44 protein-coding genes and 1 tRNA gene (1 of these 45 cut by a window edge) are annotated in these 57,671 nt (G+C 40.3%); 17 read left to right on the top strand and 28 right to left on the bottom strand.

From position 1 onward, the window contains the following. Together HG267_RS06170 and HG267_RS06165 are read left to right on the top strand one after the other, a co-directional pair. Positions 1 to 3,602, top strand: partial view of a PAS domain S-box protein gene (locus HG267_RS06170; protein WP_052335264.1) — the 3' portion only. The gene continues 1,042 nt to the left of window position 1, outside the view; only the last 3,602 of its 4,644 coding nucleotides appear in the window; its start codon lies beyond the left edge, outside the window; it ends in the stop codon at positions 3,600 to 3,602. A gap of 786 nt (positions 3,603 to 4,388) precedes the next feature. Further along, the gene (locus HG267_RS06165; protein WP_045871626.1) at positions 4,389 to 5,240 is read left to right on the top strand and encodes a universal stress protein; all 852 of its coding nucleotides are present in this window, start codon (positions 4,389 to 4,391) and stop codon (positions 5,238 to 5,240) included. Between the two features lie 80 nt (positions 5,241 to 5,320). Here the strand turns inward: HG267_RS06165 and psbM are convergent, their stop codons facing one another. From psbM to HG267_RS06150, 3 genes are all read right to left on the bottom strand, one after another. Continuing rightward, complete coding sequence (gene psbM / locus HG267_RS06160) at positions 5,321 to 5,437, bottom strand: photosystem II reaction center protein PsbM (protein WP_015113622.1); 117 nt, start codon at positions 5,435 to 5,437, stop codon at positions 5,321 to 5,323. Between the two features lie 120 nt (positions 5,438 to 5,557). Then, complete coding sequence (locus HG267_RS06155) at positions 5,558 to 5,854, bottom strand: 2Fe-2S iron-sulfur cluster-binding protein (protein WP_045871625.1); 297 nt, start codon at positions 5,852 to 5,854, stop codon at positions 5,558 to 5,560. Between the two features lie 184 nt (positions 5,855 to 6,038). After that, positions 6,039 to 6,176, bottom strand: coding sequence for a photosystem II reaction center protein K (locus HG267_RS06150; RefSeq protein ID WP_006195022.1), 138 nt, complete (start codon positions 6,174 to 6,176; stop codon positions 6,039 to 6,041). A 56-nt stretch (positions 6,177 to 6,232) separates the two neighbouring features. On the opposite strand from HG267_RS06150, the gene HG267_RS06145 reads away from it, so the two are divergent. Beyond that, positions 6,233 to 6,472: a hypothetical protein gene (locus tag HG267_RS06145; protein ID WP_155539380.1), complete on the top strand. Its 240-nt coding sequence runs from the start codon at positions 6,233 to 6,235 to the stop codon at positions 6,470 to 6,472. On the opposite strand, the gene tgt is transcribed toward HG267_RS06145, so the two are convergent. Next, entirely contained in the window at positions 6,428 to 7,531 is a 1,104-nt protein-coding gene (gene tgt / locus HG267_RS06140) for a tRNA guanosine(34) transglycosylase Tgt (RefSeq protein WP_045871624.1), read from the bottom strand. The two genes, HG267_RS06145 and tgt, sit on opposite strands and share 45 nt — an antisense overlap. A gap of 621 nt (positions 7,532 to 8,152) precedes the next feature. After that, a complete protein-coding gene (locus tag HG267_RS06135; RefSeq protein WP_045871623.1) occupies positions 8,153 to 8,605 on the bottom strand; it encodes a hypothetical protein in 453 nt (150 codons plus the stop codon). A gap of 371 nt (positions 8,606 to 8,976) precedes the next feature. On the opposite strand from HG267_RS06135, the gene cobS reads away from it, so the two are divergent. Beyond that, positions 8,977 to 9,750 carry an adenosylcobinamide-GDP ribazoletransferase gene (cobS, locus tag HG267_RS06130; RefSeq protein WP_045871622.1) on the top strand — a complete coding sequence of 258 codons (774 nt, stop codon included), beginning with the start codon at positions 8,977 to 8,979 and terminating at the stop codon, positions 9,748 to 9,750. Between the two features lie 157 nt (positions 9,751 to 9,907). On the opposite strand, the gene HG267_RS06125 is transcribed toward cobS, so the two are convergent. Both HG267_RS06125 and HG267_RS06120 read right to left on the bottom strand, forming a co-directional pair. After that, positions 9,908 to 10,369, bottom strand: a complete 462-nt coding sequence (locus HG267_RS06125; protein WP_045871621.1) for a PPC domain-containing protein — start codon at positions 10,367 to 10,369, stop codon at positions 9,908 to 9,910. A gap of 80 nt (positions 10,370 to 10,449) precedes the next feature. Further along, positions 10,450 to 11,127, bottom strand: a complete 678-nt coding sequence (locus HG267_RS06120) for a ComF family protein (RefSeq protein WP_045871620.1) — start codon at positions 11,125 to 11,127, stop codon at positions 10,450 to 10,452. Between the two features lie 162 nt (positions 11,128 to 11,289). Here HG267_RS06120 and HG267_RS06115 point away from each other — a divergent pair, with 162 nt between their 5' ends. Further along, the gene (locus HG267_RS06115) at positions 11,290 to 11,871 is read left to right on the top strand and encodes a Uma2 family endonuclease (RefSeq protein ID WP_045871619.1); all 582 of its coding nucleotides are present in this window, start codon (positions 11,290 to 11,292) and stop codon (positions 11,869 to 11,871) included. 18 nt (positions 11,872 to 11,889) lie between these two features. Here HG267_RS06115 and HG267_RS06110 read toward each other — a convergent pair whose 3' ends face one another. From HG267_RS06110 to HG267_RS06070, 9 genes are all read right to left on the bottom strand, one after another. Then, on the bottom strand, positions 11,890 to 12,408 hold the full coding sequence (locus HG267_RS06110) for a GNAT family N-acetyltransferase (RefSeq protein ID WP_045871618.1): 519 nt from the start codon (positions 12,406 to 12,408) through the stop codon (positions 11,890 to 11,892). A gap of 227 nt (positions 12,409 to 12,635) precedes the next feature. After that, on the bottom strand, positions 12,636 to 12,761 hold the full coding sequence (locus HG267_RS06105; RefSeq protein WP_255325248.1) for a hypothetical protein: 126 nt from the start codon (positions 12,759 to 12,761) through the stop codon (positions 12,636 to 12,638). A 415-nt stretch (positions 12,762 to 13,176) separates the two neighbouring features. Then, a complete protein-coding gene (locus tag HG267_RS06100; protein ID WP_045871617.1) occupies positions 13,177 to 13,581 on the bottom strand; it encodes a VOC family protein in 405 nt (134 codons plus the stop codon). A gap of 20 nt (positions 13,582 to 13,601) precedes the next feature. Continuing rightward, positions 13,602 to 14,198 carry a tRNA-(ms[2]io[6]A)-hydroxylase gene (locus HG267_RS06095; RefSeq protein WP_045871781.1) on the bottom strand — a complete coding sequence of 199 codons (597 nt, stop codon included), beginning with the start codon at positions 14,196 to 14,198 and terminating at the stop codon, positions 13,602 to 13,604. 136 nt (positions 14,199 to 14,334) lie between these two features. Beyond that, positions 14,335 to 15,057 carry an SDR family oxidoreductase gene (locus tag HG267_RS06090; RefSeq protein WP_045871616.1) on the bottom strand — a complete coding sequence of 241 codons (723 nt, stop codon included), beginning with the start codon at positions 15,055 to 15,057 and terminating at the stop codon, positions 14,335 to 14,337. A gap of 18 nt (positions 15,058 to 15,075) precedes the next feature. Beyond that, entirely contained in the window at positions 15,076 to 18,840 is a 3,765-nt protein-coding gene (locus HG267_RS06085; RefSeq protein ID WP_155539378.1) for a PAS domain S-box protein, read from the bottom strand. An 864-nt stretch (positions 18,841 to 19,704) separates the two neighbouring features. Then, the gene (locus tag HG267_RS06080; protein ID WP_045871615.1) at positions 19,705 to 21,120 is read right to left on the bottom strand and encodes a cytochrome P450; all 1,416 of its coding nucleotides are present in this window, start codon (positions 21,118 to 21,120) and stop codon (positions 19,705 to 19,707) included. 38 nt (positions 21,121 to 21,158) lie between these two features. Then, positions 21,159 to 21,932, bottom strand: coding sequence for an SDR family oxidoreductase (locus tag HG267_RS06075; protein WP_045871614.1), 774 nt, complete (start codon positions 21,930 to 21,932; stop codon positions 21,159 to 21,161). Positions 21,933 to 22,179: 247 nt separating this feature from the next. Then, positions 22,180 to 23,052 carry a hypothetical protein gene (locus HG267_RS06070; RefSeq protein WP_045871613.1) on the bottom strand — a complete coding sequence of 291 codons (873 nt, stop codon included), beginning with the start codon at positions 23,050 to 23,052 and terminating at the stop codon, positions 22,180 to 22,182. Between the two features lie 84 nt (positions 23,053 to 23,136). On the opposite strand from HG267_RS06070, the gene murG reads away from it, so the two are divergent. The 4 genes from murG (at position 23,137) to HG267_RS06050 (ending at position 25,737) form a co-directional block, all read left to right on the top strand. Then, on the top strand, positions 23,137 to 24,213 hold the full coding sequence (gene murG / locus HG267_RS06065; RefSeq protein WP_045871612.1) for an undecaprenyldiphospho-muramoylpentapeptide beta-N-acetylglucosaminyltransferase: 1,077 nt from the start codon (positions 23,137 to 23,139) through the stop codon (positions 24,211 to 24,213). Positions 24,214 to 24,532: 319 nt separating this feature from the next. Further along, a complete protein-coding gene (locus HG267_RS06060; protein WP_045871779.1) occupies positions 24,533 to 24,991 on the top strand; it encodes a hypothetical protein in 459 nt (152 codons plus the stop codon). Positions 24,992 to 25,002: 11 nt separating this feature from the next. Next, a complete protein-coding gene (locus HG267_RS06055) occupies positions 25,003 to 25,248 on the top strand; it encodes a DUF6737 family protein (protein ID WP_045871611.1) in 246 nt (81 codons plus the stop codon). Positions 25,249 to 25,587: 339 nt separating this feature from the next. Continuing rightward, positions 25,588 to 25,737, top strand: a complete 150-nt coding sequence (locus HG267_RS06050; protein ID WP_071989428.1) for a PsaJ protein — start codon at positions 25,588 to 25,590, stop codon at positions 25,735 to 25,737. Between the two features lie 122 nt (positions 25,738 to 25,859). Here the strand turns inward: HG267_RS06050 and HG267_RS06045 are convergent, their stop codons facing one another. The 7 genes from HG267_RS06045 to HG267_RS06015 all read right to left on the bottom strand — a co-directional run bounded on the left by HG267_RS06045 (position 25,860) and on the right by HG267_RS06015 (position 36,112). Continuing rightward, positions 25,860 to 26,663, bottom strand: a complete 804-nt coding sequence (locus HG267_RS06045) for an SDR family NAD(P)-dependent oxidoreductase (RefSeq protein WP_045871610.1) — start codon at positions 26,661 to 26,663, stop codon at positions 25,860 to 25,862. A 527-nt stretch (positions 26,664 to 27,190) separates the two neighbouring features. Beyond that, positions 27,191 to 28,600, bottom strand: a complete 1,410-nt coding sequence (locus tag HG267_RS06040; RefSeq protein ID WP_045871609.1) for an oligosaccharide flippase family protein — start codon at positions 28,598 to 28,600, stop codon at positions 27,191 to 27,193. Positions 28,601 to 28,696: 96 nt separating this feature from the next. Further along, positions 28,697 to 30,199, bottom strand: coding sequence for an O-antigen ligase family protein (locus tag HG267_RS06035; protein ID WP_063749836.1), 1,503 nt, complete (start codon positions 30,197 to 30,199; stop codon positions 28,697 to 28,699). A 168-nt stretch (positions 30,200 to 30,367) separates the two neighbouring features. Further along, positions 30,368 to 32,569: a GumC family protein gene (locus HG267_RS06030; RefSeq protein ID WP_155539376.1), complete on the bottom strand. Its 2,202-nt coding sequence runs from the start codon at positions 32,567 to 32,569 to the stop codon at positions 30,368 to 30,370. A gap of 94 nt (positions 32,570 to 32,663) precedes the next feature. Further along, positions 32,664 to 33,314 (bottom strand): sugar transferase, encoded by a 651-nt coding sequence (locus HG267_RS06025; protein WP_045871607.1) that lies wholly within the window; start codon positions 33,312 to 33,314, stop codon positions 32,664 to 32,666. A 369-nt stretch (positions 33,315 to 33,683) separates the two neighbouring features. Next, positions 33,684 to 34,910, bottom strand: a complete 1,227-nt coding sequence (locus tag HG267_RS06020) for a glycosyltransferase family 4 protein (RefSeq protein WP_045871606.1) — start codon at positions 34,908 to 34,910, stop codon at positions 33,684 to 33,686. A gap of 29 nt (positions 34,911 to 34,939) precedes the next feature. Then, on the bottom strand, positions 34,940 to 36,112 hold the full coding sequence (locus HG267_RS06015; protein WP_045871605.1) for a glycosyltransferase family 4 protein: 1,173 nt from the start codon (positions 36,110 to 36,112) through the stop codon (positions 34,940 to 34,942). Between the two features lie 1,318 nt (positions 36,113 to 37,430). Between HG267_RS06015 and HG267_RS06010 the strand changes: the two genes are divergently transcribed. The 4 genes from HG267_RS06010 (at position 37,431) to HG267_RS05995 (ending at position 45,366) form a co-directional block, all read left to right on the top strand. After that, positions 37,431 to 38,948: a hypothetical protein gene (locus HG267_RS06010; protein WP_045871604.1), complete on the top strand. Its 1,518-nt coding sequence runs from the start codon at positions 37,431 to 37,433 to the stop codon at positions 38,946 to 38,948. Beyond that, a complete protein-coding gene (locus HG267_RS06005) occupies positions 38,933 to 39,754 on the top strand; it encodes an AAA family ATPase (RefSeq protein ID WP_045871603.1) in 822 nt (273 codons plus the stop codon). The genes HG267_RS06010 and HG267_RS06005 overlap by 16 nt, the downstream gene beginning before the upstream one ends. Before the next feature lie 957 nt (positions 39,755 to 40,711). Next, positions 40,712 to 42,622, top strand: coding sequence for a hypothetical protein (locus HG267_RS06000; protein WP_052335263.1), 1,911 nt, complete (start codon positions 40,712 to 40,714; stop codon positions 42,620 to 42,622). 965 nt (positions 42,623 to 43,587) lie between these two features. After that, a complete protein-coding gene (locus HG267_RS05995) occupies positions 43,588 to 45,366 on the top strand; it encodes a hypothetical protein (RefSeq protein WP_052335262.1) in 1,779 nt (592 codons plus the stop codon). Positions 45,367 to 45,989: 623 nt separating this feature from the next. On the opposite strand, the gene HG267_RS05990 is transcribed toward HG267_RS05995, so the two are convergent. The 4 genes from HG267_RS05990 to HG267_RS05975 all read right to left on the bottom strand — a co-directional run bounded on the left by HG267_RS05990 (position 45,990) and on the right by HG267_RS05975 (position 51,263). Next, positions 45,990 to 46,688: a class I SAM-dependent methyltransferase gene (locus HG267_RS05990; RefSeq protein WP_168160996.1), complete on the bottom strand. Its 699-nt coding sequence runs from the start codon at positions 46,686 to 46,688 to the stop codon at positions 45,990 to 45,992. Positions 46,689 to 47,102: 414 nt separating this feature from the next. Next, positions 47,103 to 48,476, bottom strand: a complete 1,374-nt coding sequence (locus HG267_RS05985) for a hypothetical protein (RefSeq protein ID WP_045871599.1) — start codon at positions 48,474 to 48,476, stop codon at positions 47,103 to 47,105. A 326-nt stretch (positions 48,477 to 48,802) separates the two neighbouring features. Beyond that, positions 48,803 to 49,900 (bottom strand): beta-N-acetylhexosaminidase, encoded by a 1,098-nt coding sequence (nagZ, locus tag HG267_RS05980; RefSeq protein ID WP_045871598.1) that lies wholly within the window; start codon positions 49,898 to 49,900, stop codon positions 48,803 to 48,805. A 133-nt stretch (positions 49,901 to 50,033) separates the two neighbouring features. After that, positions 50,034 to 51,263, bottom strand: coding sequence for a septal ring lytic transglycosylase RlpA family protein (locus HG267_RS05975; RefSeq protein WP_045871597.1), 1,230 nt, complete (start codon positions 51,261 to 51,263; stop codon positions 50,034 to 50,036). A gap of 852 nt (positions 51,264 to 52,115) precedes the next feature. Between HG267_RS05975 and pds the strand changes: the two genes are divergently transcribed. The 4 genes from pds to HG267_RS05955 all read left to right on the top strand — a co-directional run bounded on the left by pds (position 52,116) and on the right by HG267_RS05955 (position 56,318). After that, positions 52,116 to 53,555, top strand: coding sequence for a 15-cis-phytoene desaturase (gene pds / locus HG267_RS05970; RefSeq protein ID WP_045871596.1), 1,440 nt, complete (start codon positions 52,116 to 52,118; stop codon positions 53,553 to 53,555). Beyond that, positions 53,539 to 54,471, top strand: a complete 933-nt coding sequence (gene crtB, locus HG267_RS05965; RefSeq protein ID WP_045871595.1) for a 15-cis-phytoene synthase CrtB — start codon at positions 53,539 to 53,541, stop codon at positions 54,469 to 54,471. The genes pds and crtB overlap by 17 nt, the downstream gene beginning before the upstream one ends. Before the next feature lie 176 nt (positions 54,472 to 54,647). Beyond that, positions 54,648 to 54,739, top strand: a tRNA-Ser gene (locus HG267_RS05960). Positions 54,740 to 54,992: 253 nt separating this feature from the next. Continuing rightward, complete coding sequence (locus HG267_RS05955) at positions 54,993 to 56,318, top strand: ABC transporter substrate-binding protein (protein WP_045871594.1); 1,326 nt, start codon at positions 54,993 to 54,995, stop codon at positions 56,316 to 56,318. A 208-nt stretch (positions 56,319 to 56,526) separates the two neighbouring features. Here the strand turns inward: HG267_RS05955 and HG267_RS05950 are convergent, their stop codons facing one another. Further along, a complete protein-coding gene (locus HG267_RS05950; protein ID WP_045871593.1) occupies positions 56,527 to 57,357 on the bottom strand; it encodes a hypothetical protein in 831 nt (276 codons plus the stop codon). Between the last annotated feature and the right edge of the window lie 314 nt (positions 57,358 to 57,671).

Raw genomic sequence — 57,671 nt, 5'->3', positions numbered from 1 at the left:
GCGCCTTGGTAGAGTCTGCTTCCGATATCATTTTTCGCATCGATCGCGATTTGCGCTATCTCTATATCAACCCCGCTATTGAGCAGATGGTTCCCCAAGCTAGCAGTAATTGGCTGGGCAAAACTTTAGAAGATTTGGCAATTGATTGTGAGACAATTGCCCTATGGCGTGAACTTCTCAATCGCATTATTGTTACACGCACAGAAGCTATTATCGAACATCCCTTTCCGATATCACACTCAGAAACTTGGTGCCAAACTCGCATTGTTCCGGAACTGAATCCAGCAGGAAAAGTGCAATCGTTTTTATGTATTGCCCGCGATATTAGCGATCGCAAACGTAGCGAAGCCACATTAAAGTTGCAAGCGCAAATCCTCGATCAAATACATGACGCGGTGATTAGCACAGATATAAACTGCATTATTCAAAGCTGGAATAACGGTGCAGAAAAATACTTTGGCTATAAAGCTCATGAAGTACTTGGGCAACATCTCGGCATCATCTACCCAGATCTTAGAGAACTGCAAACTAAGGTACTAGAACCATTGTTGGTCAAAGATTATCATGAAGTGGAAGTGCAGTGTTGCTCAAAATCTGGAATTTTACTATATCTGAGTTTGCGTCTTTCAGTGGTTCGGAATCAGCAGGGTGAAATTATTCGCCTCATTGGTTGCTCCAACGACATTAGCGATCGCAAAAATATGGAGCAAGAATTGCAGTTGTTGAACCAAGAGTTAGAATCCAGAGTCCGAAAACGCACAGCACAGTTACAAGAGAGTCAGCAGTTCATTCAAAGCATCACCGACAATATTCCCAATGTACTTTACATCTACGACCTTGAACAAAGACGTAGTATTTACTCCAATCGAGAAGTCGTCAAAACTCTAGGCTACTCTTCCGAAGAGATATCCACAATGGGATCATCCTTCCTAACTCAGCTCATGCACCCTGACGATTTGGCAAATGCGGCTGCTTATTTTCAAAGCTTACGCAGTGCTGGCGATGGCGAACGACGAGTGTTCGAGTATCGTCTGCGAGATATTTATGGCAGATGGCGCTGGTTTCTTAGCCATGACACACCTTTTCAGCGTGGAGAAGATGGGCAAGTAAAACAAATTATTGGTATTGCCCAAGACATGACTGATCGCAAGCAGATAGAGGAGCAATTGCGGTACAGCGAAACCCAACTGAGAATGGTTCAGCGCATAGCAAGACTAGGTAGTTGGGAATTTGACCTCCAAACTAGAGAAATTACTTGGTCAGAAGAAGTTTTTCGGAATTTTGCACGTAATCCTGATGATGGCGCTCCCACTTACGCAGAATTGCAGCAGCTTATACATCCAGATGATCGCGATCGCCATAATTTGCTAGTGCAAAGGGCAATTGAGCAGGCACAACCCTATAGTATTGAGTTTTGCCTTTACTGTCCTAATGGTAGCCTGCGTTACTTACAAGCACGTGGAGAAGCCGTCTGCAATGAAAGCGGTGAGGTAGTGAAGCTAATAGGCACTTCGCTAGATATTACTGAGCGCAAACAAGCCGAAGAACAACTGCGAAATCTGTCTGAGCGGCTGACTATGGCCATACAATCAGGAGGTTTTGGCATCTGGGAATATAATCTTCCCGAGGATAAATTAATTTGGGATGACCGGATGTTTGAAATTTACGGTGTCAACCCTAGCAATTTTTCCGGTAATTTCAATGCTTGGGTCAGCTGTCTGCATCCAGATGATCGGGTACAAAAGCTGAGATTAATTAAGCAATTTTTAGAAAATGGTTATGAATATAACACTGAGTTCCGCATCGTGCAGCCAGGGGGGAAAATTAGGTTCATCAAAGCTTATGGAATGATCCAAGTCAATCAGCAACAGGAAATAGTCAGAGTTATTGGTATTAACGATGACATTACCGACCTGAAGCAGGCAGAAATAGCCTTAAAAGACAGCGAACGTCGTTATTCCACCCTAACCGCCGCCGTCCCCGTCGCAATTTTGCGGTTCGATGTGGCTGGTAATTGTTTTTATGTTAACGATCGCTGGAGCGATCTCACAGGTAGGCCTAGGGAAGCAGCCTTAGGGATGGAATGGACGAAAATCTTGTACCAGCAACACAGCGACCTCCTACTAACTGAATGGTCGCAATGGGCTGTTACTGCAGAAGGACTCTACCATAATGAAGGTAAAATGGTACGGCCAGATGGTAGCGAGGTCTGGTTTTATGTTCAAGCAGTAGCCGAAACTAATTCCGATGGTGCTGTAATTGGCTATATTGGCACATTAACCGATATCACAGCGCACAAACAAGCCGAAGAAAAATTGCAACAGGTAAACGAGCGCTTAACACTAACTAATGCTGAACTTTATCGGGCTACTCGACTCAAAGATGAGTTTCTCGCAAACATGAGTCATGAATTGCGAACGCCTTTGAATGCGATTTTAGGGATGTCCCAAGGGTTACAAGATGAAATTATGGGTGCCCTCAACGATAGCCAAAAAGCCGCGATTGATAGTATTGAACGTAGCGGTCAACATTTATTAGCACTGATTAACGACATTCTCGATTTAGCAAAAGTCGAATCTGGCAAATTAGAATTGCAACTCGCTCCAGTAGCGATCGCCTATATTTGTAAATCTAGTTTGTCTTTTGTCCAACAACAAGCGATATCTAAAAATATTCAACTCTCAATTGAAGCACCCTCGGATTTGGCGGACATTGTGGTTGATGAATTACGAATTCGCCAAGTTTTGATTAATTTACTCAGCAATGCTGTCAAATTCACTCCCAATGGTGGCAGTGTAAAGCTGACTGTGAGACAGGAACAGTCAGACAACAAAATTTTACTTTGCTTTTCGGTGATTGATACCGGGATTGGCATTGCTCAAGAAAATATCTCCAAACTCTTCCAACCCTTCACCCAAATTGATAGTCGATTAAATCGCCTGCACCCTGGTACAGGCTTAGGTTTATCCCTGGTGCGTCGTTTAGTGCAATTGCATCAAGGTTCCATCGCTGTCACCAGTGAATTAGGAGTAGGAAGCTGTTTTACTGTTTATTTACCCTACCGCGTAATTGAGCCGTCAGCGATCGCTCAATCATTACTTGAATCTGAATCTACAGCTAACCCATCACTACAAGCGACTCTGAATCAAAAACATTCTCCAGCCGCAACCCCAAGCTTGAACCAATTGACTATTCCCCTAGCATCCCCAGATAAACCAACCTCAAAGGCTTTAATTTTGCTGGTAGAGGATCAAGAAGTCAATGCCCTCAGCATTTCTAGCTATTTAGAAGGTCGGGGCTATCATTGGTTGTGGGCTGTTAATGGCCAAGAAGCAATTACTATGGCCAGCACTCAGCATCCAGATGTGATCTTGATGGATATCCAGATGCCAGAAATGGATGGATTAGAAGCGATATCACGCATTCGCTCCGATCTGCAATTAGCTCAGATCCCAATTATCGCCATTACCGCCTTAGCCATGCCTGGCGATGAAGAAAGATGTTTGCAGGCTGGAGCCGATTTATACATTACTAAACCAATTAAACTCAAGCAACTGATTGCTGTTATTCAAAAATTATTAAGCGATCGGGGGATTGGGTAATGGGTAAAATACCCTATTGGAAAATTTTGGCTAATTGCCATAGCAATTTCTGAATAAAGCAAGTACAAATAATTTATAAAAATATAACTTTATCTAATTGTGATTTAAGCATTTAAATCTTGATAAATTCGACGATTCTCGTAAAATCAGGTTATAGTGCTACTCTATAAAGCTTTATGAGACAACTAAAGCAGCTTAATTATTCTTAAATTTTATTGAAAAATAGTGAATATATAATAAATTCAATGTAATATACTTGTCTTTTATTTAATTTGTTTACATTATTTAAATTGCTTTTAATGAACAAAGATGAACATAGGTTAAAAATAATAAATACCATCATATTTTATTAAGTTTGACAGGCTAAATTGAGAGTATGCTTAATCATTAGAGACTATTTAAGAACTTAAGTAACGGAGCGCAAATAAATATCTCAATCTTTAGTAATCCAGTCCATAAGTCTAAATACCGCAAAAATGACGGTGTAGATTATTGACAGTGCTTGACTTTGAGTAGTGCTGATTACGAGTTCTTAGTTTCTCATTCCTATAGCTAAATTTACGGGGTTAAGCAAAGAAAAAAGCTGTTTTTTCTGCTTATCTACAACTAGTGAATTCAAGCTTCTAAAAGCTTGTTTAAAAGCTGAACTTGTCCTTGAATGAGAATTCATTTTAGTGATTTGATGAGAGCAGAAAATTGACTAGATTTTCAAGGCTGTGATGAAAATCTAGCTAATCCAAATTACTACGAGCAGAAACCTAAGCAACCTTAACAACAAGACGTAAGATGATAGAAAAAATTTTGCTGGCTGTATCTGGATTGGGGCACGCAGAAGAGATGCTCAAGGCTTTGAAAGAAGTGCCATCAATTCAAAGTGCAAAAGTTACAGTTTTGCACGTAGTTAATGCTAAATCCGCCGCTTCTGAAATGACAGAGAAGTGGGAAGAAGGTGGCAAGATTCTAGCTAATGCTATTCAGTCTTTGAACTTAGATCCGAGTCAGGTTTCTTCCATCTTGCGCCAAGGCGATCCCAAAGATGTAGTTTGCAAGGTGGCTGATGAAATAGACGCTGACTTAATTATCATGGGTTCACGGGGACTCAAGCGGTTGCAATCGATTTTATCTAACTCCGTGAGCCAGTATGTATTTCAACTGTCGTCTCGCCCCATGCTGCTGGTAAAAGATGACATTTATGTCAAGAGAATTAACCGCGTCATGGTGGCTATAGATAACTCTGAGTCTGCAAAACATTGTTTAAGTTTGGCTTTGTTCCTGCTGCGAGATATCCCCGGAGGTCAGTTATTTTTAGCTAATGTTAATACAGATTTACGTGGTAAATCATCTGAAGCAAGCGAAATTACTCCAGAGAAAAATTCAGTTTTGGGTGCAGCAGTTGCAGAGGCTGAAAAATATGGAATTAAAGCTCGTAGTTTCATTAGTAATGGTAAACCAGGTGAAGAAATTTGCAGCTTGGCAGACAAGTTGAACATAGATTTATTATTACTTGGATCTCCAGATCGCCGTCCATCGGTAGCTAAGAGTTTTGTCGATATAGATAGACTCATCGGCTCATCTTTGTCTGACTATGTTCGCGTTAACGCTACTTGTCCTGTGTTGTTGGCACGAACCACTAGTTAAGGTCACAATAGATTTAGCGGTTGATAAACAAAAACCCCTACACCATAGGTGCAGGGGTTCTTTATTTTATAAAAAACGTATTAACTATCTTTTTTACCTTCGCGGCTAGCTGTTTGGATGTACAGAATCAGCAAAAATACAGAGGGAACTAGTACGAACAGAATGCTCGCTACGAACCCCAGGTCATTCACTTGCATGGCAAGAAAGCCTCTCTTAGATTTCCAGTCAACAACATTAGAATAGCATCATCAATGACAGAGTTTATGGAAATTTTCTGCTTTTGCAACCCTGAAACCAACCAGAAATAGCCTACAAAACTAAGGCTTTGTAACTACACTTACAGGCCCATTTACTAAAGTTTGGCAAGCCAGGCGGTAATTTGCGGGCTTTTTCTTCAATTTGCGGTTTTCTACATCTGTGCGCGGAGAAAGGTTGTCTATTCCTTCAGTAATCTCGACTATGCAAGTACCACATTGACCATAGCCGCCGCAATTAGTCATTTTTCCAAACAATGTATAGATATCTATACCATTTTGCATTGCTTTTAGCCGAAGATTAGCACCATCCGCAGCCACTACTTCCTTATCTTCTTTAACGAATTTTATATTACCCATAACTGATACCTTACTAACTTTCAGCGTGGCTTTTGCCCGTTTGTTGACTAGGATTGATATACTAATTTAAGTGTATATTAATTTATTACAAAATATTAAGAAATATCAATTTGAGTAAACAATCTGATACCAAAAAATAGGACAGGTTTTTTGTACCTGTCCCAGCAATTTTAAATTAATTAACTTACCTAAATCCGACTGCTGCTTGCCAGACGAAAGCAAGTAACAAGAAGAAAACGGGAATGACTGGGAGAACATCCACCAAAGGATCAAAAATTTGGTAAGCTTCTGGTAATTTTGCTAACAACAGTGCTGCTTCCATATTTGTTTATATCCACCTATCCAACACAGCATTTCATAATTGATAGGTATCTTAACATGGTTTGGTCATTAGTCATTTGGGGTTTGTCATTTGTCATTTGTCATTTGTCATTTGTCATTTGTCGTTGGTCATTAGGCTTTTACCCCATTACCCATTACCCATTACCCATTACCCATTACCCATTCCCCATTCCCCATTCCCCATTCCCCATTACCCATTACCCATTACCCATTACCCATTACCCATTCCCCTCACTCCAGCCAGTGTCCAAACTCACTCTCAAAGCGATCGCTTAATATGGCTTCGCGGATGCGTTGGGTAAAGCGAATCAGCTCTGTGATGTTGTGAATACTTAGCAAGGTGTAGGCTAAGATTTCTTGCGATCGCACTAGATGGGAGATGTAGGCACGGCTAAAATTTTGGCAAGCGTAGCAAGGACAAGTTTCGTCTAATGGGGTAAAATCTTCGCGGAATTTAGCGTTTTTCAAATTCCAGCGTTCGCCTTGGACGATGGCTGTACCATGTCTAGCCCAACGGGTAGGAATGACGCAGTCAAATAAATCTACACCAGAAGCGATCGCGATCGCCATTTCTTTATAAGTCCCTACACCCATCAAGTAACGTGGCTTTTCGGGTGGTAACAATGGTGCAGTTGTTTGTACAATCTGTGCCATCAGTTCTGGAGGTTCTCCTACACTCACGCCCCCAATTGCATATCCTGGTAAATTCAACTTTGCTAAAGCGACAGCAGCTTGCGATCGCAAATCTAAATATACACCCCCCTGCACAATCCCAAATAGCGCCTGATCGCTACGTTTATGAGCCACTATGCAGCGTTCCAACCAGCGATAAGTACGCTCAGTTGCAGCTTCTACTTCCTGGCGAGTTGCTGGGTAGGGGGGACATTCATCAAACGCCATAATTACATCCGCCCCTAGAGTATTTTGAATCTCTATCGAGCGTTCTGGTGTTAATTTAATAATCTGCCCATCATGGGGAGAACGAAAAGTTACGCCTTCTTCCGTAATTTTTCGCATCTCACTCAAACTAAAGACCTGAAACCCACCAGAATCAGTGAGCATCGGCCCATTCCAACCCATAAATTTATGCAGTCCACCACCACCTGCCACAATTGCTTCACCTGGTTGGAGGTGCAGATGATAAGTATTAGACAAAACCATTTGCGCGCCAGTATCCCTGAGTTGGGCTGGCGTGACAGTTTTGACATTAGCTAGCGTCCCCACAGGCATAAATCTTGGGGTTTCTACAGGGCCATGAGGAGTGAAAAAGACTCCCGCCCTAGCTTTTGTCTGGCTACAGCAAGCAAGACATTGAAAAGAAAAATTGGCACTCAAGGTAAAAGTAACTTTATTTCGCTAAATATTTTGGCAAACATAAAAATACTAATACCAAATCAAATAATGTTTGCAACACCTCAATATATTCTAGAGGGCAAGGCAGTGACGTGTTCCTACAACCTGTTGCATTATTTTTTCAAAATGGTATAACTTTATAGCGAACTCAGGAATAAAAGAATATTAATTTTTATCGCCTGTTCATGGGCGCAATTCCTGATCGACGACTGACTTAAAAATATGGTGATGGCTAAATACTGAGTCAGCAATCATCTGTTTCTCAAATGAATTGAGTACACAACGGAGGCACAACAATTGTTATGCTCCAAAAATCATTTGTACCAAGAGTTGGCGTAGCCTCTGGGAGAAAATTTTTAATCGGCTGTATTAGCTAATCGCGCTTAGTACAGTGTGGTGGAAATCAAGCTAGCATTTCCAACAGGCACAAGCCTTGATGATATATAAATCTTTCTACTTTCCTGCAGTATTAGCCCCTTTTTCTTGGGTGCTAGATATGCAATTTTATGAGCAATAGCGAGAAAAATTGCTGAATCCTGAGTGCTGAATCAAAAATACTAGTATCTAGTCCTAGCTTAAGTACCCTTTCTCATTTAGGGCTAATTAAAACGAATCAGAAGTATCGTCATCAATTTCTGCATCCCATCTGGCTGAGAGTACTTGATCCATCATGGCTTCGATGGCGCTGACATTCAAGCTTCTCTCTCTACGCTCTTGTAGAGGTGTAGAAAGGGGAATTAACCGCAAACACATACCTTCTTGGATTAAATCAAAGTAGGTTTCTTGTTGCGGGGATTGTTTTAGTTCTAAATAATCAAAACTATAAACATTCAAATAAAGCGCTTGGTTTGCGACTAAAGTAGACCTTTGAGGATTGGCAAATACTTCCATTACATCGCCATCACCCTCGCTCTGTAATTGACCTTCGTGGGTGTAGATGTAGTGGACTCGACCTAAATCAGCCAACAATCGCTTGATGTCGAGCTTATTTACAATAATTCCCGTGTTAATAATGCACGGAGCTGGTATTCTTGTGTCGGGTAGATGATGACTCATAAAAAAATAGGGAATGAGCGAAGGTGAGGTGCAACAGAAGCACAATAGTTTAAGTTAATAAGCTCCCTGTATACCCCTACATTTAAAAAAATATCAACTTTCTTCGGCAATCGTCTAATAACCTTGATGAAGTTATTAGTTCAAGGATACAAGACAAAAGTGTGTCTGAGGAAATATTGCCTAATAATTTTATTTTCAGTATATAAAACTACTAATAATTAGTGGTTGTTACTGAAACTAGCATAACAAAATTTTGTGGATGAATCGCTAGATCAAAGAAAACTTATAGAAAGCTTTAATCTGTTTTTCTACAGGCTGTGCAGTAATAGAAAGCGGTATTCCACAAATAGCTTTTCAAGAAAGTAAATTATATGACAAATCAGCCTCCGTGGTGGAAAAAGCTGTTGCTAAATCTACTATCTAGCGTGATATTTTATACTACTATTCCATTACCATATGTGAATGGATTGGAATTCGATAAAGTAGCACGTTTTGCTTTGCTAGTAGGGGTGTTGATTGGGGGAATTTTAGGGTTATGTGATACAGGAATGAGTTATCTGGGTATACCAATATTAACTCGTAGTGCTTTAGTAATTAGCTTAGGGATTGGCATTACTGGAGGATTGCATTTAGATGGGGCAATGGATACTGCTGACGGATTGGCGGTAGGCGACCCAAAAAGACGACTAGAAGTGATGGCAGATAGCGCTACAGGTGCATTTGGAGCAATGGCAGCGATCGCCATATTACTGCTAAAAACAACAGCGTTAACAGAGGTAGAAACCCATCGTTGGCTGATATTGATGGCAACTTGTGGTTGGGGACGCTGGGGACAACAGCTAGCGATCGCTTGTTATCCTTACCTCAAACCTACTGGTAAAGGCGCAATTCACAAACAAGCCATTCAATCTTATCAAGACGTATTACCAGGGCTTTTGTTACTGATGGCTTTAAGTGGTTTACTTTTTTTAATAGATAGCCAGCAGAAAATTTTAGCAATAGCAATGGTAATCGCCGGGGGTGCGATCGCCACTATAACCGGTGCTTGGTTTAACCACAAATTAGGCGGACACACAGGCGATACCTACGGCGCAGTCGTGGAATGGACTGAAGCCCTGTTTCTCTGTGCGCTGACGGTTTTTTAATGAGGGACTGGGGACTGGGGATTGGGGATTGGGGAGGGGCCCCCTCTGGGGATAAGGGGTAATGGGGATTGGGGACGAGGGGGATGAGGTAGACAATACCAATTACCCATTACCCATTATCAATGCCAATGCCCAATGCCCCATGCCCCATGCCCATTTATTTAATTGGCTGCAACTTCGTCACCTTGAGTTTAAAGTTACCAACACCAGTTTCCCCGAAAGAGCGAACGCGAATTATATAATTTCCTGTCTCTGCAATACGAGTAAATAATAGGGAATTACTGGTGCCATCAGGGCCATCATCATTTTCTGCTAGGGTAGTACCATTAGGTGAAAGCAGGGTAATAATGCTGTCAAAGTTATCGGATGATAGATCAACGGCTAAATTATCACCTTTAGTTAACTTCACAGAGTAATCACGAGCGTATCCGCCCTGACCTGTGGGAATATCTTTATCTGAAAGTGTATCGGAAAATTCAGAACTAGTTGTAGTTAAAGGAATTGGACTATATAACTTATTTTGAGCAAAAGCGGCAGTTGTACAGATGCTCATTGCCAATAAGGTGGCAGGAAAGATAATTAATCGTGGCAAACTTACTGCAAAGCCTTGACTTTTCATTGAAAGCAAAATTCCCAAACAATAGGGTGATTTGGTCAAATATAGAGTTTAGTTGAATTACTTTTCCATGAGTTGTTAAGTTATGGATTTTTTATAGCAGTAGCAAGTGCTACTAACCCTGAAACCGTGATTCCACACTGGCTAAGTGTTTGTACCGCTGCAGCGGCGGTAGCACCTGTAGTGTAGATATCGTCTACTAACAACACTGGGAAAGTTGGAGGACTGCGGCGAAGTTCCTTACCAACAGCAAAAGCTGCTGCTAAGTTTTGTTCTCGCTCAGATACCGATAAACCAAATTGTGCTTTAGTTTCTCTAACTCTTTCTAGACCATTTAGTTTGAATTTTAACCCAGTTGTTTGGCAAAAGCTTTGTGCTATGAGTGCTGCTTGGTTATAGCCTCGCTTTTTTTGTTTGCTGGGGTGGAGTGGGATGGGAACAACAGTCAGCTTTTGATGACGTATTGGTGAATTTAATAACCATGTCTCACCTAGCCATTGACCCAACGGCTGAGAAATTTGTGGTTGATTTTCATATTTCATCACAGCGATCGCTCTTTTGAGTGAACCACCATAAATTCCCCAGCTAAATACGGGTATAGGTTGTTGCCAGAACTTATTAGGGTCTTCTAGGCGACATTGCTGCAATTGTCTTTCACAGTATTCACACACTTGACGAGATGTACTGCGTTGACACAATGGGCAATGGGATTGGAGAAAAAGGCTGAGTAAGCCTTTCAATGCGCTTCTAGCATAAATCACAGCTAGCTTGTCCTTTCAATATCAGAATTTAACTGACATTAATCTGGCACAAATTAACTTTGGTGTTGGGGGTTTGTCCCCAATTACCCATTACCCATTACCATTTCCTTTTTCAAGTTACGATACTAAAATCTCCCAATTCTCAAATTTGCTCAACAAACTATGCAAAACACAGAAACGACGTTACCGCTTCGCCTGTGGACAGTTGAGGAATACCACCGGATGGCTGAGGCTGGGATTTTTGGTGTAGATGAACGTGTGGAACTCCTAGAAGGAAAGATTATCTGGATGAGTGCCAAAGGAACAGCCCATCGTTCGGCTGTGGGGAGAACAGATTATTTGCTGAAAAATTGGTTAGGAAATCGGGCTTGGGTAGCTATTCAAGACCCAGTAAAGTTAAATGAAAAGTCTGAGCCTGAACCAGATATTGCGGTCGTCAAAATAGATCCATTGGACTATGCAGATCATCATCCTACTCCATCTGAGATTTACTTAATTATTGAAGTGGCAGATAGCAGCCTGAAACTAGACTGTGAAATTAAAGGTAAATCCTATTCAAAAGCGGGAATTCGTGATTATTGGGTGTTAGATGTGGTTAATCGCCAATTACACATTTTTCGGGAACCAACAGACGATGGCTACCAAAGCGAACAGATTTTGTCAGAAGATGAGACTATTTCGCCCTTAGAGTTTCCTGATTTGAGAATTACAGTTTTACAGATGTTACCGCTAGTAAATAAATAGCTAGCCTCCCTCATCCCGTCACTTAATCCCCAGTTCCCAGTCCCCTAGTAATGGCTGATTGAGATATTTCACATAAACGCGATCGCACCTTGGGGTTTCTACTCCGGTTGCGGGTTGATAGCCGTTGCTTTCATAGAGTTTGACGGCTTCTACTAAAACACTGGCGGTTTCAATCCAAATTTCCTGAAAACCACGGGCGGAGATCGCAGCTTCTAGTTGTTGTAATAAATATTTCCCTAGCCCTATACCTCTAATACTGGGTAAAAGATACATTTTCCTGATTTCTACGGCTTTTTCACCCCGATTTACGGGGTAATATGCCCCTGTTCCTACGAGGTGACCTTGGTGTTCAATTACCCAAAACTCACCGCCTGCGGCTAAGTAGCATTCTTCGACTTTTACCACATCTCGGTCAGCACCGTTTGGTTCCCAGCCCAAACCGTATTCTGATAATACATAACTGATGACTGCGGCAGTGCTTGTGCGATCGCTCTGCTCCCAGTTACGAATCAAAAAGTCTCGGTAATAATCTCTCATCGTAAAATTTTCAATAATTATAATTTTGAACGGGAGCAAAAAGAGAGTCAAGTTTGCACAGAAAATTTTTCTGGATCTATATCCCAATTTACCCAACCTATAGCTACTCTGGCAGAGTTGATCTCAGGCGGTACTCTTAATGTATAAATTTTGCTAGTGCTAGGGCAAGTCATTTTTAATCAATGCATCGGTTCGACATCAACATCAGCATCAATGCGAAGTCAGGTTTATTCCTGCCAAGAATTTAGTGCTTGCGCCTGTAATTGCTCACATATACGATCGTAGCCTATAGCTTGAATTAAAACGCGTCTAAGTTCGGCATTGTCTATCTTAAAAGCCACTGCGTTTGCCATGCGTGAGGGTGTAGCTTGCCGTATTTCTTTGGTAATTTCACTCTATGATCATAGACTCTATAAAAGCTTTCTCATAGAGAAATATCTAACTATAGCAATCCTAAATGATTTGTGAAATCTGATCTGCAGGGTTGTTAACTGTTGACTGTTGACTGCTGACTGTCAACAGTCAACAGCCAAAACCGATATTTTTCACAACTGAAATAGGAGCGCTATATAGTTTTCAAATAGTTGATGTAGTCATGAAAATGTCTGTATCAAATTCCTCCAAAATTAGTAAAGTGTTTCAGATTTAAAAGCATGAAAATCTGAAAAACTAATAATCAATTTCTTAGCTATAAATTGATGATATGCAGATAATCTGAGTCGGGTTTTGCTGTGGTTCAGACACTGGTTAGTAGCTGGCGGGAAATTTTTAAATGACAATACCCAGGTTGGTGTAAATTTCAATTAAATTACCATCAGGATCGCGAAAATGAGCTGTGCGGATTCCCCATTCTGGACGGTCTGTAGGTGGAGCCATTAAGATGCCATTATGCTCTTTGAGTTTTTGATACACTTCATCGACGTTATCAACCGCAAAAATTAAGGATGTTTTATCCTGGCTAGCAAAGGATGAAGGCTGATCCATACTAGGGATGACTTGAGCCATTAACTCTTTTTTAAATATAGCTAGTTGAATAGATCCGGTACTAAATTCAGCATATCCGCTTTCTTCATCACCCCAATCCAAATTCAAACCCAATAAATCCCGGTAAAACAAAAAAGTGTCTTTGTAATTGGAAACGAGCAGTCTGAGATGTGTTAACTGAAGTTTCATAATTGATGCACGTCAATGGATTAACTATGAATTCTAGGTTCTGGGTGTAAATTTGCTAGCAATTCACTTTCAACAAATGCTAGTTCATCGAGCCGTTGCCTGACAATTGCTCGCTCAAAATAAGTATCTGCTAAAACCCAGTAAGTACCGAAGTGACGGGCTTCTGATGCCATCAAACCACGGTAAAATTTTGCTAACTCTGGCTCAGGACAGTGGGTAGCTAATAATCCTAAACGTTCGTGACTGCGTGCTTCAATTAATCCGGTGACGAGTAGAGAATCTAAAAATCTATCGGGTTCTTGGGGACGAACTTGCGCTTTTAAACCTGCGCCGTAGGGAGGTGGGGGTAAGGGTGCAAGGGGAATATTGCGGCGTTCTAGCCACTGGTTGACAAGTTCAAAGTGTTCTAGTTCTTCACGAGCGATCGCAGTTAATTCTCTGACCATTTTCGCATTGGAAGGGTAGCGAAACATAAAATTTAACGCCACTCCCGCAGCTTTGCGTTCGCAGTGGGAATGGTCGAGCAAGATAATATCTAAGTTAGCGATCGCTTGTTCTACCCAAGCTGAACTAGTAGGTTGTTTGAGAGCGTTGATCGTTGGTAATTCGGTAAGCACAGGATAAAAAACTCCAGATATCTCAATATAGCTGAGATAGCCCAGCACATTGATTTTAATCTTTTCACAGATGACTGTTGACTGTTGAGCGTCAACAGCCTATGAAATGATTATGGCAATGGAGATGGGTTTTAGCTTACCAGTCTATTGGTTGGCGATCGCGGAAGAATCCACCTGTAGGGCTATGATCAGGAAGCGTGGCTAGCCAGACAATTGTATCTGCGCCTTGCTCTAGGGTTCTGGGTGCATTCACACCACCCATATCAGTTTTCACCCAACCTGGACAGACTGAATTTACTAAAATATTTGTTCCTTGTAATTCGCTAGCAAAAATTCGCGTAACGGCATTCAATGCGGTTTTAGAAATACGGTATGCTGGAGAGCCTCCCCCCATGCTACTGAGTTGTCCCATTCCGGAAGAAACATTGACAATTCTGCCGTAATTCTGGTTCTTCATTAACGGAAGTAAAGCTTGGGTAACTCGGATCGCACCGTAAATATTTGTGTCGATTGTTTGTTGTATTGTGTCAATTTTGGTGTGAAAAATACTCAAATTATTGCCACTAGCTTCGGAATCAATATAGATGCCGGCATTATTTACCAAGGCATCAACTTTTCCAAATTCTTTATTTATAAATTCCCCTAATTGATGGGCGCTTTCATTGCTAGTAATATCTAGCGGATGATAAATTACATCTAATCCCTCATTTGTTAATTTTGTAGCTGCAGTATTACCTTTTTCTTGATTGCGGCTAGTGAGAATTACTTGATATCCTTGTTTAGCTAATTCGCGGGAGACTTCCAATCCTAAACCGCGATTTCCACCTGTGATGACGGCAATTTTTTGATTAGTACTCATGGTTTCCTCTCGATAATTTTAATCAATATTTATTAGCTGAGATAAAGTAGTTAATAAATCTGCGGCGGTGTAGGGTTTGGCTAAAAACTCTCGCGCACCAGCTGCTAAGGCTTTCCGACTGTGAGTAGGTAACCCACTAGTAACGATGATTTTGAGTTGAGGATTTAATTGCTTGAGGGTATGGATAGCTGTCAATCCATCTAAACTCGGCATCATGATATCGATCAACACTACATTAATTTCCTGCTGATGCTGGGCGTAAATCGCGATCGCCTCAATACCATCGTTAGCAATCAAGGTTCTATAATTAGCTTGTTCTAGAGATGTTTTGGTGGCTAATTGTACCATGACCTCATCATCGACAATCATCACTAGTTCTTGGTTTCCTGTTGGTATTGTCGCCGCTGATACTTGCTCATCTCTCGTTTCTTCTATAGCTGGTAAGTAAACTTTAAATTTTGTACCTTTACTTTCCTGGCTGAATACTTGTACAAAACCACCACTATTTTTGACAATACTCATGACGGTAGAAAGCCCTAATCCTGTGCCTTTACCAGGTTCTTTGGTGGTAAAAAAAGGGTCAAAAATCCGATCCATTAATTCTGGGGGAATGCCTGTACCTGTATCTGAAATGGTAATCACGACATAATTTCCCACCTGAGCATTCAGATCCATTCGGGTATAAATTTCATCAATAAACTGATTTTCAGCAGATAGATCAAGAGTTCCACCATCGGGCATAGCATCACGTGCATTGACACAGAGATTCATCAAAATCTGATGTATTTGGGTGGGATAGCCTTTCACCATCCATAGGGTTATCACAGGGATGTTGGTGGTAATTTCAATAGATTTAGGAAATGTCTGTGTAATAACTTTTGCTACTTCAAAAAGCAAATGTCCAATTTGTAAACAGATGGGTTTGCCTTCTGTTTCTCTGGAAAACATGAGTATTTGTTTAACTAAGTCGCTGCCACGTTTAGCACTTTTGGTCAATACTTCCACTAATTCTTGGGTTTTGCTATCAACTACTTGGATTCTTAATGGTAAAAGTTGAGAAATTGCCAAAATAGGTGTAAAGATATTGTTGAGATCATGGGCAATACCGCTAGCTAAAGTTCCCAAGCTTTCCAAACGTTGGGCGCGTAAAAATTGCTTTTCTAAACTCTTCTTTTCTGTAATATCAGTGTTGACAATCAGGATTGATTTTGGCTGTCCTGATTCTTCCTGCACCAGAGTCCAACGACTCTCAACGATAATTTTTGTACCTGCTTTGGTAAGTTGCTCCAATTCTCCCCGCCAGCAGCCTTTCTCTAAAGTAGTGTTCATTGCAGTTGCGAGTTGAGATGCATCATCGTTAAATAACTTTTGGGCTGTCTTCTCTATAGCTTCGGCGGTAGTAAAGCCATATAAGCGCTCAGATCCTAAGCTCCAAAATAAGATTTTGTTGTGCAGATTGGTGACAAAAATCGCATCTGTAGCAATATCAATTAAAGCTGCTTGTTCGCGCATTTTCTCTTCTGCTTGTTTGCGCTCTGTAATATCGGTAATCATGCCTAAACCACCGATATATTCACCATTTTCATCAAAGATGGGAGTTCCTGAGACAATCGCCCAGACATTACAACCATTGCGATCGCAAAATTTAAAGTCGTGCCGTTCTCTAATGCCTGGTTGCCGACGTTGCCAATATTGTAAGGCGATCGCTTGTCCTTGCTCGTCCATAAATTCAAATAGCGACTTTCCCTGCATTTCCTCGATGGTATAGCCCAACATCGAGGCCATTTGTTGATTAACTAAAGTTGTTTTCCCCTCAGCATCTACAGCCCATACACCTTCTATGGCAGTTTCCACGATGCAGCGATATTTGGCTTCACTTTGGCGCAAGGCAAGTTCTGCTTGCTTATACTTGGTAATATTGCGCGTGATTGTGAGTACTGATGCAACAGTGCCATTTTGGTCAAATTCTGGGACACAGCGGCTTTGGTAATATTTCACACCATTGTGACTGGGAAATTCAAATTCTATTTCTGCTGGCTGACCTGTGGTAAATACTTGTGTGAGAGTTGCGTTCCATACAATTAATTGATCTGCTGGCATTCCTAACTCTTCGTTGGTTTTACCGATAAACTCATGAGCAGGTAAGCCTGTTTCAGCTTCAATGGCTCGATTGACGTAAATATGGCGGAAATGAGAATCAAATCTGACAATAATATCGGGTGCATTGTCTGCTAGCGCTCGAAATGCTTGTTTTTCCTGATTTAGTTCAGCAGTTCGCTGTGCTACACGGACTTCTAATTCCTCACGGGCTTGACGGAGGGCTGATTCTGCTAATTTACGCTCGGTGATGTCATCTACTACCCCTACCAGGCGTATCGCTTGCCCATGCTGATTGTAATAAAAACTCCCACGAGCATTCACCCAGCGAATCTGATTATCCGGGAGAATTATCCGATATTCACATATATAACTTTGTCGATTGGCGATCGCTTTTTGCATACAAGCCTGAACTTGTAGCAAATCTTCAGGGTGAACTCGATTCGCCCAATCTTGGTAACTGCGTTTTGGGGTTCCTGGTTGATAGCCAAAGATAATCTCATGGTAAGGTGTCCAAATAGTCTCATTCTTCACCATATCCCAATCCCAAGAACCAGCTTGAGCCGCCTCTAACGCTAGTTTTAAACGCTCGTTACTCTGTTGCAGTTCTACTTCCAACTGCTGACGTTCTAGTATTTGCTGGTGCAATTGCTGATTGACATAGCCCAGTTCACTTCTTTTTTCGGCAATCTGCTGTTGTAATGTGACAATCACACTCGACACTTCTAAGGGATCGACTGCATTGAGAAAACTGCTTTGAGTGACAATTCCCAACAGTTCGCCGCGATCGCCAGTTACTACTAATCTGCGGATATAGCGCTGCTGCATCTGTTGATAAGCAGCCCACATTGAATCCTCTGGCTTGACAGTAAATAGAGGCGTACTCATGACTGTTAAAGCTTGGGTATGGGCTAAATCCAGATTTAATGCCCGAAATTGCACAATATCTCGCTCGCTCACGATGCCTTTGGGGTAAAGTAATTCCGAGTCGCCTGCTGCTTGAGGTTCGACAATGACGATACAGCTAACCCGATGCTGGCTCATCAATTGAGCTAAATCCAGTACAGAGGCGGTATGAGGCGCATGAATTACCTGAGTCAGCATTACTTCCTTGACTAGGCGCAATTTCAGCAAATTAGCAGGTTGGAGAGCTTGACGCAGGCTGTTGTGAGTCACAATCCCCATTAATTTTTCCTGCTCATCCACAATTGGAAGATGGCGAATTTGATGCTGACGCATCAGAGATAGGGGAATTGCCGCATTGTAAGCATCGCTGTATTGCAGGGTGATGGCTTGTTGTGTCATCACTTCGCCAACTTTAATGTTTGCTAAGTTTACCCCCATCGCAATGAGCCTAACTACGTCTCGCTCAGTAAATATACCTTTTATATTTGCTGCTTCTGTCACCAACACATAGCTATTGATTCCCGAACTGGAAGAACTCAGTGTAGATGTGGACTTTGCATCATCTAAACTACAACTCCTACCTCGCGCCTGACTCATAAAAGCGATCGCATCCATCACAGTAGTATCAGGTGTAACGGTTAAAGGATGGGGATCGATAACCTGTGCAAGAGCCGGTAATGCGAAGAGATGGTCATTTTGCATATTGTACTCAATAGTTTGATATCCGCGATCGCCAAAAGTCACCATGACAATGGGTAGAGAAAATTTGTGATTTGGCAATATTTTTCAGATGGAATTTTTAAGGGTTGATCTCGATTGAGTCTAGCTCTGACTTCTTGAATTTTTAGTTTATGTATTCACAAAAATATCCCTGATCGCCATGAAAACATAAATTTATCTGTCTATGAATACCTTTCTGATCAATAGATTACAAGCAGATGTAAAAAGCCCATATTAATTTTTTTTGTTACGAAAATCACAGACAAAATATTGAACCTGCAGGTTGCAACTACATGAGGTAAGTTAATGTGTGTTTAAATTGCGTAACTACTAAAAAGGGTTGTTAACTGTTGACAGCCTTCACGATTGATTGTGCAACTTAAAAGCAGAATAGCTTAGATAACTAGGGAATAAATATCAAAATTCTTCCTCATGGCTTGAAAATTGGGAAAAAGGCACAGGGGAAGAGATATTTTTATGTTTAGTTGTGGAATTTTTTCATTGCGACAACAATTCTCGTGTGTTATGGCTTGCAACTAACGCACGCTACACTGATATTTTTCACAAATTAAATCTAATTCCCATAGATTTGAGAATTGCTCTGAATTTTTACTAATGATATTTGTCAATTTTTACCTTGCATTTGAAAACGCTAAAAACCAGCGCTTTGAAGCTTTTAAGCTTCTATGTCACCATCTTAGCCTCAATCGATTTATTTTAATAGATTGCAAACTGGTAGATCATCCTTATGATAGATAATAAATACATTGTTATTTTTGCATCTATCATTAGATAGATTTCCAAAATTAATAACAATTGAAAAAATAACATGAGAAATACTCAAAAAATGATTATGAGTTATAACTATTGAGCATCAAAAAATCGCAGGTCAAAGACATCTGCGATTGAAAAATTCAAATGTACCTAATTTCGGTGAGAAATCTGGATTTGGTAATTATCTTTCAGTTTTTTCAGAGGAAACTCCACAAACTGAGCTTCGTCTGTGGATTCCCAGGTAAACATCCGTAGCACATGAGACACAAAAACTTTAGTAATTGCGATCGCCATTTGTGCGCCCAAGCAAGCATGAACGCCACCACCAAAGGGAATAAATTCATACATCTTGCCCTCGCCCCTTTCTGACAGAAAACGCTCTGGAGCAAATACATCAGGCTGATGAAAGTATTCTGGCATGATATGTGCAATCCGTGGTTCTGCCATAATCACGCAACCTTTATTATACAAAATTCCATCGATGACTACAGATTTGGTGAGTAGGCGGCTGGCAGTAGAACTGGGAGGTAGAGTCCGTAAGGATTCTTTAATTGTCGCTTCTAAAAATACCATCTGCTTTAAATGTTCAGAAGAGAACCTATTGATCTGTCTATTTCCACCCCCAAGACTAGCTTGCTCTTGTTGCAGCTTTGCAAGCACCTGCGGATGGCGAGCAATTTGGTACATCAGCGAAGATACCAAAGCAGAAATTTGGTACAACGAAGCCCATAGCTCTAATAGACATTGATTTTCAATTAACTCATCACTGAATACCCCATCAGGATTTTCTTGCTGACTGGCTAGCATCATCGCGAGGAAGTCAGTCGTGGGGTTCTTCACTTTTTCTTGATCTCGCCGTCGGCGCACCACAGCACGCATAAATTCTATGAGTTTGGTACGCGCTGCTAGTCCTCTACCGTATTTTGTGAAGGGAGACTTCCAGCGAGATAAACCATAGAAGCCATCAAAATAGGTTTTGTACAAAGCTCTTAACTCTGCTTTAGAGGTGATGGGTAATCCTTGGAATGTGCCAGGGTCGGAATCTTCTAAAGTGATTCCTAATAGTAGAGGTGTCAGGACATCAAAACAAATTTTCTCTACTGTGGGATAAATTGCGATTTGACCAGGCGCGACCCAATTCTGCAAACCACGCACAATTATTTCATTAATCTGGGGTGTGTAACCATCAAGTACACGACCAGTCAAACCGGGAGCTAGGGCATTTTTCCGCTGACGATGTAAATCTGGACGCTGAAACAGACTATACTCGCCAAACATATCCATTGTGGTAGCTGGCAAGGCAATTTCTGTATATTTTAAATCCCCATTAAATGCCATTTGAATAGCTGAGGATTTGCCCACCATGATAGTAGTGCGACCAAAAACACTGGTGGTAAATATGGGGCCGTACTCTGCTAAATTCTGACGACAGAAGCGATCAGGATTAGCAATGTATTTAAAAGTGTCATCCCACATAGGTTGGCGTGGTGGAGTACTTGTACCAGTGGGTGCGGCTTGTCCATCCTCTAGTACAAGTACTTCTTCAGTATTGGCAATGTTCTGCATAGCTTGACAAAGCTCAACTTTGTGCTGATGTCTTTATTTTAACTGCGGCGATTAACCAAGGTGGCACTAGCTTGATCAACAGGCATGAGTACCACTTCATTGATATTCACATGAGGCGATCGCGTAGTGCAGAAAAATACTACATCAGCCACATCTTCTGGAGTTAGGGGTTGAACTCCCTGATACACCTTTTTGGCGCGATCGCTATCGCCATGAAACCGCACATCGCTAAATTCTGTTTCTACCATCCCGGGATCGACAGAAGTCACCCGCACAGGAGTACCTAACAAATCTTGTTTTAAACCTTCGGAAATTGCTCTGACAGCCGCTTTCGTTCCACAATAAACATTGCCATTGGGGTAGGTTTGATGCCCAGCTATCGAACCTATATTTACCACATGACCGCGATCGCGTTTTACCATCCCCGGCACAACATAACGGGTAAGGTAAAGTAAGCCCTTGATATTGGTATCAATCATTTCTTCCCAATCTGTAAAGCTGCCTTCATGCAACTTGTCTAAACCGCGACTCAGTCCCGCATTATTTATCAGGATATCAATCTCAGACCAAGCAGCCGGGAGAATAGAAATAGCAGATTCCACCGCCAGGCGATCGCGCACATCTAGTTGTAACAAATGAGTTTCAGTACCAAATTCTTCACGGAGGTTAGCAGCTAACTCCTGTAACCGTTCCAGCCTTCGTGCCGCTAAAATCAACCTTGCACCCGCACCAGCAAAAACTTTGGCACAAGCAGTACCAATCCCACTACTTGCGCCAGTGATCAGAATAATTTGATTTTGCAGGGAAATCATTGTTAGTCAAGAGTCAAGAGTCCAGTGTTAATTGTCCAATAATTCGGAACAATTGACTAATGGGGGATTGGGGAACTCGGGGCCCCCTCTGGGGATAAGGGGTAATGGGGACTGGGGACTAGGGACTGGGGACTGGGGACTGGGGATTAGGGACTGGGGATTGGGGAAAAGGAAAAAAAGGGAAATTATTATTACCCATTACCCATTACCCATTATCAATGCCCAATGCCCCATGCCCCATGCCCATTTACTTTTTCACAACTTGTAACCGCTGTGTCACCATCGTCATTCCATCTCCGCGGAGGATGACAGCAGAAAGCCATTGGCTACCAGGGGTTGAGGGTGCGCGTCCGACTTTAAAAAGTCCGCCAGATGTGAGTAATTCTAAATCTACGGGTGTGGGGTTGAGATATTTTTCTGCTTTAATAGGTTCTTCTATAGCTGTACCTAAAAGGAATTCATCGCCTAAGGGTTCTTGAACGATCGCATCAAAATTATATTGCTGTCCAACTTGGACTTGTTGTGGTAACTTAACATCAACTTGAGGTGGCTTGCTACCTGAAGTTAGCAGGGTACGTTCCGACAAAATATCTTGACGGATGATTTTTGCACCTGCGATTCGCTGACGCGATCTAATTGTGGCGTTGAAACTTAAATTATTACTGTTAGCCGAAGGTAAACCAGTTATATTAGTGACGGTTTCAGCCACAATACCATTGCCTTGTGATTGCCAAGATTGCAGCTGGGTACTGTATCTTAATTTGGGATATCGTTTCCAGAGGTCAACTAAGGCTTTTTCTAGAGTTTGGCGATTTAAACCATCGCCATGAGTAAAATTAGGGCTGTAGAATTCGATGACCTTTTTAATATCACCTTGGGTAGCAGCTGTATCAATTTGTGTCAACAAATTTGTTACTTCGGAAGGTGCGTTTTGTGCGTATTTTCTAGCAGCTACACGCTCAGATGTTGATTTCCTAGAAAGTTGTGAGTTTCTTGGTGTACTAGCTTGAGTACATTGCCAAGTACTGACGATCCCCAGGGTCACTAAAGATAAAATTAGCCCGATGCTGGTAGGGAATTTGCAACGGCGTTTCAGTAATAAAGTAATAATCTTAGTCATTGGCAAGAATTTACTGATTTCACTAGAGAAGGTGAGGAAATTGTTTTATCTTAGTTAAACTAAGCGCTAAACGGTAGGGTTTTGATGGTAGAAGAAGCACCGATTAGGTTATTAATAGCAGCCAGTGGGACTGGTGGACATTTGTTTCCCGCGATCGCACTGGCCCAAAAACTTCCAGAATATGAAATTGAATGGTTGGGTGTCCCCAATCGTTTAGAAACTCAGCTTGTACCCAGACATTATCCTTTGCATACTATTGCAGTTGAAGGGTTTCAGCAAGGTTTTAGCATTTCGTCTCTTCGCATTTTAGGTAAACTCATTGGTTCCATTCTGGATGTGAGACGCATCCTCAAACAAGGTAAATTTCAGGGATTGTTTACCACGGGAGGTTATATAGCAGGCCCCGCCGTGATTGCGGCGCGTTCTCTAGGAATACCTGTAGTTTTCCACGAATCTAACGCTTTACCTGGTAAGGTAACACGCTTTTTCGGCCCTTGGTGTGATGCTATGGCTGTAGGTTTTGATGTAGCTGCCCAGTATTTGCCCCGTGCTAAAAATGTTTATGTTGGGACTCCAGTGCGATCGCAATTCCTCGATTCAGGAATCAATGTATCACTAGATTTACCCATTCCTGATGGTGTTCCCTTAATTGTTGTCTTTGGTGGTAGTCAAGGCGCAGTCGCAATTAATCAGTTAGTCCGTCAATCTGCACCCGCTTGGTTTGCAGCTGGCGCTTATGTAGTGCATTTAACAGGAGATAAAGATCCCGAAGCAGATAGTCTCCAGCATCCCCAATATATCGCCTTGCCGTTTTACGATAATATGGCGGCGTTGTTGCGACGGGCAAATTTAGCCATAAGTCGTTCTGGTGCAGGTAGCTTAACAGAATTGGCGGTGTGTGGTACGCCAGCGATTTTGATTCCTTACCCCTTTGCAGCCGAAGACCATCAAACCTACAATGCCAAGGTATTTACCAAAGTAGGTGCAGCCTTAGCATTCCCGCAGTCAGAGTTAACTGCTGAGATATTGCAGAATCAGGTTTTAGAATTATTGCACTCACCTAGCGAACTAGCCAAGATGGGAGAGAAAGCAAAAGCGATCGCAATTCCCGACAGTGCTGATAAATTAGCGCAATTACTGCGTGAAGTAGTGGAAAGGTAGAAAATAAACTACTAAATGCAGAGTATGAGGAGTGACTTTTTTAGATCTGCATATTTTTTGGTGGATGAATCTGGCGTAAATAGATGCTTTCAACTGTAGGAAAAACCGTAATTCCTACAATAAGAATTGATGAAACAGCAAAAACATTAAACCGTTGACTATAGCAGCACAGAAATATCAACGGTTTAGCATATTTTGATGATCTCAACAGACGAGCAAAACGATCCCCATGCAGATGACATTTTGATTCCTGTCTCGATATGCTTAATTTATAACGAGTTCTCATTTCGAGCAAACCAAAATGCTAGCAAGTAGTGTCATGCAACGATTGGCCTGTAGTTCTTTAATTATTTCATCTTTAATTGCAATAGCAGGACATTCAGCTATGGCTCAAAGTCCGATAATTCATGCTCAAATGGGGATCAATTACGCAGCAAAAGTCAAGGTTTTTGATAGCAATTATAAAATTAAAATTGCTCAATCCTCGAGCGTAATTGATGAAAAAGCTGCCGTTGATTTAGTAGCTAAGTTACCACAAGTCAAACGTAAAGATAGAGAAATTGAACGTCTTTCTAAGGGAAAGATCCGTGTTGCTACAATAATTGATAGTTTACCAACTCCCGAAGCACCTTACTACACAGTGCGAGTCGTGGAAAATCATGTAGACCATGTTGACACCATTTATTTATTCCGGGTCTTGAATCCCAGTGGTAACATTCAAGTTTACGATATTCTCAAGGATGAATATATCTCCTTAGAAACATGGAAACCTAATTAACAATTTGTAAAATGCAAGAAAAAAAGCCCATAAGTCCGTGGAATTACAAGCCTTGGTGGTGTCAACCCTGGTCTATAGTTCTTACAGGTATCACGCTGATTAGTGGTAGCTGGCTAGTATTTAAAACTATTTGGCTAACAGTTATCATTTCTATACCTATCTTGGTTTGGATGGGCTTTTTTCTATTAATCTGGCCGCAACTAATTATTCGCAGTGGTATTTTAGATTCTTACCAAAACCAAAATTTAGATAATTGATGATTTTGGGTTGCAGTCTCGTGATCAAACTATAATTTGATTTCAGAAATAAACGTAGTGGCGTGTCTAGCCTTAAATGTTGCATTAGAGATTAAATTTATCCGCACGGCAGTTGCTTCAAGTCGGGAAACCCGCCCAACGCACTGCCTTGTTTATCTGCGTTTATCTGCGGTTAATTTTTTCTAATCTAACGCACTATTTTAGCCTTGCCACGCTAGTAGGATGCGTTAGCAGCGAGAGTACGGCATCAGCGCCAAAGCTGAAATTTTTTCAGAAATCAAATCAGATTCCTATTGTAATCAAATATCTGCAATCATTCACTGAATTTAGGAGTAATCAATGCAGAAATCCAACGACCAATCACGTTATTTTCAGAAATATCTTTCTCTTGCACCAGTTCTGGCTGTACTAACTATATCCAGAGCCTTTTCTATATGGGCGCTTTTTAATTTTATCTTCCCCGATTTGCTTTTTTATCCCATGCCATAATCATGAGTAATCTGCTTTAAAAAGACGCAATTACCTATCAATGATTATGTTTCAGGCAGAAATTTAAATTCTGCCTGAAATTATCTTTAATTACAATTAAAAAGTCTATATCAATTCACAATTTATTTAACTTCCTGCATATTTTTCACAATTTTTGTAACCAAATTCCTAGGTGTAAATCTCACAATTTCTGCCAGAATTTTATTTTTCAACCCAGGAATAGCAACAGTTTTACCTTCCATTAAGGCACGATAGCCGATTTTGGCGACTGTTTCTGCATCCATCATATTATTATTTTCTATTTGCTTTGCACCTGCAAGCCCTGTGCGTTCATGAAAAGCTGATTCTGTAGGCCCGGGACAAAGGGCTGTTACAGTGACACCTGTATTTTCTAATTCACTTGCTAGTGCTTGAGAGAAGGATAAAATATAGGCTTTGGTAGCAAAATAAACTGCCATTAAAGGGCCTGGTTGAAAAGCAGCTGCGGAAGCAAGATTTAAGATTTTACCCTCACCTTTGCTCACCATATCTTTGAGGAATAACTTAGTTAAATGAGTCAGAGTGACTAAATTTACTTGCAGCATATCTAGTTCAGTATTCAAGTTGGTTTCACTAAATAGCCCATGAATACCAAACCCTGCATTATTTACTAACACATCAATCTGAATAGATTCTTGTTGTAATTCTGCAAAAATCTCTTCTGGCGAACTTTTTATAGATAAATCCTTAACTATTGGTTTTACCCAAATGTCAAATTGCTGCCTAATTTTATCAGTAACATCCGCTAGCCTTTGCGCCATGATATCTATTAATACGAGATTATAGTTATTTTGGGCAAAAATATATGCCAACTCATAGCCAATCCCGTTAGCCGCGCCTGTAATCAGAACGGTTTTTTTGTAATTGTATTGCTGTGCTTTGTTCATAAGAGAAAATATGTAGATTATACCTAATGGGTTTGGCGTGTCTAAAAATTATGCAAAATAATTGCGGAACAAAATAGAAATATTTAGCGTCCTTAATTTATTGGAAATATGAGTTACAAATTTTATATTGTAACCCATAAAAACCAATAATTAAGCTCCTCTCTTTTGAATATAGTTCCATGCCTATAAAGCTGTTGTATATCTCAAGACAAACTGCAAAACTCATAAAGTTATGGTTTGCCAACAATAGCTTTAACTAATACCAAAGTAGTATTCTGAAAATCTCTAGGATGATTTTTACTTTCCAGATGTCATCCAAATATAAAATGCGCTAGAATAGCCTATTTATAAGATATTGGGTGTTAATTGTAAGTTGCGATCGCTACAAGTTCTCAACAGCCCCAATATCAAAATTAAGTTTAATTATGAACATATCTAAAACCGTATATTTATATAAGCAAAAAAAATAATCATGTAATTTGAATTACATGATTATTACATTGAGGATTACTTGATGCGATCAATTTTTAAGCTGCCGATCGCCTAGCTGCCCAAATATCCAAAGGAATCTTACGAATACCCGGACAATAAATAAATATTGCCCCATAGCTAACAACTAGCACTCCCACTGCTGCAACTGGTGGTAAGAACACACCAGCAAACATAGAAATTGTCGAGACTAAGGTAATCCAAAAGGCATCCCAATAATCGGGTGAACCAAATAACTTAGCGATCGATTTATGAAGCAAGTAGAAGCTGGGTAAAGCCAGAATTTCTGACAAACCGTATCCCCACAATCCCATAAGGGGGAGGAAAATTATGGTTGCTAACCACAGAACGCCTACATACCAAGCATTACGATGAGCAATTTCATAGTTATGCCCTACAGCATACAAACTAGATGTATGCAGTTCAAAAATCGCTCCTACCAAAACTCCTACTGCAATGAAGGGAAAGATTTGGGCACTGATTAACCACTTATGAGAGAACATTAAAGGAATTAACCAGGCAGAAGTACAAGAAAAGGCAGCACAAATCGGCCCAATTAATAGAGCCTGATATGTCATTCCTTTGCTAATTGCCTTGCGAGTTTGTTCTGGCTTATCCACTAATTTTGCCATCACGCTAATGGACATCCGCCGCACCACCAAACGCAAGATTGCTAATTGCTCTGCCAATCGCATGGCAATACTGATGTAGCCAACTATCTCCGTACCGCCTAAACGACTCACTAATAAAGGCAATCTTAATCTTCTCAGGTTTAAAATTCCATCAGAGCCAGAATAGGTAAGTCCATAATTTATAGCGGGTTTAACTACCTTCCATTGCCAACTCCAGCGCCAAGGAACGGGATAATAATAGTACGCCATTACTAGTTGGACTAAATATCCCAAAACTGTGCCAATAATCGGCCCCCAATAGCCCCAGCCAATTAATACGAGGGGAATTGCCGAAACATACAACACCACACGAGAAACTGCTTCTAACAAACCCACCTTGTCAAAACTCAGTTCTCGTTCCAACATACTAGTCGGAACTCGACTCACCATATCCATCCACAGCGCAGGTAAGACGGCTTGTAATGCACCTGTTACCTCTGGCTCTTTTGTCCACCAGCCAACAAGGGGAGACGCACACCACAATACAGCACAAATCGCTATTCCCAAAAAGTTATAAAATGCTTGGATTTGTGCGGGTTCTTCATCAGTAAGATTTGGCTGACGTACTAGGTAAACTTGCAATCCCAAACGGCAGACTTGATTTAAAAAATAAAAAATACTTAAAACAATAGTGACAATACCGTATAAACCTGGGCCTAACATCCGAGCAATTACTAGCACATTCACCATTGAAAGAGCTGCGACTAGTAACTGTCTAAGTGTCATTGAGACACCACCGCGAATAATTTTTCCTTTAATATCTTTTGTATTAGACATTTATAGAAACATCTTGATTTTAGTTAGAGGAATAATAGTGATGGGATGAGATTGATGCATCATAATTACAGATGGGATTACCATTACCAAAATTGCTTATTCAGAGCGTGACAAGCGACGGCGTTTAGAATTCTTTTGATAATTAAAGTATTTCTGTTTTGTAGATGTAGCTGAATCAAATTCAGCAGTTATCGGTTTATCCCAATCCCAGCCAGCTACAGCTAATAAAGTCCACCAGTAGAAAAATAAAGTAGTGTGATTCCAAACATTTCCCGCTAACATCCCTACTAACATAGAAACAAGAAACGCCAGCAGAATAAAACAGAGATTGCGTTTCGATGAATTAGGTGGAACAGAGTAAGCTAATTGGAACAGACGAACAAATAAGGCACCAATTAAAAACAAAAATAGAATAAATCCAAAAATTCCTTCTTCTGCTAAAAATCTCACATAATCATTATGAGAATAGCTAGCCAGAGGAGTTAAGAACCTAGAGGTGTCTAATCCATATCCTAAAAGTGGTGAATATCTCCATTTTTCTAGTAAGAATGTCCACTGAGCAATCCGCCAATTAAAACTATTACCATCACTCCATTGCAACAAAATTGCCCGAGATACATCAATATCTGGATTTAATAGTGGTGTTCCATACAAAGATTGCAAGCGCTCTTGTCCCATAGGTGAGCTAGCAAAGAAAAATAACACCAACCCAAACAGTAAAATACCACCAATTAAGTTGACTATATTCATTTTTGGTGCCACTAATGCTGGAATAAAAGCAACCAGCATCACCAATCCTGTTAATGATTTACTACTAACTAAGAAAAAAGCCAGTGCCGCAACTAAGATTAGCCAGGGTAAGCGTTGCTTTACCTGCCCAATTTTCCAAAGTGCAAGACTGAGGAAAAACAATGAAAATGTAGCAAATGCATTAGGATGTCCCAGGGTTCCATTCATTCGCGATCCAGCTTCAATAGCATATCCGCTTTGAAATACTAGAAACGAAGGCAGCATTGATGGTGGTAACAAGATTTGCAAAGTAGCTGCGGTGATGGGAATAATCAAACTTAAGAATAAGTAAGAAATTACTTTCTCTGCAGTTAGTCGCTCCTTAAGTTGCATGACTAACAGGTAAATCATTAATCCCGAAAATACTCTTATCCATTCCCGTATAGCTACTGGTAAGTATGAGGCTCCTAGCCCTAACCCACCTATTGCTTGTAAAACTACCCATAATCCTTGCAGAGCAATCCATCCCGCTAGCAACCACCAAAATCCATCGGTGTGTATTTTTTGTCTGCGTAGCAAGAGAACTGCCACATAAAGCAATGCCAAGATATCTATTCCGACACCAAATGCGGCAGGTAGTTGCTGATCGGAAAAGGCATCTAAAGCACTGCGTAAAATTAATAAACCTAAAACGGTTTGCTCAAAATTTTTAAAGAAATTGATGAGGATAGCAATAGCAACAAAAAGCGCAACTATATACAGTGGTTGTAAGTTTGCAACCACACCAACAATAATGCTAAAAATAAGCCCTAAAACACTAATCCAAATGGTAGGACGAAAAAGAATATTGCTACCTTGATCTATTGCCATTATCTGTCAAGTATGTATTTGTCTCATCCAAACAGTTAACTAATACAGCATTGAATAAATAGAGTCACCCTTGTAAACAATCACAAGAATTGATGTATGAAACTTTTGATTTTTTGATTTTTGTACAGACGCGATTAATCGCGTCTCTGTAACTTTTGCCTTGTTGTATTAGCCAGTATGTTTGCCTGTTTCCTTAAGCATTGACCATGAAGAAGAATGCTCTGCTGCTGCTAATTGCTTTCTTTCAACAGCAGAAGCAAGTGCAGGAGGAGCTTTTTCTAGTGGTAGTACAGTTTCATTCATGACTACGCCCAAAACAACGCTACCACTCTTTTGTAAGTTAGATATTGCTTGCATAGCAGCATCTCTAGAGGTGGCGTTAGGCTTCACAACTAGAAGTACACCATCTGAAAATTGGCTTAAGGTAGCAGCATCGGCAGAATTTTTTATGGGAGCAGAATCAACAATCACATAATCATAATGTTTTGCTGCTTCTTCCAAAAGCTCCGCCATTGCATCTGTCTCAATAATCATAGATGGGCGATCGGGGATTTTACCAGAGCCTAATACTGATAAATTGGGAATTGCTGTTTGTTGAACTGCATTCTGCCAAGGCACATTATCTGCAATTACTTCTGTTAACCCTAGGGAAGCAGGCAGATTCAGCAAACTTTCATACATGGGATATTGAAAGTCTGCATTAATAATTAATGTGCGTCTTGATAAAATTCCGGCTACAGCAGCTAAATGCAGTGCTACTGAAGATTTTCCTTCTCCACTACTGACACTGCTAATCACGATAACTCTGGCGCTCTCTTTACCAGCAGATTCTAGGGTTTTGAGCAACATCCGGTATGGCTCTACATAGTCGGAGGTATCCAACAGATTGTTGAGGTCTGCCAAACTAGAGGTTGCAGGTGAAAATTTGGGTAATACTCCGATTACAGGAGTTTCTAGCCAAGCTTCAACTTCAGATGTATCCCGCAATGTGGAAGCCATGAGTTCCAAAATTAATACCATTGCGCCAGCAGCAATAGTGGCAATGACGGTACTGAGTACTATAATTACCAAAGGTCTTGGTGAAACTGGATCGGTAGGAATTTCAGCTTGTCCAATAATCCGGATGTTGCTGAGGATTTGTCCTTCTGCAATCCGCGCTTCTTCTAGCTTATCTTCTAAGGCTTTGAGAGCTTTATCAGCTTTTTCGCGTTCCCGAGTCAAGCTTACCAATGCTTGTTGAGAAGAGGGAATTTTTGCTACACGCGATCGCAAACGCTGGATGTCAGACTGGACGACGTTGAGCTTATTTTCTAAGCCCTGACGTTCAATATGACTGGTGATATACAAAGACATTAAGTCTTGGCTTAATTGGTTAGAGGCAACTTGGCTAGAAGATACCGCTTGATTTGCAGGAACTATTTGTGATAGTTGTTGATTATACAGAGAACGTAGTTCGTCGCGCTTATGTAAAAGCGCTAACACATTAGGATGTTCGTCCGTCCATCGGAAGCGTGCATCTGTGAGTGCTACTTCTACACTCGTAAGTTGTCTTTGCAGTTCTTTGAGCTGTTCATCTTGCCCAACACGACCAGCAACGTAAGCGCCTTGAGAATCATTGACCCCCACTACTTGTTGTAATGATTGGTCTTTGTTTCTAGCTTCTTGCAATTGGGCGCGCAGCTGCCTTTCCTGATTTTCTAGCTCTGTTAAGCTTTCAATTAACCCTTGAGTTTGGGTTTCTGATGCCACTAAAGAATAGGTTTCCCGATATCTTCTTTCTGCTATATCAGCTTGTTTGAACTTGATTTGTTGTTGAGCGATTTGCTCTTCCAGAAACTTGCGTACTGATGAAGCTTCTGTGCGAATTAGCTTAGTGTTTTCCACCATTACCAACTTGGCAATCTCGTTTAACAGATCGGCCGATACTTTGGGATAGGGGTTTTGATAGCTAATTTGCAACAGATTCGTTGCCGGTATAATTTCTACCCTAATGGCTTGCTGTAATTGCTCAATTGTGGGTAGCTTCTCGGCTGGTATTTCACTATTTTTCTGAAATTTTTTGAGCGCACTCCGCAAAACTTGAGGAGATTTTACTAATTCTGCTTGTGTTGCTACTGGATCGGCAGCTTTACTAGGTGCTTTATTATTAATATCTGTTAATGCTTGGCCTAGAGATGATAGACCAACTTCTTTTTGCCCAACAAGTAGTCTTATTGATGTTTCATATAAACGAGGTGAAATCGCAAAACTAATTGCAGCTACACCTACTAATACAGATACAAAAGTTAATGCCGCCGCCCAAGAATGACGTTTGATAGCGGATGCTGAAGATAAAGGAAAAGCAGCTTTACCCATTAATGTGCCTGCCAAGATTGCTCTTTGAAAGTATACTAAAATTGGTTAAAGTAAATTTCTTCAACGTAGAAAATACTATAGGTTAATAATTATGTTAACAGATAAATAGTTAGTATGCTCCTTTGCTCTTTAAGACTACATGAATTGTTTTTAAAATTAATTTGAGATCGTAAATAACAGACCACTTTTTCTGATATTCTAGATCCATTTTGACAATATCTTCAAAATCTTCTATATGAGAACGTCCATTAACTTGCCATTCACCTGTAATTCCAGGTTTAACTAGCAACCTTTGAAAGTGGTGAAGTTCGTAATTCATTACTTCATCAACAGTGGGAGGACGAGTACCAACTAAACTCATATCACCTTGCAAAACATTCCAGAATTGAGGTAATTCATCTAAGCTGGTGCGGCGTAAGAAAGAGCCAACGCGAGTAATTCGTGGATCTTGAGCATTCTTGAAAATATGTCCCTTAGCCTGATTTGGCACTAGATGCTTCAGATATTCGGCATTAGGAAGCATCGTCCGGAACTTCCAAATACGAAAATTTTTGCCGTTTAAACCACAACGAGTCTGACTGTAAAAAATTGGGCCAGAACTATCTAATTTGATAGCGATCGCTATTGGTATAGCCACTAATAAAGTAAGAGATAAACCAATGAGCGCACCGAAGATATCTATTAATCGCTTCAGAGAACTCGTAGCCGAAGGATGTACCCTTTGTGCAAAATTAGCACTCGTTTGAAGATGAATCTGCATGGACTTTTGGTAAGAGCGAACTATGACATGTAAATGAAAAATGAAGAATTAATCACAGGAAGTTCGCCCATTTTTGCGGCTCAAGAAGTAGTGCAATAAATTTGCGATCGCGGCTCCCGAGAAATCAAGTTTTTGGATAGTGATGAGTGGTGAACCAATACCCAAAATGAATTCGCAAATGGCGATGGCAATTATGCTGTCGTTTCGTCTTGTTTCTCAAGCCTAAAAAATGGGCGAATTATCAGACTTTGGGATTTTAAATTGAAAATCTATAATATAAAACTATTTTCAGATTTTCAAAAAATAGTACATATCCCAATACAGATGGTTAATCAAAATCACTCTTATTGTTAACTGTATGCATAAAATTTATGCATAAGCTCCAGAAAATTGACCTTGTTCGCTTTGCCAATTTTCTAACAATTCAGTGTAAATACCATTCACAACATAACGAGCGTCATAGGGTTTAACTACGCGCACACATGCTTCCGAGGGATAATTTTCCGGATTCCTTAATACTTTTCTCCACTGATCGGCGATCGCTACTGGAGTTTGTTCTTCACAGACAATACCACTATCTGGAGTGAGGAAATTTGGTGTTTCACCCGCACGAGTTGTGACAACAGGTGTTCCACAGGCCAGTGCTTCAATACTACCTCGGCATAATCCTTCATAAGCACTCGTTAACACAAACATACTAGAAACTCGATATAAATCTGCGAGCTTTGCTTGTGCAAGTGGTGGAAGTAGCGTGACTCGATTTGATAACTCTAAACGAGTAATTTCCGCACGTACATCTTCTTCTAACTCACCCTGACCCACAATTAATAAGTGAGCCTGAGGATCGTTAAGCGCTGCAAAGGAACGAATCAACAATAGTGGCTGCTTTTGTGGATGCAGACGACCAGCAAACAAGATAAACCGAGTCTCAGTTGACAGCCCCAACTCTTGTGCTTGCTTGATTCTAGCTGCTTCCCGTTCACTAGAATTTAAAGAATAGAAAACATCTCCATCCACAGTATTGGGTAGATAGGAAATCCGTTCTGTAATATCTGAGTAACGCTGTTGATATTGTTTTGCAGCTTTAGTATTGCACGAGAGGATGCGATCAAACTGGCGTACTAATCGGCTTTCCAGCGCGTAATAAGCAGCAGGGAAATATCGCCAGAGAATACCGCCTCCCTCGCTTGAGCCTTTTATTTCCTGCTCAATATCATTATGAATATAAAAAATTCTCTTGCCAGACCAGCCAGAGGCAGCTATTGTCGGTTCTATGCGATGGAATTGCATAAAGTCCGATGAGAAATCGCGCCCTAATAGTGCCATTGTATACTTAACTGTGGTAGGCACTAAACCGCGAATATTGTCGTTCTTTAGCTCAATTAAGGGCATAAACGAAAACTTTCTGCCAAATAACTCAGCCTCAGACCACTGACCCACAGGCATGTTTGGATCGCCATTACCTGTTCCCACTAGGCGGATGTGGAACTCTTTAGGCGCATACTTAATAACATAGCGGATACAAGTCTGGATGCCGCCAATAGTAGGATTCCAGGGATTAAATTGATAGAAAATAGTGAGAGTAGGCTGACTCATAATTAGACTCCTTCATTCTTACCATTGGCTTAGGAAATTTTTGTAGTAACGAGTTTTTTGCCTGGTTGTTGATTAGGCGAATTTACCAGTGCTTCATATAAGCTGAGATTGTCAGCAGCAATTTTTTCCCAGCTGTAGTGCATTTGCAAATACCGTTGAGCATTATCAGCCATTGCCTGCATCTCTTGAGGATGGTGAATTGCCCAATTCATTTGCTCAACGAAGGAGTCTAAGTTGCCAGCACGGAACAATATACCTCTCTTAGAACCAATTAGCTGTTGATGCGGTGGAATATCGCTAGCAATGATGGGAATATTTTCTGACATTGCTTCTAGCAATGCTAATGGCAATCCTTCTAGGTTAGAGGGTAAGGCAAATAATCCTGTGCCGCGCACAATCTCCCATAAACGTGAACCTTGTAACTCACCTGCAAAAACGATATCGCGATCGCTAGCTACTTGGTCTAAGAGTTGGGCACTAAAGGATTTTGTATCGCTGACTCCCCCAGCTAGTACCAATTTCCAGCCTTGAGGCTTGAGTTTCTTAAAGGCTTCTAAGAGCAGATCGGGGCACTTTTCGGGAACTAATCTACCGAGAAATAAAATGTAGCGTCCTGGTGTTAACCCTAAAGAACGTGCATAGGCAAAATTGGGATCGGACGCACCATAAGTTGCTGCCGCATTAGGAATATAAACAGACTGCCTACCGTAAGTGTTGCGAAAATAACTGCGTAACTCTTCCGAAACTACAATCATTTCATCGGAAAAGCGAACAGCAGCTTTTTCGCCTTCAAAAATCAAACGGCTGGACATTTTGCCCCACTTGTTACGTTGCCAATCTAATCCATGACAAGTAACTACAACCTTTGTAGACAAAGATAATTTAGGGAGCCAGCTAAATAAAGCCGGGCCTAAAGCATGAAAGTGAACAATATCGTAGCGGGTTGTGGTAGATAAAATAGCTCCCAATACTGAGCTAAATAAGGCATCTAATCCCTTCTTGCCAGGGCAAGGTAGAGAGATAACTTGGACACCTTGAAACTCAGTTTGAGTAAAAGGAGAGACATGTGTAGTGGATGAGCGAGCAAACAAATCAACAGAATGACCTTTTGCAACTATGCGGGGATAGATTTCTGCACAGTGATGCTCAATCCCTCCTTGTCTCGGAGGGAGACCTTTTGCACCTATAACAGCTATTTTCATTATTTTTACTGAACAAGATAGATTATTAGACTCATCCAAAAATTTGCCAATTCTTTGCTTTTTGCTGGGCAGAGCGTAAAAACGGAGCCAGAAAAACTAGAGAAGTGAGCTTTAAGATAGTTGTAAATTACAAACTACCTGTAAAAATTTTGACAAATTTGGAGACAGATAATTTAGTTATGAGCCGCATTAGTTTTATGCGGTGCAGATATCTTTGAATATCATGAAGTGAAATTTTAATTTTGGTGAATGCTCACAAATTCTCTTCTCCATTTTGATTGTGCCCAGATAATGTTTTCAAAAATCTCCGACAATCTACTTAGAGCGAGATAATTGAACCTCCTTAATAGCTATAAACCTTGTGTAATAGTAGTTTCAGGCTCAGAATCAAGAATGCTGACTGTGGAATTTACAGAATACAAACTTCTCTGAGTGGCAAATTAACTTTAGGTTAAATCCGAGTTAAACCTAGTATATAAGGCTTATTACCGAAATTGGTTTAAAGTTAGCGTTAAATTTATACGGGTTTATGAACGGAACATAAAGCCTGTGTAATTACGGTATGGAGAAGTTCGGGATGTACGCTAAAACAACACTTATTTCAAGCAATGTCAAGCGATCGCCTTTTATACTACTCAAGTAATACCTAGCTTCTTTATTAACTTGTCTGAGATAGCAAAGCCTCTCCCAACAAGGAAAAACTGGTAAATATAAAGAATTAGTAAAATTTTTGCTTACTTTTAATTATTTCCTTGCAAAAAATTCTTCAATATTCCGCTCCCAATGAGTTTAAGCTAGGGTTAATACAGACTTTGTGTCACAACACTGAGTCTTAGTTGAGATGCAAATAACCAGAGTGCTTGTCCGGAATTTAATTACAATTCTTAATAAAACTCTCACGATCTCGACGGTATGTACTTAAAAGGTGTAAACCTAGTAATACTGGTTACAATTTTCAGCAGTGACTGAGCAACTCTGAGAATTTCCGTTGGTTTTCGTAACCTTTAATAAGCTCAAATCCTTGCTATATAAAGGTTACTGCACCATAACTTCTCTAAGAGATTCCAGATTGCATCAACAAATCAAGCTAAAATCACAACTAGTATCAGGCTAGTAATTGCAAAATTTCCTATAATGTGTTATTAGTGAAATCTTAACTTAAGTTAATTCCGAGTTAACAAAGAGTAAACGATTTCAGGTTAAATCGCTAAATTACGCACTAATGGCAGACACGTATAAATTGCATAGAGCCTGAAATAAATAATTAATTTAGAAAACATAGCAATTCCTATTAACGCAATAAGGAGCGGGTGAGATCATGCCAGCACTCCAGGTTGTGCAAATACTTAATAACTACCTAGACCAAAAAAATATTCGTTACTGTCACTGGAAGAGTAACGAGCATGTTGATGCGGCGGTAGAAGGCAAAACCGATCTAGATGTTTTAGTTGATGAAAACGAGAAAGAAAATCTCAAGCAGGTTTTAAGCGAAGTTGGTTTCAAGTATTTTGAAGCAATTCCCTGCCGTAGATATGTTGATATTGATGATTATTTAGCTATTGATAGAGAGACAGGAATTTTAGTGCATCTCCATTTGCACTATCGTCTAGAGTTAGGGGAAAAGCATCTTAAAGGTTATCGTCTGCCTTGGGAAGAGTTGTTATTATCTACTCGGATTTATGACAACGAAAATCAAATTTATATTGCTGAACCTAACATTGAAACAATTATATTAATTGTCCGTGCGGTACTCAAAGTTAGAACTCGCGATAGCTTCAAAGCTATGTTGGGTAAGGATTATTTTAAAGGAGATTTTATTCGGGAATTTCGGTGGTTAAAAGAAAGGATAGACCTATCGAAGATTCAGCAACTCAGCGAAGAACTTTTAGGTAGTAAAGCTGCGAAGTTAGTTTTAGATGTAATTAACAGCGAATCAAATCTCAAGCTGTTATTAAAATCTGGTAATCCTATCTACTCATCTTTACAGAAATATCGCTATTCCAATCCATTATTCTCTAGATTTTTACGCTGGCAGAGGGAATTTAAATCTCTTTATTACAAGAGCATGAGAAAGTTTTTCCAAGCTCCCGTTCCTGCTCACAGAACACCTACTAATGGCGGAATAATTATTGCTGTTCTGGGTGCAGATGGATCTGGTAAATCTACTGTTACTGGTGAGATTACAAAATGTTTTTCTCATAAACTTGATGTTCTGCCTGTGTATCTAGGTAGTGGCGATGGCCCTGCTTCTTTAATCAGATTGCCTTTAGTTTGGGCAAGTAAAGTTGGTCAAGTTCTGCGCTCAAAGAAATCGCGTAATCAGTCCAATCATGCTCACAAGTCCTCCAGCTCATCAGGAAGTTCTAAGCGGAAATCAAAATTCTCCATTCTTGGTAAAGTCTTATGGGCAATTACTTTGGTTTACGAAAAGCTGCAAAAACTGCAGCAGTCTCGTACAGCCAGAGATAGAGGCATGATGGTGATTTCCGATCGCTATCCCCAAACCCAGATTCTCGGCTTTAATGATGGGCCTTTGTTAAGTAGTAGTAATCAAGAAGCTTCTCCGTATCCTGCTGTTCTACAAAAATGGGAGTTGCAACGCTATCAATACATGGTAAATACCATGCCTCCTGATTTAGTCATCAAGTTGCACGTCACCCCCGAAATTGCTTTAGCGAGAAAGTCAGATACACCACCAGAAATTGCAAAGCAAAAAGTAGAGGCTGTGCATAAATTTAAGTTTCCTCCACAAACTATGGTGGTGAACATTGATGCAACTCAACCTCTCGATCAAGTTTTATTACAGGCAAAATTGGCTGTATGGGACAATCTCTAACTCACACTAATTTGATGAATACCAACAGTGAACAGCCACTAATATTAGAGTTTGTCGGATTACCTGGTGCTGGTAAGACTACTGTCTGTCGTGAAGTTGCTTCACGATTAAACAACCAGGGAGTATCTCTGGTTGGTGGCGATGAAATTTTGCAGCAGTGGAAGCAGCAAAGTACTTGGCAAAGACTGATCAAACTGATTCCACAAACCCTGAATCAATGGCAGATTTTGCTGTACTCGCTGTTTTTGGCATTCCAAGTCAAACCGATTAATAAGCAAAGTTTTGCTAAAGCTGCCAAGATTTTTGCCAATGTTAAACGGCTGGATGCGATCGCCTTTGGCGCTGCACGAAGCGCGATTGCGCGCAGCGCAGCGCCAAGTCCTCAAAATTCGCAAATCATCTTACTCGACCAAGGCTTATTGCAAGAAACTTGGTCAGTAGGAATCACTGGTACCACTCCATCTGCAGAAAGCATCAAGCAGGAATTAGCGCTGTTGTTCCACCAAAGACCGATGGCGATCGTTTATTTCCAAATAGATGTAGATACTGCACTTAAGCGCATCCAAAACCGTCCAACAGCTGAAAGTCGTTTTGATCGGATGCATCCCGAAGCAGCGCAGCAATTGTTGTCTAAATATGTTGCTTATCTGCAAGAAATTGTTAACTGCGCGCAAAGTTTCAACATTCCCATTCTAGAAATTGATAGTTCACTGCCTATAGATGAAAAAGCACAACGTATTTTAACCTGGATGAACAATGATTTTATTGCTCAACGTGAACCTGTTTGTGTAAACAATGTGATGTAAATATGCTCATATTTACTCTGTTTAGCTAGGATTTATCAGCAAAAAACAACAACAGCTTGATTGCAACAAGAACTCTTGAAAATCGTTAGAAAATAAAGAATCATAAATGTGTTCATTGTTTATTGAATGTTGAAAATCAAACATTAACCAACATAGTGCTTAACACCAAATATCTGCTCAAAATTTTAGTTAATTTGAGCAGGTATTTTCCTGATTTTAAATTAGTACTTTGACTTAAATAAAGCATACATATAAATGTCATAATTAAAGCTCAGTACAATTATGATTGTATGCGTAAGATTTTCTTTAAAAAGAGTATATTAATCGCAAATATTGGGTTATTTATAATAAATAAAGTTTATATGAAGTTTATGATAAAGTCTTTGATTATACCTACATTACGTATTAATTAGATATAAAATAAACAAGATGACTTACGCATTAACAATACATACAAACTATTATTTGCGTATGGATTACAGGCTTTTGAGATTGATGTTTTGAAGTGCTTAAGCAATTGTTTAGCAGTAATCTGAAACTCTGCGATCGCACTTGTAAAAAGCATTTGAGCTACTCTTCAAAGGATGATTTACAAAAGCCAAAAAATGTATTTTTGTGTATCACAAGGTACTAAATTTTTGTATTGCGTAAGTTCTGAACATGAAGCTATAGCGTTTATCAATCTAGTGAAGTACTTTTTGCAAGATACTTATTTTCATATAGGATTCATATTTGATTTCTGAACTAGACGTAGGGTGTGTTGTCGCGTAGCGCAACGCACCAAAGCTGAGAATACGGTGCGTTACACTTCGTGATAACACACCCTATACATACTTAGATTTTTCAATAATCAAATCGGATTCCTATATAAAAGGTTCTTGTGTAATTCAGTAGCCTGGAAAACGCTAAATCTCCAATCAATTTATTGTATCCACAGGAATTTCAACAGCAAAAAGAATGGCACAATTAGTACAGATTATCTACACTTCTCAGTTCAAACCTCCTATTTCTGAATCCAATCCTTTAATAGTTGCCAGTCCAGATCCATCAGGGATTGTTTATATTGACCATTTGCAAAACCTGTTTATTGCGGATGGCGAAGTAGATGAGATGAAAACTAGATTCGTCTCAAAAAACCTGTTTGAAACTACTCTGACAGGTAGTTATGTGGATAATAATTTAAATGGCATGAATTTTACGCAAGAGGCAACAGGGATTACTTATAATCCCCAGAATCGTTTCCTCTATATTTCTGATGATGACAGGAATAGAATTTATCAAGTAGATCCCGGACAAGATGGACTATACAGTACATCAGATGATGTAGTGACTTATTTCAGTACTAAGCTCAGTGATAGTAAGTTTGACTCAGAAGACGTTGCATATTCAACCAGAACAGGTAATTTATGGGTGGTTGATGGTTTAAATGCAGAGGTTTACCAATTTACTACTAGCGGTCAATTAGTTAGTCAATTTGATACAGCTACAATTGATGTTTCTGATACAACACCAGGAATTCAAGGAATTCTTGACCCCGAAGGAATTGTGGAAGACCCCTTGACTGGGAATTTATTTCTTGTAGGTAGACCAATAACTGAGGCAGGTAAAGCAGTTTATTATGTATTTGAAGTGACAAATACAGGTCAATTTGTCAGCAAGATTGATATTTCCGCAGCAAATCCCAATAAACCTGCTGGTATTACTATTGCACCCAATAGTCAAGATTCTTCCAAGAGAAGTCTTTATATTGTTGATCGTGGTCTTGATAATGACGATCATCCTGATGAAAATGATGGTCGAATTTACGAATTTTTACTAGATGGTAATGGTAGTACCAATCCAACCCCTGATACAACCTCAGGTGGTACGCCAACATCAGGTGGTACAACATCAGGTGGCACAACATCGGGTGGTACGACATCGGGTGGTACAACAACATCGGGTGGCACAACATCAGGTGATACAACAACATCGGGTGGTACGACATCAGGTGGTACAACAACATCAGTCAGTAGCACATCATTGGACTCTAAATTCACAACTGTATTTGTGGCTAACAGTGCTAGCACTAGCACCACTAATACTTTTGGAGGAGTAAGTTTTGATAAACAAGACATCTTAGCTTACAACCAGAATACAAAAACCTGGTCTATGTATTTCGATGGTTCGGATGTATTCAACAGTGGCAGCTCAAACCTCAAAGATGTCCGTCTTCGCGATTTTCACATCAATAGTGATGGCTCAATTTTGTTTGCTATTAATCAAAGCGTTACATTACCAGGTGGGATAAAAGCAGATGAATACGATGTCATCAAGTTTAGCCCTACTTCAACTGGTGACAAAACTAGTGGCACATTTCAACTTTATTTGGATGGATCTAACGTAGGATTAGACCCTGGAGTCAAAAGTGAGGTAATTGATGGAATCGCTATAGATTCAGATGGTGCTTTAGTAGTTAGTACCAGGAATGGTTTTAAAGTTCCTGGAGCATCTGGTACAGAACTAACTGGTTCGGGTGAAGATCTAATCAAGTTCAACAGTACTTTAGGAGACAAGACAGTTGGTACCTGGACAATGCTTTTTGATGGTTCTCTAGTAGGTCTCAAGGGTAATAATATTGATAGTTTTTGGTTAGACTATGATGCTAACAAGAATATTAAATACATTTATCTAAGCACCGAAAACAATTTTAGCATTACCAATAATAGTAAGACCATTACTGGTAGTGCTGGTGATATCCTACGCTTTACTCCTACCTCACTTGGTAACGATACTAAAGGTAGTTTTGAACTGATAACCAGACTCGATGGACTAGGTGCTTCTACTATTGAAGGTCTTGCCGTTAACCCAAATTTTTCAGGTTTTTAATTACGTTGACGTAACACCAATTCTCTAAAATTTAGCAATATATGCAAACTTCAAAACCACTAGATAATGTACATTGCTGAATTTTTAATTGGTATAACTTGACTACCTAATCTCAATTACAAGGCTAGCGGTCAATTTCTTCGCATCTACCATATATTTTGGCTTTTATCTATCAAGACTATAAGCATTTTTGTAACCAAAACCAACCTAATTGATAGAAATCATCCAAACTATACCAAATATGATTAATGTATAGCAAAAAAGAAGTTTGGTATTATTTAATTTAGTAAAATCAAGCCATAGTAATTCTTGATAATAAATTTTAAAAATTTCAAATATCTAAATTGTTAACATTATCCTTTCAAGCATTCGGTTTTCACGACTCTCATGATCAACCAATTAGGCTGAATTGAGGTTATAAAATATTCTATTTTTCTCCAAAAAACAAATATTTAGCCTTAAGATTTTTTTACATCGTAGAGCAATTTGGATAAATTCTATCTTATCGCTCTTCAGTAATAATTTTTATATGCCTTATATTTATCGTGTAAAAAACATATTAAGCATAGATATTTTAAATATAAATCTTTGATAAAGCTTAAATGAATTTTATAAAAAAGTATTTGATTTTACGTATATCAGAGTATTAAATAGATGTAATATTAACACTAGAGTTTACGCATTGACAGTACGTAAAAACTATGTTGAACGTATGGCGTTCAGGATTTTCAATGTGATTCTTTGCTGCTGTTTTAGCAAGCTCTATCTAGTGGCAAGCTGATACGCTGTAACAACACTTTGTAAAAGGATTTATGTAAGTCATCAAAAGATGATTTACGCAGCCTGAAATGACAACTTTTAGTAAATTCACAAAATCCTGAATTTGTCTGGTGCGTAAATTTTTAACTGCTTGATCAAGTTACAAGCAAGCTGTTTGACTCAAAATAATTTCATCAAAAAAAGCAATGGCAGAACTGGTACAAACTATTTACACTAGATTTTCTCCAGACAGTCCCGATCCTTCGGGGATTGTTTATAACCCTAACACTAAAACATTGTTGATTAGTGATGGTGAAGTAGAAGAAATAGATGATGTATTCAAGGGAAAAAACATTTTTGAGATCAATCTCACAGGTCAGTTACAGAACACTTTGACCACGACGAAAATACCAAACGTGGCAGCAGGTTTTTCTGATGAACCAACAGGGATTGCTTATAATCCAAAAAATGGTTTTCTGTATATTTCTGATGATGATCAGGCTGAAATTTTTCAAGTAGATCCCGGCAACGATGGTAAATATAATACATCGGATGATCGGATAACTTCTTTTGATGTTAATCCCTCCGGAATTTCTAAGCCTGATGCAGAAGACGTAGCATTCTCCACCAAAACAGGTAATTTATGGGTAGTTGATGGATTTAATGCAGAGGTTTATCAATATACCACCGGCGGTCAAATAGTTAGCCGATTTGATACTGAATCTCTAGGAATTAAAGACCCTGAAGGGATTACGGAAGACCCCACTACAGGAAATCTGTTTTTGGTAGCTAGTCCTCAGATTGAAAATAAACAGAAAGTTTATTATGTGTATGAAGTGACTAGTTCGGGTAGCCTTGTCCAGAAAATTAATATTTCACAGGCGAACCCAATTAAACCTGCTGGTATAACCATTGCGCCTAATAGTAAGGATTCTTCTAAGAGAAGCCTTTATATAGTCGATCGCGGTGTTGATAATGATAATAATTCAAGTCAAAATGACGGTCGAATTTACGAATTTTTACTAGATAGTAACGGTTCCGGTGGTGGTACTGGTGGCGGTACTGGTGGCGGTACTGGTGGCGGTACTGGTGGCGGTACTGGTGGCGGTACTGGTGGCGGTACTGGTGGCGGTAATCCATCACCATTCGATCCACAAGCTACTATTTTTGTAGGCAGTAAAGTCAGCGGCAACAATACTATTGGAGGAGTAAATGCTGATAGGGTAGACATTTTAGCTTACAACCAGAGTAAGCAAACCTGGTCTAAGTATTTCGATGGTTCGGATGTAGGCTTAGATCCAAGCAAATACTACATACGAGATTTTCACATCAATAACGATGGCTCTATTTTATTTGCTCTCAATAACCCTGCCACTTTGCCTGGTGGGTTAAAGGTAGATGATTCAGATATCGTCAAGTTTACTCCTACCTCCAAGGGTGAGAATACCAGTGGAAAATTTGAACTTTATTTTGATGGTTCAGATGTAGGTTTAGATACCAGCAACGAGGATATAGATGGAATCGCGTTTGCTCCGGATGGTGGTTTGGTAATTAGTACAACTGGTTCTTATACAGTTCCAGGGTCTAATGGAGATTTAAAGGGTGGAGATGAAGATTTACTACTCTTCAAACCTAGTAGTACAGGCGAAAATACGGCTGGTACCTGGTCATTGCTTTTTGATGGTTCTGATGTAGGTTTATCTAGTTCTAGCGAAGATGTAGACGCTTTTTGGATTGAATATGGCAATAACAGTGTTATTAAACACATTTACTTAAGTACCGAAGGAGATTTTAGCGTTCCTGGTGCCAATGGTGTTGTCATCAATGGTAAAGGTAGTGATATTCTCCGCTTTACTCCAACTTCGCTTGGTAACGTTACCCAAGGTACTTTTGAACTCGTATCCTGGGATAAATCTAATGTAATAGCTAATGCTGGTATAACTGTTGAAGGTTTCTCCGTAGCTTCAGGTATTTCAGGTTTTTGATTAGCTAAAGGTCTGAACTCGACTTTATCCAATTATTTCAATTGCCATACCTCAGACAAGCAGTTAAATTGCTACTATACAATGTGGCTTTTGTCCATGAATAATTTAGGGATTTTTCATGTAACCAAAACCAAATTTTGCAATGGCATTTGCTGATTGAATACTGATAGTTTTATCCGTATAGATGTGTGCATTGTTTAATTGGATAAAGTCAAGCTTATTCATTAACTAAAACATTGACTCTGATACCAAATCAAATAATGTTTGCGACAAATTAATAATATTCTAGAGGTCACTGCCGTGCCCCTACAATCTGTCGCATTCTTTTTTAAAATTGGTATGAGGAAATACAGGCAATACTTGTCGGTTAAGGGTAAAAGGGGAAGGGGAAAAAGGGCAAGAAAAAACCTTTAACCCTTACCCTTTAACCTTTTCCCCAAACCCAATTCCGAGTTGAAAATCCTTAACCGAGCAGTATTGGAAATACAGGGAAGAATAGAGAATGATATAAGCTGTTGAGCGTACAAATTTTGATAGTAGTCCACTATCAAAATACAAAAAACCTGATGTGCATTTATTAATGTACATCAGGTTAACAAGATTAATGTTGCAAAAAAGACAAATTATCTGCTCGCTAAAACTAATTCACGGTGCTCTAAATAATTGCTGCGCTCGTTGTTGACTTCCGCAATAATCTTTTGGCAAGTTTCTAGGTTAAAGCGACTGAAATCGGCATGATGCGGCTTAATACCGAAAATAGTTTTCCCAACTTTATAAGTAGTTTGAAAAAGTCCCCATTCAATCATTTGATTTAGTAGACGATAAGTGATTAGTGATTTAGCACCACCTTGGGGATGGCGATCGCTAATTGGCTGAAATTTGGCTTCATTAGCGTAGTCATCGACAATAATCAATCCACCGGGTTGCAGTAGCGGCCAGAATAAGTAAAAATCGCGGTCGATGCGTCCATCAGCATCATGTATGAAAGCAGCAATTTTGGGGGTATTAATTAGTGCGATCGCTTCTTGTCCATTCTCAAAAGTGAGTTCTTGTGGAAAAAGGCGCACTTGCTCGCATACGCCAAAATTTTCAAAATGTTTTTGAATTAATTCTAGATTTTCCGCATAGCCACCAACATCAGTCCGAGTACCGCCTTGGCACTTTTCAACTACAATCAATTTAGATTTTTTTTGGCTATCTCTTATCGCCCAACCAATCGCAATACTACCTGTACCTGCTGCACCACCAACTTCGATAATATCGAGATCGGGTAATCGCAAACAAAGTTGGTAAATCTTTTTATAGACAAGTGGTAATAACATACCATTTGTTTGTGCTCTTAAATGGTAAAATTTAGAGTTTGTAACTTGCTCATAATATAGAAAAATATTTTTTAAAAAAGCTTTAAAATTGCTATTCATGCTTTAGCCAATTTGGTACTTGGTTACTTATTGTTATTATTAACATAAGCATAAACAAAAGTTTATATTATATGGCTTTACTGTATCTTTATAATCAGCAAGTAGCAAGAATAGCTGAGTTCGATTAACGTAAAAAAAGAGACGGTATTACTGATTTAACCAACACTCGTTTAAATCAGTAATGCCGTCTCAAATTATTTTCGTAACTCTATTTTCGGTAAGGAGACTGTTAATTTTTGAATGAATTCATCAATGTAACTTTCACAACCTGAAGAGAGTAATGAGAGTCTTTATGCCTCTATTGATATGTCATAGTTACATGACTTCCACTTTCACACTGCTCATCTTGATCAAATTTTGCGAGCCTTCTGTTTTTTGGAGGATACCTCGATGTTGAACTGTTCCGCCTTGAACTGTGATTTTGGCATTTTTATCAGATTGGAAAACCTTAGTTAAGGGATTAGTTGACTTCAAGGTGCAGCGAGTCAGGGTGACATCAGCTGACTCCGTAGCATGGATTTGTGCTAAACAACCTGAACCTCCACGACAACGAGGTTCTATACCGACACAGTCTTGAACATCTATTTTTGACCAAAATCTGAAGTTACGTTTGTTATCTGTGGCTTTGGCACGAATTAACACAGTATTTTTCGCTTTAATGTCGTATCCACCATCAGTATTGCCAGCAGCGCTCGTATCTTCAAATCTAATATCTGAGACGTTAGCCTCTGCGGTAAAACCATCTCCATTCCAATAGTCTTTGCTAGAGAGAGTCTGTTGACAGTTATTCATAGTGGTTCGCCGCAGCGTCACATGATGCACATCGCCACGGAGATGCACGCCCATACAAAAGTTGTCGCCATCTTGGCGTTGTGAGTCTCCAACAACTTGCTCAATCAGGATATTGTGTGCATCAGCTTGGTTACTAGGCTTAGATTTACCAAAACGTATTGCTCCTTTGGAGTAGCCTTGAATATCTGCATTGCGGATGGTGACATTTGCTAAATCCCATGAACCACTAGGATCATGTTCAATGAATCTTTGGACGTTGGTAGCTTTGGTTTTTTCGATAGTCACATCACCTTTAGTACCAGCAAACACAAAGCAACCATTACCCTGGTTCATACAATGAATGTTACGGAAAGTCAGGTAACTAGCACCAGGAAGAAGATTAAAGAGACTGTTACCCGTCTTTCCTAATGGAGGAGCCTGATATGGGCTGGAGCGATCGCCTACAATAACTGGCATGGATGTTTCAATTCCTGATGCATCAGTTCCGTGGATGGTTATCGGTTTACCAGCAGATCCGCCACTAGCAATGCGAATATTCCCACTGTACTTGTAGACTCCAGTCAGTAACCTCACTTCACCGCCTGGTTGCACTCTGCCAACAAATGCAGGTAAATCAGTCAGTAATCCTGCATTTTGAGCGCTACTACCATCACGCTTACCAGCACCTTGCGGTGAAATATAGAGAATTTGCGATAAGGTTGCGGCTTGTCCGACGTTGGAATTATGGCAAATCCCCATAAAACAACCAGAAAATCCGACTGAGAATTGAGCCAAGAGCAGCGCTAGGACAAAACCTAAACCAGAGAACACAAGCATCAAAGTTTTATTACTAAATTGCCGTTGCCATTTGCGTACCTCTTTAGCAACGGTATTTAGTAGCACTATGTGTTTTTTCATGGAATCACACAAATATGAACTAATGGACTAGCCGAGAATGTCAAAACCTTTATCATGTAAAGATTTTGATATTGAATGCTGCGATTAGCTTGATACGATCTAAGTATGCCAATCTGTATCATTTATCAAAGCTTTAAATAATCAACAGGAAATTTTTACAATATTGCTGAGTTTGTGGGAAGCGATAAAAGTCCAATTTATTACAGGATAAGCTTTACAGCCACACTTAGATAATTGTTACAAAATATTACGTAGTTGTAGAGACGCGATTCATCGCGTCTCTACAAGAAGATTTAAAGGTCAATCGATTTGTCTTATCTCTGGAATCATCCAACTTCTTGGAAAGAACAAGCGATCGCTAATTCGGTATGTTCTTTGAGTGTATCTTTATCCAAAGTATGGACAAGATATTGAGGTGCGATCGCTAGTAATTTATCGATTCTGTCTTTTGCTGCTGCGACTACTGCGGGGTCGAGGCTAACGTTACTCAGGGAGTCAGCAAAATCTTGGGCGATGTAATAGGTACGTTCTAAAGATGATGAGTTGATATTACGGGAGACAATAAATAAATCACAGCCAGCATTTACAGCTTTGGCGACAGTCCCTTTTTGCATAAACATATCGGAGATGGCTTTCATATCTAAATCGTCAGACACTACCACACCTTTGAAACCCAGTTCTTCCCTGAGTATGCCTTGAAGAATGCGTTGCGAAAGTGTTGCTGGTACATCCGGATCTATTTTCGGGAATAGGATATGGGCTGTCATCACCAGAGGTACCTGTTCCTCAATCAGAGTTTTGAAAGGTAGAAGTTCGCGATTTCGCAGGTCTTCTGCTGTCAAATCAAGTACTGGTAGTTCTAGATGAGAGTCTTTACTAGTATCTCCATGACCGGGGAAGTGTTTAGCACAACCAAGAATTCCTGATTCTTGCAGTCCTAAAAAGTATTCCCGTGCGCCGTTAGCAGCAGATTCGGGAGTTGTACCAAAGGCGCGCGGGCCAATCACAGGATTTTGTGGATGGGAATAAATATCTGCTACAGGTGCCCAGGATATATTGATTCCCAAGGATTGGAGTTCTACGGCGGTGGCTTTAGCTACTTGACGCGATCGCGATTGTAACAGCGAAGCATAGGGAAATCGGGTAATTGGTAAAGGTGTACGCACCACCCGACCGCCTTCATGATCTAAGGTAATAAACATAGAATCACGTTCGGCGTATTGTCTAATTTGGTCGATTAACTCTCTATAGCTTTGCAACCAAATTTCATAAGCAGCGCTATCTAGAAAGTTCTTAGCAAAAAATATTACCCCAACAGGTTTTAATTCACTAAGTGCACGTTTATCGTCGTCGCTTAATGTCGTGCCGGAGACACCGAGAATTAAATGATGCCCAAAGCCCTGGAGATGCTGCGTTACTGACATAACGTTTTACCTGTGGCTATTCATTTAATAGCATTTAATTTTTGATAACAGAGGTATGGTAATTGCTAGTAGCTATTTATGCAATCGGCTATTAGCAATCAACCATCAGTAGCTAGCAAGAATCTAGAGGCGATTAAAATTCCGATACTAATGCTAGTTGTCTCACTGGCTTGGGTTTTGCTTTGGTGAGAGTAGAAGCTTTTAAAGTCATTTTGGGTTGACTGCTTTGCAAAATTACCGCTTCATAGGGTACGACTCCAGCTATTTCACTACCAAGACAACGGGCTGCAATCCTTGATAAATCTAAGCTTCTGGGTTCAATATAAGGGCCGCGATCGTTGACTCGGACAATCACAGATTTGCCACTGTGGAGATTTTTCACCTGCAAATAGGTATTAAAAGGCAGAGTTTTATGGGCTACTGTCAATTCATCTTGGTTGTATATCTCGCCGTTTGCTGTTAAACGACCATGAAAATAGCCTCCATACCAAGACGCTAACCCAGATAGTTTTCTGCTAGAAGGACTGACACCATACATCTCTTTTTGTCCCTCTACGAGGGTCAATGTTGGTGCTTTAAAAGCTGAACGCAGATTGTTAATCCATTCAATTGCTAACAATTCACCAGTCTTATGGAATCTATTGGAGATTTGTTTTTCAATCCCCCATAAAAAGCGATTACCTGCCATTAGGGCAGGTATACCATCAACTAAAGCGGGTCGTAATTGATTAGCGTCTAAGTTGGGTAACTTCGCTAGGTTAGTCAAGCGTTGTTGCATTGACTTTGCTGCCCTTTCTGTAGGTAAGGTAGCAACTAAACTGTTATTTACCCACATTTCATAGTTACTTTGGTCTCGATGGACAACTACTACAGGTAAGGAAGCAGAGATCAAATTCTGTTCTACAGGACTGGTAAAACGGAAGAAATCTTGTAGCGATCGCAGAATTTTATGGGTAAAAAAATCTGGGCTAGGAGAACTTGAGTTGATGATGGTTCCAGATGTCCAACCGCTAGATTTTCTAAAAATTGGCTGTTGTGATGCTATCTCTTGCCCAGCACTACAAAGCTCTTTTTTACTTTTTTTAACTGTCTGTCTTTGAGAATTACGTGGCTTTTCTATGTTGGTGGCACTGTCATGATTGTTCCAATCAATTCTTAAAAACCTTGTAGGTAGCAACGTTGCACTCAATACTTTTCCCTGGGGAAGTATAAACAATGGACGGTGCTTACTGACCAATTTACCCAGATTGGTTGAAACTTTCGCTGGTAATACTTTCGGCGTAAAATTTGTTGGTAATTTTTCACTCAATGAAAAGAAAGAACTAATCGTGGATGTTATCCAAAGAAATTCAAAAATTAGCATGTCGATTTAAATTCCAAGTTTTTGCACAATTAAACCGTGCACCCCTGGGTTTGCTAAACAACATTTTTAGACGAACAAATTAAATTTTTATTCTTTAATACAGAGAAAAATCCTCTTACTTTGTTGACACAATACTGAGCGATCCCCAGCAGGGATCATCATATCTTGTTACACGTAAATAAACAAATAAAACTTTTAGATACTGTTTTGAATTATTTGCCAGTTTTAAATTTAAATTTTTTATAACTGCTGCTTTTATTGTTTTTAAAATATACAGAAAATCTGATTTGACAACGATAAAAATACGGGAATAACAAAATTTTTAGTATTATTTTTTACTTTATTTTTTAATTTGTTAACAGAAAAAATACTCACATCATGGCTCATAGTCTTGATCAAAGCCAGAAAAATTTCTTCCAGACAAATTCAGTAGCGAGCAAAAAATCAATCAAAACCAGAAAAGTAAAAATTTTTCTCAAGAGTCAAGGATCAAAAAATTTTCGGAATTTTTCAGTTCTTTGTCTCTCCTGCTTTGCTGATTTTTTAGTCAAGCACTCAGAGGAAGATCCTCTAACCAAACATGAAAATTGCTCAAATACCAATGCTTACTGACCAATTTTCTACTGGGGTAAAAGGTAAGAAATATATCTCGAAAATATTGGCAAACCACCAATGCAAATGAAAAATGACGATTTGGCTAATCAATTTTATTGATGCCTAAACCTAAAAGCAGCAGGATATTTCCAAGTTTTTTAGGAAAGCGATCGCACAATCGCTGCGAAATGTAACAGATTGCAACGTATAATGAGAACGGCAAAACGATTAAGAAATCTTGAAGAGCAGTAGGGTTAAATGCGAGTAGCGATCGCGGGAGCGGGCCTAGCAGGACTTTCCTGCGCCAAATATCTCACAGACGCGGGTCACACCCCCATTGTCTTGGAACGCCGAGACGTACTGGGTGGCAAGGTGGCAGCGTGGAAAGATGCTGACGGAGACTGGTACGAAACAGGTCTGCACATATTTTTTGGGGCATACCCCAATATTTTGCAGCTATTCAAAGAACTGGGCATAGAAGACCGTTTGCAGTGGAAAGAACACACAATGATCTTCAACCAGCCCAATGCCCCAGGGACATACAGCCGCTTTGATTTCCCAGATTTGCCAGCACCCTTAAATGGCATAGTGGCAATCTTGCGAAACAACGATATGCTCACCTGGCCAGAAAAAATTCGTTTTGGGTTGGGTTTGTTACCAGCAATGGTGCAAGGACAGAAGTACGTAGAGGAAATGGACAAATACTCCTGGACGGAATGGCTGCAAAAGCAAAACATTCCCCTAAGAGTTGAAAAAGAAGTTTTTATTGCCATGTCTAAGGCATTAAACTTCATTGGCCCAGAAGAAATTTCCGCTACTATCTTGCTAACAGCCCTCAATCGCTTTCTACAAGAAAAGAAAGGCTCAACCATGGCCTTTCTTGATGGTTCACCAACAGAGCGATTGTGTCAGCCGATAGTAGATCACATCACCGAACGGGGTGGGGAAGTAAGATTAAATGCCCCCCTTAAAGAAATTCTGCTCAACGGAGATGGTACCGTGAGGGGATTCTTAATTCGGGGGTTAAATGGCGCAGAAGATGAAGTGTTAACGGCTGATTTGTATGTATCTGCCATGCCCGTTGACCCCTTCAAGGTGATGCTGCCAGAACCGTGGAAAAAAATGGAGTTTTTCCAGCAGTTAGATGGGCTAGAAGGAGTACCAGTAATTAACCTCCATCTCTGGTTTGATCGTAAACTAACAGAAATTGACCACTTACTATTTTCGCGATCGCCCCTCCTCAGCGTTTATGCTGATATGAGCAACACCTGCCGTGGATATGCTAATCCCGATCGCTCAATGTTGGAATTAGTTCTAGCTCCAGCAAAAGATTGGATCTCTAAATCCGATGAGGAAATTGTTGATGCCACCATTGCTGAACTAGAAAAACTCTTTCCCCAACACTTTGGTGGGGATAATCCAGCCAAGCTGCTGAAATATCATGTGGTGAAAACGCCGCGTTCAGTTTACAAAGCGACTCCAGGTCGTCAACAGTACCGTCCTTCGCAAAAAACTCCCATTGCCAACTTCTATTTGACAGGGGATTACACCATGCAACGCTATTTGGCCAGTATGGAAGGGGCCGTACTTTCTGGTAAGCTTACAGCGCAGGCGATCTCGGAAGCAATCCCGGTGGACACTGCAAACAAACCGCAAACGCTCACCCGATCGCCCGCAACGAATGCTGCAACTGCCTGATTCACCCCCGCGCATGAAAACGCTGGTCTCTGTAGACGATTCCTACAAACTTTGTCGGCAACTTATCGCCAAGTATTCCGCGACTTTTTACCTGAGCACTTTGCTCCTGAGCAAAGAAAAGCGTCCCGCTGTTTGGGCAATTTATGCTTGGTGTCGCCGTACAGATGAACTGGTAGATGGCCCTGCATCTGCTATGACTACGCCAGAAACCCTAGATCTATGGGAGAAGCAGCTAGAATCAATTTTTGCTGGGCATCCAGTAGAAAATTTTGATGTGGCTTTAGTGGATACTGTTAAACGCTTTCCGATGGACATTCAACCCTTTCGGGATATGATTGCCGGTCAGCGCATGGACTTATATCGCAGTCGCTATGAAACGTTTGAGGAATTATACGTCTACTGTTACCGCGTTGCTGGCACTGTCGGTTTAATGTCCACGGCGATCATGGGGTTGGATGATACCAGAAATACAGCGCCGTGGCACCGTACACAACAGTCGTATGTTCCAGTTCAAGAAGAAATTGCTTTAGGAATTGCCAAGCAACTCACCAATATCTTACGAGATGTTGGTGAAGATGCTAGGCGAGGACGAATTTATCTTCCCTTAGAAGATTTGGCACGTTTTAACTACACCGAACAAGATTTATTTAAGGGTGTAGTAGACGATCGCTGGCGTGCCTTAATGCAGTTCCAAATCTCACGGGCACGAGAATTCTACACCAAAGCAGAACGAGGAATTTCCTATCTTTCTGCTGATGCTCGTTGGCCTGTTTGGGCTGCGCTGATGCATTACAGCCAAATTTTAAACTTTATCGAACGCAACGATTATAATGTCTTCACTCAGCGCGCCTACGTCCCCCAGTGGAAAAAATTGCGTACCTTACCACTGGCTTGGATGCGAGCGCAAGTCCTCTAAATTTTAGTCAGTAGTCAGTAGTCAGTAGTTAACAATTATTTACTAAAATCCTTCCAGATGACTCTCTTTCCTGACTCCAACTTCTGAAAATACAGTTGACTAATGACTAATGACTAATGACTAAAAAATGTTTGACTTGTAAAGATGTATCTGCTACTATTGTTATTCGTGACCCAGGAGAGGTGGCTGAGTGGTCGAAAGCGGCAGATTGCTAATCTGTTGTACGGCAGGCAACTCCGTACCGAGGGTTCGAATCCCTCCCTCTCCGTTTTCCCAGCCACTAGAAGTAAGTGATGACACTGAGTTTGCATCACTTTTTTAGTTAATTAGGGATAATAAGTTTTTCTTAAACTAAAAAAATACGTCTTTAGGCATAAGTATTAATGTTGGCATCAACACCTCTATATCTTCAGGAGGATGATATTATTTATGCTTTGGAGTCTGTAAATATTAACCTAACCTCAAATATAGTTAGAATTTTACTTTCAGACTCCTAAAGAATAGAGGAGTGAAAGTAATTTATGCCAAGAATTAGTACAGCCTTAGCTTTTAGTGTAGCTACCTTAGCAGCTGGTTTTCTGTTGGGGGCTTGTAATGATACTACTAGCAACTCTAATAGTACAGGGAACACACAAGGCACTGCTACCCCAGCAACCAACTCAACTACTACAACTAATGCCAAGGGACTGAAAATCGGTTCCTTACTACCATCAACAGGCGATTTAGCATCTATCGGTCAGCAGATGGTGGGTTCAGTTCCCTTGCTGGTGGACACAGTCAATGCTTGTGGTGGCGTAAACGGTGAACCAGTCGCCTTAGTACCAGTAGACGATCAAACAGATCCGAAAGCAGGTGCAGCTGGGATGACCAAACTTGCAACCTTGGATAAGGTAGCTGGTGTAGTGGGTTCCTTTGCTAGTAGCGTTTCCACTGCGGCTATCTCAGTGGCGACACCGAATAAAGTGATGTTGATTTCCCCTGGGAGTACCAGTCCTGTGTTTACGGAAAAGGCTCAAAAAGGCGACTATAAAGGCTTTTGGGCACGCACTGCACCCCCAGATACTTACCAAGCACTAGCCTTGGCGCAACTCGCTAAGAAAAAAGGATTTAAACGCGTTTCTACAGTCGTGATTAATAACGACTACGGTGTTGGTTTTGAAAAAGCATTTGTACAAACTTTTGAAAAATTAGGTGGAACAGTAGTTAATAAAGATAAACCTGTCCGTTATGATCCTAAGGCTCAGACCTTTGATACTGAAGCGGCGGCGGCTTTTGCCGGCAAACCAGATGCCGTATTAGCAGTACTCTATGCGGAGACAGGAAGTATATTTCTCAAAACTGCTTACCAGCAAGGCTTAACCAAAGGAGTGCAAATTCTGCTGACTGATGGCGTAAAATCACCCACTTTCCCAGAGCAAGTAGGCAAAGCTAGTGATGGCAAATATATTTTAACTGGTGCGATCGGTACCGTTCCCGGTTCCGATGGTAAAGCATTAGAAGGCTTTAACAAACTCTGGAAAGAGAAAAAAGGTGGTTCCCCAGGAGAATACGCACCTCAAGCTTGGGATGCAGCTGCATTATTAGCATTAGCCGCACAAGCTGCTAAAGAAAATACAGGTGTTGGCATTGCTAGTAAAATTCGAGACGTTTCTAATGGGCCGGGTACAGAAGTTACTGATGTTTGTGAAGGGCTAAAATTGCTCAAAGAAGGTAAAAAGATTAACTACCAAGGCGCTAGCGGTAACGTTGATGTTGACGCTAATGGCGATGTGGTTGGTGTTTACGATGTCTGGACTGTGGGAGATGATGGCAAAATCACGGTGATCGATAAAGTTAATCCTAAATAGGGCTCTCTAATTACTCTTTCTAAGATACAAGGTTGGGTTGTAGCTTGCTTCCCTGTAGGGGTTATATCTCAATACAGTTCAGAGAAGATCATTAGTGATTGATTTGTCACTTGGGAAACAGCTAGCTCAATTGGGGGATTCTCCCCCAAACCCCCGATTGGGGGACGCAACCGTCCCCCAAACCCCCTCCAAAATTCAAAAATTGGATTTAGAAACCACTGAAGTTGTAGCCAACGCCTAACATCACGCCTATGTCAGTATTTTCAAAGAAGCCAGCATTGACAGACGCAGTGGCAGTAAATTGGGTATTGAGAGGAAAATCAAAGCCACCAGAGACTAAAAATGCGGCTTCAGAGTTATCACCAGTTTTAATTGCTGCACCTAATCCTATGTAAGGCGCAATTGGTAAGGGTTCACTAAATGGATCTGCTACCTGCTGAAAGGTAAAGTCATAGGTGAGGGGAAGTAGAATTGTGGTGTTGTCACCCAAAACTGCTGATGGTCGGAAAGATATAGCATTGCTCAATCCGATTTTACTAATGACAGCAAAGTTACCATCACCCAAAGCAGAGTCACTACCACTGACACCAATGTTACCTGCAAGACCAATATAGCTTCTACCACCACGGGTAGCTCTACCTGGTTCAATATCGGCTTGTGCTACTTGAGTAGTAGCTGGTTGAGCAATAGGCTGTTGAGCGGTCGGTTCCGAGTTTTGGGGAATAAAGCCGGCTGCTGAGGTGATTGCTGTACCTGGAATAGGTGTAACTATGCGATTAGCGGTTTGTTGTGTAGCAGCGTTAGGGAACTGCTGGGAAACGGTGAAATTTGTATTGGTTTGAGTAGGGGAATTTTGGCTTGTAGCTTCCTGTTCAGTAGTTGATTGGCTGGGAGATGCTACGGTTGTAGCAGCATTACTAAACTGCTGATTATTTGAGGAATCTACTGTTTGAGCGACAGCAGATAAGCTACTACCTAAGACTGCACAAGCTGCTAAACTTGGCAAGCAAAAAACAGCTTTACGAATAATAGTATTCACATTCACTCCTTACAAAATATTGCCACACATAAATAAACGGTTTTTGGTGTTAAGCCAAGAAATCTTGGTAACATCCAACCATTTAACACGAAAAAACTAATTCTCACACCCTGTATTTGACGGAATTATACTAATCCTTTCAGGGTTACGATGTTACTCAGAAAAGCTGTATAGTCCATGTCAATAAACCTCTCTTCTGGGAGAGGCTACACCCACAGGGTAGCGAACAGGAAAAAATGGCTACTCTTTTCCATGCTCACTGGTCATTCGTAGTGTCTCACAAATAATACCAATTTGAATAAATAATGTGATAA

Origin of the sequence: Tolypothrix sp. PCC 7601, from assembly GCF_025677855.1 — a bacterium.
Taxonomy (GTDB): domain Bacteria; phylum Cyanobacteriota; class Cyanobacteriia; order Cyanobacteriales; family Nostocaceae; genus Aulosira; species Aulosira diplosiphon.
Note: the sequence above shows the minus strand (reverse complement) of the source record. Positions and strands in the feature narration are given on the sequence as shown.

Excerpts from the sequence above, each read along its gene's own strand:
- HG267_RS06110 (WP_045871618.1), bottom strand. The coding sequence starts at position 12,408 with ATGAGAGATTATTACCGAGACTTTTTGATTCGTAACTGGGAGCAGAGC.
- HG267_RS06000 (WP_052335263.1), top strand. The coding sequence starts at position 40,712 with ATGGCACAATTAGTACAGATTATCTACACTTCTCAGTTCAAACCTCCT.
- cobS (WP_045871622.1), top strand. The coding sequence starts at position 8,977 with ATGACAAATCAGCCTCCGTGGTGGAAAAAGCTGTTGCTAAATCTACTA.
- HG267_RS06010 (WP_045871604.1), top strand. The coding sequence starts at position 37,431 with ATGCCAGCACTCCAGGTTGTGCAAATACTTAATAACTACCTAGACCAA.
- HG267_RS05975 (WP_045871597.1), bottom strand. The coding sequence starts at position 51,263 with ATGCTAATTTTTGAATTTCTTTGGATAACATCCACGATTAGTTCTTTC.
- HG267_RS06035 (WP_063749836.1), bottom strand. The coding sequence starts at position 30,199 with ATGGCAATAGATCAAGGTAGCAATATTCTTTTTCGTCCTACCATTTGG.
- HG267_RS06040 (WP_045871609.1), bottom strand. The coding sequence starts at position 28,600 with ATGTCTAATACAAAAGATATTAAAGGAAAAATTATTCGCGGTGGTGTC.
- HG267_RS06115 (WP_045871619.1), top strand. The coding sequence starts at position 11,290 with ATGCAAAACACAGAAACGACGTTACCGCTTCGCCTGTGGACAGTTGAG.
- HG267_RS06150 (WP_006195022.1), bottom strand. The coding sequence starts at position 6,176 with ATGGAAGCAGCACTGTTGTTAGCAAAATTACCAGAAGCTTACCAAATT.
- HG267_RS06015 (WP_045871605.1), bottom strand. The coding sequence starts at position 36,112 with ATGAAAATAGCTGTTATAGGTGCAAAAGGTCTCCCTCCGAGACAAGGA.
- HG267_RS06145 (WP_155539380.1), top strand. The coding sequence starts at position 6,233 with ATGGTTTGGTCATTAGTCATTTGGGGTTTGTCATTTGTCATTTGTCAT.
- HG267_RS06090 (WP_045871616.1), bottom strand. The coding sequence starts at position 15,057 with ATGAGTACTAATCAAAAAATTGCCGTCATCACAGGTGGAAATCGCGGT.
- HG267_RS05990 (WP_168160996.1), bottom strand. The coding sequence starts at position 46,688 with ATGTTATTACCACTTGTCTATAAAAAGATTTACCAACTTTGTTTGCGA.
- crtB (WP_045871595.1), top strand. The coding sequence starts at position 53,539 with ATGCTGCAACTGCCTGATTCACCCCCGCGCATGAAAACGCTGGTCTCT.
- HG267_RS05955 (WP_045871594.1), top strand. The coding sequence starts at position 54,993 with ATGCCAAGAATTAGTACAGCCTTAGCTTTTAGTGTAGCTACCTTAGCA.
- HG267_RS06045 (WP_045871610.1), bottom strand. The coding sequence starts at position 26,663 with ATGAACAAAGCACAGCAATACAATTACAAAAAAACCGTTCTGATTACA.
- HG267_RS06105 (WP_255325248.1), bottom strand. The coding sequence starts at position 12,761 with ATGGCAAACGCAGTGGCTTTTAAGATAGACAATGCCGAACTTAGACGC.
- HG267_RS06100 (WP_045871617.1), bottom strand. The coding sequence starts at position 13,581 with ATGAAACTTCAGTTAACACATCTCAGACTGCTCGTTTCCAATTACAAA.
- HG267_RS05995 (WP_052335262.1), top strand. The coding sequence starts at position 43,588 with ATGGCAGAACTGGTACAAACTATTTACACTAGATTTTCTCCAGACAGT.
- HG267_RS06075 (WP_045871614.1), bottom strand. The coding sequence starts at position 21,932 with ATGATTTCCCTGCAAAATCAAATTATTCTGATCACTGGCGCAAGTAGT.
- HG267_RS05985 (WP_045871599.1), bottom strand. The coding sequence starts at position 48,476 with ATGAAAAAACACATAGTGCTACTAAATACCGTTGCTAAAGAGGTACGC.
- HG267_RS06125 (WP_045871621.1), bottom strand. The coding sequence starts at position 10,369 with ATGAAAAGTCAAGGCTTTGCAGTAAGTTTGCCACGATTAATTATCTTT.
- HG267_RS06005 (WP_045871603.1), top strand. The coding sequence starts at position 38,933 with ATGGGACAATCTCTAACTCACACTAATTTGATGAATACCAACAGTGAA.
- nagZ (WP_045871598.1), bottom strand. The coding sequence starts at position 49,900 with ATGTCAGTAACGCAGCATCTCCAGGGCTTTGGGCATCATTTAATTCTC.
- HG267_RS06135 (WP_045871623.1), bottom strand. The coding sequence starts at position 8,605 with ATGAGTCATCATCTACCCGACACAAGAATACCAGCTCCGTGCATTATT.
- murG (WP_045871612.1), top strand. The coding sequence starts at position 23,137 with ATGGTAGAAGAAGCACCGATTAGGTTATTAATAGCAGCCAGTGGGACT.
- HG267_RS06155 (WP_045871625.1), bottom strand. The coding sequence starts at position 5,854 with ATGGGTAATATAAAATTCGTTAAAGAAGATAAGGAAGTAGTGGCTGCG.
- HG267_RS06060 (WP_045871779.1), top strand. The coding sequence starts at position 24,533 with ATGCAACGATTGGCCTGTAGTTCTTTAATTATTTCATCTTTAATTGCA.
- HG267_RS06025 (WP_045871607.1), bottom strand. The coding sequence starts at position 33,314 with ATGCAGATTCATCTTCAAACGAGTGCTAATTTTGCACAAAGGGTACAT.
- HG267_RS06020 (WP_045871606.1), bottom strand. The coding sequence starts at position 34,910 with ATGAGTCAGCCTACTCTCACTATTTTCTATCAATTTAATCCCTGGAAT.
- HG267_RS06080 (WP_045871615.1), bottom strand. The coding sequence starts at position 21,120 with ATGCAGAACATTGCCAATACTGAAGAAGTACTTGTACTAGAGGATGGA.
- HG267_RS06055 (WP_045871611.1), top strand. The coding sequence starts at position 25,003 with ATGCAAGAAAAAAAGCCCATAAGTCCGTGGAATTACAAGCCTTGGTGG.
- psbM (WP_015113622.1), bottom strand. The coding sequence starts at position 5,437 with ATGCAAGTGAATGACCTGGGGTTCGTAGCGAGCATTCTGTTCGTACTA.
- pds (WP_045871596.1), top strand. The coding sequence starts at position 52,116 with ATGCGAGTAGCGATCGCGGGAGCGGGCCTAGCAGGACTTTCCTGCGCC.
- HG267_RS06050 (WP_071989428.1), top strand. The coding sequence starts at position 25,588 with ATGCAGAAATCCAACGACCAATCACGTTATTTTCAGAAATATCTTTCT.
- HG267_RS06165 (WP_045871626.1), top strand. The coding sequence starts at position 4,389 with ATGATAGAAAAAATTTTGCTGGCTGTATCTGGATTGGGGCACGCAGAA.
- HG267_RS06070 (WP_045871613.1), bottom strand. The coding sequence starts at position 23,052 with ATGACTAAGATTATTACTTTATTACTGAAACGCCGTTGCAAATTCCCT.